This is a genomic window from Kitasatospora sp. NPDC048662, from assembly GCF_055587065.1.
In genome coordinates this window covers 537,096-581,440 of record NZ_JBVJHA010000004.1, presented here as the reverse complement: position 1 = coordinate 581,440, position 44,345 = coordinate 537,096, and the positions used below count along the sequence as shown (strand labels likewise).

The following is a 44,345-nucleotide window of genomic DNA, read 5'->3' as shown; positions in this document are numbered from 1 at the left end:
AGGCACGGATCCCCCGGTGATCATGAAGCGTAGAGAACTCCATGATCGGGTGAACCGTGCCTGCCCTGCTGCCAGCACCTACTGGCGGACGCCCTAAGCGGTGACGGAGACCAGGGAGAGCAGCCCGCAGACCGTCAGGTTGATCCACTTGTGGGTGGCGAGCACGGCGACGAACTCGCGGATGGTGGCGCTGGGCCAGAAGTAGGCGGCGGTCGGGGAGCCCGCGACCTGGCCGTTGAGGGATTCCTGGCGGGCCAGGAGGGCGGCGCGGAAGGCGTGGAAGTTGTTGGTGACCACGATGCAGCGGTAGGCGGGGTTGGCGGCGGTCATCAGCTCGCGGGAGAAGCGGAGGTTCTCCTCGGTGGTGCGGGAGCGGTCCTCCAGGAGGATCCGGTCGGCGGGGAAGCCGCGGTCGGTGAGGTAGGCGGCCATCGCGTGGGCTTCGGGGAGCTGTTCGTCGGGGCCCTGGCCGCCGGAGACGATCAGCAGCGGCGGGCGGCCGTTCGCGGCCTGGCGCTCGTACAGGGCGCGGCCGCGTTCGAGGCGGCTGGCCAGCAGCGGCGGGACGCGGGTGCCGCCGAGCAGTCCGGAGCCGAGGACGACGACGTAGTCCACGTCCTGACGCGGGATCAGCCGGCCGTACAGGTAGGCGTATCCGATGAAGCAGAGGAAGAGGAAGGACAGGTAGCAGGCGAGCAGGAAGACGGTGCGGGCGATCACCGCGAGGATCTGCGAGTCGGCCTGGCTGGCGGCGATCAGCAGGGCGACGACCACCAGGATGCCGAGGCCGCAGAGCAGCGACAGCAGATTGGCGAGCCGTCGGCCTTCCTTGCGGATCATCTTGAAACCGTTGGAGATCAGCAGGCCGGAGAGCACCAAGGTGGCGACGGTGGGAGAGAGGACGACCGCGATCAGGAAGACTTCGACGAAGACGGAGCCGGTCCTGCCGAGGGTGACGAGCAGGGCGAAGGCCAGGAAGGTGACGGCGAGTCCGAGGTACACGGCGTTTCTGAAACGGCGCCGGTCGCGCTGTACGCCGACGGCGGTCAGGAGCAGGAAGAAGATCGCGGGGGCGTACAGGAGCATGGGGGTCAGTTTATGGGGCGGCATGATCCGAACCGCCTCGAAACCTGGGAAACAAAGACAAGCGGGCCGACATTCACATGAAACGACGGCCGATCGCCGTGGCCGGGCAGTCAGAGACGGGCCGGCGCGCCGCTCTGCGGAAACCCTTCGGCGAGGTCCTCGGCGATCATGCGTTTGGCGATGGTGTCGGCGGCGGCCCGCAGTTCGGCGCTGCGGGGGCGGCCGATGTCCTGCTCCAGGCGGTGGCACAGCCACTGGGACCAGGCGCGGTTGATCGTCGCGGCTTCCCGCTCGCCGGCCTCGGTGTGCGCGTAGAAACCCCCGTGGGCCTCCAGGAACCCTTCGGCGACCATCCGGTCGAACACCGGCTGGAGGACCTCCGGGGGGATCCGGCGGCGGGCGGCGATCAGGTTGAGGGTGGCGTGGCCGACGCTGCGGGTGAACAGATCGACCTGCATGACGGCCCAGGCGCCGGCCATGTCGAGCCGGGTGCCGGAGGATTGAACGAGTTGCCGGGCGGTGTCCAGTCCGACGCCGCCGAGGAGTTTGGCGACGGAGAGTTCGAGCAGCTTGGCGGAGTCGCCGGAGGAGGGCTGCGCGAAGCCCTCGCCCATGTCGGTGCAGGTGGCGCGGGCCGAGTCGCGGAGTTCGACCTGCTTGAGGAAGAGCGCGACCACGAAGCCGAGCAGCGCCACCGGCACCGTCCACAGGAACACGGTGTGCAGCGAGTCCGCGTACGCCCCGATGACCGGTTCGGCCGCGGCCGGCGGCAGCCCCTGGACGCCGTGCGGGCTCTGCGCGCGGACGGCGAGCTGCTCGGGGCTCTCACCGGTGGCCCGGGCGGCCGCGGCGACGCCGTCGGCCAGGTTGGTCCGCAGCGCGTTGGTGTAGATGGTGCCGAACACGGCGGTGCCGAACGAGGAGCCGAGGGTGCGGAAGAAGGTGACGCCGGAGGTGGCGGTGCCGAGGTCGGCGTAGTCGACGGTGTTCTGCACGGCGATGGTGAGCACCTGCATGCACAGGCCGATGCCGGTGCCGAGCACGAACATGTAGAGGCTGGCCAGCCAGGCGCTGGTGCCGGCGTTCAGCAGCGAGAGCAGGTACAGGCCGAGCGCCATCACCAGCGAGCCGACGATCGGGAAGATCCGGTACTGGCCGGTCTTGGACACCGTGTTGCCGCTGAACACGGAGGCGATCAGCAGGCCGAGCACCAGCGGCAGGGTCCGCACGCCGGAGACGGTCGCCGAGTCGCCGTCCACGTACTGCAGGAAGGTCGGCAGGAAGGTCATCGCGCCGAGCATGGCGAAGCCGACGATGAAACTGAGCACCGAGCAGACCGTGAACACCTGGTTGCGGAACAGCCGCATCGGCAGGGTGGGTTCGGCGGCGCGGGTCTCCACCCAGCAGAACAGGCCGAGCGCGACCACACCGCCGACGAACAGGCCGATGATGACGGGCGAGCTCCACGCGTACTCGTTGCCGCCCCAACTGGTCGCCAGAATAAGGGCGCTGGCGCCGATCGCGACCAGCACGATGCCCAGGTAGTCGATCACCGGGCGGGCGGCGGAGCGCACCACCGGGATGGAACGGGCGGCAGCGATCACCACCAGGACGGCGATCGGCACGTTGACGTAGAACGCCCAGCGCCAGGACAGATGGTCGGTGAACAGCCCGCCCAGCAGCGGGCCGATCACGGTGGCGACACCGAACACCGCGCCGATCGCGCCCTGGTACTTGCCGCGTTCGCGCAGCGGAATGACATCGGCGATCAGCGCCATCGAAGTGACCATCAGGCCGCCCGCGCCGACGCCCTGCACGGCCCGCCAGGCGATCAGCAGCGTCATGTTGGTGGCGAGGCCGCACAGGAAGGAGCCGGTGATGAAGACGATCGCGGAGACCTGGAAGACCACCTTGCGGCCGAACAGGTCACCGAACTTGCCGACCAGCGCCGTGGTGACGGTCTCCGCGAGCAGATAGGACGTCACCACCCACGACATGTGCGCGGCGCCGCCGAGGTCCGCGACGATGGTGGGCAGCGCGGTGCCGACGATGGTCTGGTCGAGGGCGGCCAGCAGCATGCCGAGCACGATGGTGCCGAACACGACGTTCCGCTGCCGCCGGTCGAGGACGGGCGGGGCGGCCTGACTGGGCTCGCTGGTGGTGGTCACCACGGCATCGTCACACTTTGACCCGTTCTGTCCGTTCCGACACCCCGTTCGGCTGAAAAATGATCGATCGGCGTTTGTTCGACAGTGCGACAAGAGTGAAGTCCCACCGCGTTAGAGGGGCATGGACAGCACGACGACGACCGGCGCCGACGGCGGCCCCCCGGAGTTCCGGGACTTCGCTGCCGCCCGCAGCCGCCACCTGGTGCGCACCGCCTACCTGCTGACCGGCGGCGACGCCCACCTCGCCGAGGACCTCGCGCAGGAGGCACTCGGCAAGCTCTACGGCAGCTGGCGACGGGTCTCCCGGATGGCGAACCCGGCCGGGTACGCCCGCACCGTCCTGGTCAACACCTTCCTCAGCCACCGGCGCCGGCGCAGCAGCCGCGAACACGTCACCGACACCTTCGCCGAGTCCGCCACGCCCGCCATGCCCGCCGCCGACCCCGCGCTGCGCGTGACCCTGCTCCAGGCACTCGCCGAACTGCCGCAGCAGGACCGGGCGGTGCTCATCCTGCGCTACTGGGAGGACCTGGGTGTGGAGGAGACCGCCACCGCCCTGCGACTCACCCCGAGCGCCGTTCGCTCCCGCGCCGCCCGCGCACTCAGCCGCCTGCGCGGCCGCCTCGGCGAGCAGTTCGACGAGCTCGTCCGGCCCTGACGTTTCCTTCCGTCTCTCCCGGAGCCGTCTGCGCGCCCACCAAGGCGGGCAGTTCGGCAAGCTCCTCCCCTGACGTTCCCTCCGCACGTTCCCGCCGCACGTTCCCTCCGCACCGTTTCCGGAGAATGCCGATGACTTCCGAAGAGGACTTCGCCCGCGCCCTGCGGGCCTCCGCCGCGCACGCCCCCGAACCGCCCACCGAGCTGTTCGCGCTGGCCGCCGAACGCCGCGGCCGCACCCGGGTGCGGCGGCGCCGGGCGGCCGGGGCCTCGGCGCTCGCCCTGGTCGCCGCGGCCGGGTGCGCGCTGGCCCTGCTGCCCGACCGCTCCCCGGCACGCCCCGCACCGGCCGCCACGGCCGTCGGCCAAACGTTCATGTCCGACACCCTGAGCTCACTGATGCCCGCCGACGGCCGGGTCACCGACCTCTCGGGCACCTCCCCCGACGATCTGCAGCCCGGCCACACCCCGATGGCCTGGCTGGACTACGACGACGGCAACGGTCCGGCCCGGCTACTGCTGACCATCGACCGACTGCCCACCCCGCTCGGCGACGGTGCCGCCGCCCTGCAGTGCCCCGACACCCTCGCCCGGCCGACCGCCACCTGCGAGCTCGCCACCCGCCCGGACGGCTCGCGCCTGGTCACCACCGCGACCGCCCCACGCTGGGACGGCGACGACCGCAGCTGGACGGTGACGTTCGCCGACCCCGACGGCCGGATGGTCAGCGCCACCGAGATCGCCTCCGGCCGCCCGGGCCACCCGGCCCGCGAGCAGCCGCCACTCACCCGGGAACGACTGCTGGCCGTGGCCACCTCCGACGCCTGGCGGCCGGCCTTCACCGTCCTTCCCGCCTCCACCGTGCCGCCCGCCGCCCCCGTCGGCGGCCCCGCCGTGCTCACCGCCCTGCACACCGCGCTGCCCGCCGGGGCCACCTTCGACCCGGGCACGGGCACGCAGGAAACCCCGGGACGGGTGCACGGAACGGTCTCCCTCGGCGGCCACACCAGCCAACTGGTGGTCTCCGTCGAACACGGCTGGCAGCGCGGCTTCCCCGTCGAACCGGCCACCAGGTTCCGCAACCTCGGGTTCGACGGGAGCTTCAGCCAGACCCCGGACGGAACCCTGCGCTTCGTCAAGGAGGTCCCTGTTCCCGGCCCCGACGGCACCAAGGACACCCAGGGCACCGAGCGGATCGCGGGCGCGCTGCTCCCCGACGGCACCATGGTCACCGCCAAGATCTGGACGTACGGGCCCGACCACCAGGTCACCGCATTCCCCCCGGCGCTCAGCAGTGAGCAGCTGGTCGCGCTGGTCACCGTCCCGTCCTGGGCGCACGCCTGACGTCCTGCGGGGGCGGGGGGGGGGGGCGCCGCGGGGCGCCCCCCCCCGCGGCCCGTGGGGGGGTGGGTAGGGTTGTGCGGGGGGGGTGCGGGCGCGGGGCGCGGGGGCCCGCCCCCCCCCCCCCCCCCCCCGCCCTTGTTGTCTGCCGGTGGCGGGGTGGGCCCCCGCCCGGCCGGGGCCCCCTCCGTCCGGTCGGGGGGGGGCGCGCGGGGCGGGCCCCGCCCCGCCCCCGGACGCCATGATGGGGCGATGGACTGCCTGTTCTGCCGGGTCGCGGCCGGCGAGGTGCCGGTCGAGACCGTCCTCGCCGACGACGTCGTCCTCGCCTTCCTCGACCACCGGCCGCTGTTCCCCGGCCACCTGCTGGTGATCCCACGCCGCCACGTCCCCACCCTGACCGACCTCACCGACGCGGAGACCGGCCCCTACTACACGCGGGTCCGGCTGCTGACGGCCGCGGTCGAGCGGGGCACGGGCGCGGCCGGGAGCTTCGTCGCGGCCAACAACCGGATCAGCCAGTCCGTCCCCCACCTGCACACGCACATCGTGCCCCGCAACCCCAAGGACGGGCTGCGCGGCTTCTTCTGGCCCCGCACCCACTACCGCGACGCCGCTCACGCGAGCGAGACGGCGGCCCGCATCCGCTCCGCCCTCTGACCCCACGGCCCTGCCCACCCACCCACCCGAGCACCCCACCGCCGTCGGGCACCAAAGACAACGCTGCGCGAGCGAGGGCCGCAGGACCGGAGCCGCCACCCCACCACCGACCGGACAGGCCACGCCGCGCGGGCGGGGGCTGCAGGCCGGAAGCGCCGCCACCACCGACCGGGCAGCCCGCGTTGCGGGTGCCACCACGTCCCGTCCACGCTTCGCCGGACCGCCGCGCGGTACACGCGCGATCCCCCTCCCCCGCCGGAGGCACACCCCCACCACCCACCGAACCGGCCACGCCGCGCAGGCGAGACCTGCGCGCCGGAAGCGCCGCCCCACCGCCGACCGGGCAGACCACGCTGCGCGGGCGAGAAATGCGTGCCGGAAGCGCCGCCACCACCGACCGGGCAGACCACGCTGCGGGCGCCGCCACGTCCCATGCGCGCTTCGCCGGACCGCCGTGCGGAAGACGCTCGATCCCTCCGGACACCCCCTCCCCGCCAGAGGCGCACCCCACCGTCCACCGGACCGGCCACGCCGCACGGGCGGGGGTCGTTACGTCTCGTCCGCGCTTCGCCGGACCGCCGTGCAGAAGGCGCGCGATCCCCCAGACACCCCCTCCCCCGGCGGAGGCGCACCCCCTCCCCGCCGGACCGGCCACGCCGCGCGGGCGGGGGCTGTTACATCTCGTCCACGCTTCGCCGGACCGCCGTGCGGACGGCCGCGCGATCCTCCGAACTCCCCCGTCCCCCGGCGGAGGCGCGCCCCTACCGGGGGCCGGTTACGTCTCGTCTGTGGTGCCTCGGACTGTGGTGCGGAAGGCGATGGGGGTGGTGCCGGTGCGTTGGTGGAAGAACTTGGCGAAATTGGCGGCGTCGGCGAAGCCGAGGTGGTCGGCTATGCGGGCGGCGGGGGTGTCGCTGTGGGCGAGGAGGCGTTTGGCTTCGAGGACGACGCGGCGGTCGACGAATTCCTTGGCGCCGACGCCCGCGGCGGCGAGGGTGGCGCGGGAGAGGGTGCGCGGGGAGTAGCCGAGGGCTTTTGCGTAGTCCTCGACGCGGCGGGTGCGGGTGAAGTGGTGTTCGACGGCGTGCCGGAAGCGGCGGTAGGTCTCGCCGGGTTCGGCGGTGGTGGTGCCGCAGGGGGTCGCGGGGTTGGCGAGGCGCAGCAGGAGTGCGGCGAGCAGGTGGCGGAGCAGGGCGTGGTGGATGTCGGCGGGCAGGTCGGCGCCGGCGGCGTATTCCTGTTGGAGGTGGCGCAGCGCGTGCCGCAGGGCGTCGCGGGAGGTGCCGGTGGTGTGCAGGACGGCGGCGGCGAACGGGTCGTCGAGGTGGGCGGCGGCGACTGTCGCGGGGTCGGGGAAGCCGGGTTCGAAGAGGACGAGGGTGCCGTCGGCGTCGCCGAGTTCGCCCCACTGCTGGACCTGTCCGGGCCGGACCCAGAGCCAGCTGCCGGGGTGGACGGCGTGTTCGGTGAAGTCGACGGTGTGGTGGAGGGTGCCGCGGTCGAGGGTGAGCAGGTGGTGGAAGGCGGGCCGCTGGGGGCGGTGGAAGGCGCGGTCGGTGGCGGTGGCGCGGCGGGCGCGCAGTTCGGCGAGGGTCATCACTTCGACGCCGGTCGGTGCGCCGGGTGGCGCGGCGAAGGGGACCTCGGGGATCGTCGTCCCGGACGTCGGGTTGTCGCTGGCTCGCATGGTCACCACCCGCAGCCAGGCTACCTCCGGTGGATCTTCCGCCGGGAGGGCGGCGGTACGGTCGGTGGGGCAGCGGGACGGGAGGGGTACGGGGATGGAGCGGCGTTCGACCTTGCACGATGTGGCGAGGGAGGCGGGGGTGAGTGCGAAGACGGTGTCGCGGGTGGTGAACGGGGACGGGCCGGTGGCGGCGGCGACCCGGGAGCGGGTGCTGGCGGTGATCCGGCAGACGGGCTTTCGGCCGAACCTGTTGGCGCGCAGTATCCGGACGGGCGGCCCGGATTCGACGGTGGGGCTGGTGGTGCCGGATCTGGGCAATCCGTTCTTCGGGGCGCTGGCAGGCGGGGTGGAGGAGGCGGCGCGGGCGCGTGGGCTGACGGTGCTGCTGGGGTGTTCGGGCGGTGATCCGCTGCGCGAGGCGGAGGTGGTGGGCGTCTTTCTGGCGCGTCGGACGGCCGCGCTGCTGGTGGTGCCGGCGGCGGGCGGGGAGGCGTTGGCGCAGGCCCGGGCGGCGGGGGTGCCGTTGGTGTTCGTGGACCGGCCGGGGCCGGACACGGACTGTGTGCTGTCCTCGAACCGGGCGGGCGCCCGCGAGGGCGTGGCCCATCTGCTGGGCGCGGGGCATCGCCGGGTGGCGTTCCTGGGTGATCTGCCGCCGGAGCTGTACACCCGCCGGGAGCGCCTGGCGGGTTACCGGGACGCGCTGACGGAGGCGGGCGTCACTCCCGACGACGCACTTGTCGCGGAGGCCCGCACGGCGGCGGACGCGGAGCGTGCGGTGCTGCGGCTGCTGGCGCTGCCGGACGCGCCGACGGCGCTGTTCGCGTCCCATCTGAGCGCGGCGACGGGTGCGGTGCTGGCGCTGGGCCGGGCGGGCCGTCGCGAGGTCGCGTTGCTGGCGTTCGACGATCTGCCGCTCGCGGAGGTGCTGGATCCGCCGCTGTCGGCGGTCGCGCAGGCCCCGGCGGAGTTGGGTGCGGCGGCGGTGCGGCTGGCGCTGGCCCGGCTGGACGGGGACGCGACGCCGCCGCGCACCGAGACCGTTCCGACCCGGCTGGTGCTGCGCGGCACCCCCTTGACCGTCTGCCGGTAGCGGATGGAGGGTGGCCGCCACCATCGATCACCACCTCGAGGAGCGCGGATGGCCCCGCAGTTCGGCGACTACCAGAACGAGATCTACTTCGAGGCGCTGTTCGGTGTCGCGCCGAAGTACCCGATGACGTTCGCGGGCCTGGCGGAGCGGGCGCAGCAGGCGTTGGCGCCGGACCTGTGGTCGTACGTGGCGGGCGGCGCGGGTGACGAGCTCACCCAGCGGGCGAACGTCGCGGCGTTCGAGCGCTGGGGGCTGGTGCCGCGGATGCTGGTGGGCGCGAAGGAGCGGGACCTGCGGGTGGATCTGTTCGGTCTGGAGCTGGCGTCGCCGCTGTTCCTGGCCCCGGTCGGGGTGCTGGGGTTGTGCGCGCCGGACGGGCACGGGGATCTGGCGACGGCCCGGGCGGCGGCCCGTACGGGGGTGCCGATGGTGGCGTCGACGCTGTCGGTGGACCCGATGGAGCAGGTGGCGGCGGAGCTGGGCGGCACGCCGGGCTTCTTCCAGCTGTACACGCCCACCGACCGGGCGCTTGCGGAGTCGCTGGTGCACCGGGCGGAGGCGGCCGGGTTCAGGGGCATCGTGGTGACGCTGGACACCTGGGTGACGGGCTGGCGGCCGCGTGACCTGGGCAGTGGGAGTTTCCCGCAGCTGCGCGGGCACTGTCTGGCGAACTACACCTCGGACCCGGTGTTCCGGGCCCGTCTCCAGGACCCGGACGGGGATCCGCGCGGCGCGGTGATGGACTGGGTGCAGATCTTCGGCAACCCGTTGACCTGGGACGATCTGCCGTGGCTGCGTTCGCTGACCTCGCTGCCGCTGATCCTGAAGGGCCTGTGCCACCCGGAGGACGTCCGGCGGGCGAAGGACGCGGGCGTGGACGGGATCTACTGCTCCAACCACGGCGGCCGGCAGGCGAACGGCGGGCTGCCGGCGCTGGAGTCGTTGGCCGAGGTGGTGGCGGCGGCGGACGGCCTGCCGGTGCTGTTCGACTCGGGTGTGCGCAGCGGCGCGGACGTGGTGAAGGCGCTGGCGCTGGGTGCGACGGCGGTCGGGGTGGGCCGGCCGTACGTGTACGGGCTGGCGCTGGGCGGCGAGGCCGGGGTGGTGCATGTGCTGCGGTCGCTGCTGGCGGAGGCGGATCTGCTGATGGCGGTGGACGGCTGTCCGTCGCTGGAGTCGCTGCGGGTGCCGGGGGCGCTGCGTCGCTGCTGAGGGCCGGTGCGCGCACCGCCGGACTTATTGCGAGTCACTTGCAATAACGGAGTGCATGCAGCAGAGTGGGGCCGCGGGGTCGTCCTCCGATCGTCTTCCCAACCGGCGCCCGCCGGGACGCGGCGCCGGCCCCGCGCCGGCTTCCCCCGGCGCGTCAACAGAGCGGCAACCGCACCACCATGGTCTTGCCGCCGCCGTCCGGATCGGCCAGCGTCGCGGTACCGCCACCGGCGAGCTGCGCCAGCTCGTGCACCAGGTTCAGGCCCCAGCCGCCGCTGCCGTCCGGGTGCGGCGCCTGCGGGCGGTGCGGGCAGTGCGGGTGCCGGTCGTGCACCCGGACCGTCAACTCATCTGCCTCGAAGTCGAGTTGGAGTGTGGTGCGGGGCGATCGCACGGCCGCGTGCCGGACCGTGTTGGTGACCAGTTCGCTGACCACCAGCAGCACGGTGTCGGTCAGCGGATGGTCCGCGTCCAGGCCGCGGGCGGCCAGTTCGGCGCGCACACTGCGACGCGCCTCGGGCACGGACGCGGGCACGGTCGCCAGGCTCAGGCAGTACCGCACGGTCAGGGGTGGGTCCGCGACAGCCATGGTCGGTCCCTTCACAGCGGGGGCGACCGGGTCGGAGCGGGAGCGCCGTCGTGCGGCCGCGTCGGGGCTCGGCAGCCCTGCCCCGTCCGGAGGGACCGGACAGATTACCGTTAACCAGTACGGTAAGGCCGAAAGGCCCCGGATGCGGCGGCGGATGGTGGACAGTGGCCACAACTCGCCACCCCCGCCCGGCCCCTGAGGCCAGGTCGGACCGACGGCGTGTGTTAGGGCCTGCCCGGCCGATCTTGCCGGGCGCGCGACGCCGGATCATCCGCCCCCAGCCCTGGCGGGCCGGGAGGTGCCCCCACCCCCAGCCCTGGCGGGCCAGGAGGTGACCCCACGGGAGTGCCGGCAAACCATCCAAGTACACCCAGTACGAGGACGGTTCGCCGGCACTCCCGGCCGGGCGCGAAGTGGGGGATCTCGGGGTGTATCCAGCACCACCCTCAAGACGGAAGCCTGCATGATCGAGCGTCAGGGCGGAACCGGGCAGGATCGTGCCCATGAACACCACCTCGAACCGCAAGCGCCGTATCAGCGCTGTCGCAATCCTGGGTCTCGCCGTATCAGTGGCCGCGACCGGCACCGGACTCGCCGCCACGGCCCCGCCCTCCACCGTGCACGCGACCGCCGCCACAGCTGTTGCCGCGCCCCCGCGGTCCTTCCAGGGCGCGCTCCCCGCGCCGACCGGCCCCTACGCCGCCGGCGAGGAGGTCATCCACCTCACCGACACGAGCCGTCCCGACCCGTGGGTGCCGTCGTCCGGCCCCCGCCAACTGACCGTCACGATGGTCTACCCGGCCGTCCCCGGGACCGGGACTCCGGCCCCTTACATGACCCTCGGCGAGGCAGCCGGAATCGTCCAGCGGCAGAATTTGCCGGCGAGCTCCGGCGTCACCCCGCAGACCCTTTCCAGCGTCACCACTCACGCCTTCGACGGCGCGCGGCCGCAGCGCGGCAAGTATCCGCTGGTGGTCCTCTCACCCGCGTACGAGGACCCGCGCATCACGCTCACGGCGCTCGCGACCGACCTGGCCAGTCACGGCTACGTCGTCGCGCTCGTCGGCGACACCTACGAGGACAGCGGCGAGACGCTGGCGAACGGCCAGACGTCGCCGTGCGCGATCTGCGGTGACCCGACGCGGATCAACTCCATCCCCGCCAACCGCGCGCTGGACATGTCCTTCTTGATCGACCAGTTGACGCATGGCAATACCGCGTGGCGCCTGGCACACCTCATCGACAAGCACGAGATAGGCATGGCCGGACACTCCATCGGCGGAGCGGCGGCCGCCACCACGATGATCGCCGACCCGCGAGTACGGGCCGGAGTGAACATGGACGGCACCTTCCACCCGGAGCCGACGCCCGGCCAGATCAACCGGCCGTTCCTCATGCTGGGTACGACCACCAACACCGATTGGGAGCGCCCCTGGGCCGCCCTCGGCGGCTACAAGAAGTGGCTGACGGTCGCCGGCGCCGACCACCTCAGCTTCAGCGACCTGAACGTGCTTCTGGAGCAGGCCGGGTTCCCGACGCCGCCCCTCGACTCCGAACGTGGAATCGTGATCACGCGTGAGTACGTGACGGCGTTCTTCGACCAGACGCTGAAGAGGATCCACAGTCCGCTGCTGGACGGCCCCTCGCCGAACAATCCGGAAGTCCTCTTCCAGCACTAGCCAGGCAGCAGTTGCGTGACCGCTTGGGCGGGGGCCTGCGCCCGTGTTGCGTACTGGGCAGGTGGACGTTCGATCTCCAGGTGCTGAGCGGCGAGCCGGGAGAGGGCCAGCTGTCGGAATGTCATGAGTTCCTTGAGCTGCTTCTCCTGGGCTTGGCGGCCGACACGATCGATCGGACAGGCCCCGGCCGGCGTCAGATCGCGGGCGCGGTACCCGGGATCCGCTCGAACACCAGGTTGGTGCGGGTCTGCGCCACCGCCGGGTGGGTCGTCAGGTGCTCCACCACGAAGCAGCGCAGTGCCTCCGGGTCGGCCACTGCCACGTGCAGCAGGTAGTCCTCGCTGCCCGCCATGTGGAAGACCGCCAGAACTCCGGGCAGGTCCGGCGCGGCAGCGCGGAAGCTGCCGTTCTGCTCCCGGGTGTGTGCCCGCAGCCGCACCGAGATCATCGCCTGCAGCGGCAGCCCGACGGCCGGCAGGTCCACCTCCGCGTGGTAGCCGCGGATCACCCCGCGCTCGCGCAGCGCCCGCACCCGGGTCAGGCAGGTGGACGGGGCGATCCCGACCAGCTCGGCCAGCGCGTTGTTGGCCATCCGGGCGTTCGCCAGCAGCGCCCGGACGATCGCCCGGTCGGTCTCGTCCAGCGCCGCGCGGGCCCGTGGAATGTTCGGCACGGCACCAGCCTGGCGGCCCGCGTCGAACATTCGCAAGACCGCACCCGGCCCCTACCGAATGATCGATTACCGCTCTGGCCTTCGCCCGGCGGCAAGTTCACCATCAACGGCCATGAGCCGACTCGACACCAGAGCCGTGCACGCCGGCCGCGACGACCTCGCCGGCCTCGGCACGCACGTCCCCCCGCTCGACCTGTCCACCACCTACCCCGTGCCGGACCTCGCCGCCGGCGGCGACGCCTACCAGGCGCTGGCCACCGGCGGACGGCCGCCCGCCGAGGGTGGGCTGGTCTACCAGCGGCTGTGGAACCCCACCGTCGCCCGCTTCGAGCAGGCGCTGGCCGAACTGGAGGGCTGCGCCCAGGCGGTGGCCTTCTCCTCCGGCATGGCCGCGCTCACCGCCTGCCTGCTGGCCGCCGCCGCGGAGGGCCGCCGGCACGTGGTCGCGGTGCGCCCGCTGTACGGCGGCTCGGACCACCTGCTGGACTCCGGACTGCTCGGCACCGAAGTCACCTGGGCCACCCCCGGCACCGTCGCCGACGCCGTCCGCGCCGACACCGGGCTCGTCCTGGTGGAGACGCCCGGCAATCCCACCCTGGACCTGGTCGACCTGGCCGCGATCGCCCAACAGTGCGGCGACGCACCGCTGTTGGTCGACAACACCTTCGCCACTCCGGTGCTGCAGCGCCCCGCCGAGTTCGGCGCCGCGCTGGTGCTGCACTCCGCGACCAAGTCGATCGGCGGCCACGGCGACGTGCTGGCCGGCGCGGTCGCCTGCACCACCGAGTGGGCCGAACGGCTGCGCCGGGTCCGCGCCGTCACCGGCGCGATCCTGCACCCGCTGGCCGGCTACCTGCTGCACCGCGGCCTGCAGACCCTGCCGCTGCGGGTCCGCGCCGCCTCGGCGAGCGCCGCCCGGCTCGCCGACTGGCTGGCCGAGCAGCCCGAGGTGACGGCCGTGCACTACCCCGGGCGCTCCGGCTCCCCGCTGCTGGGACGTCAACTCCTCGGCGGCGGAAGCACCTTGGCGTTCGAGGCGGCGGGCGGCTTCGAACACGCGGCGGCGATCGCCGAGCGCTGCGAGCTGATCACCCACGCGGTCTCGCTCGGCGGCGTGGACACCCTGATCCAGCACCCGGCCTCGCTCACCCACCGCCCGGTCGCCGCCGCCCACAAGCCCGTCCCCGCCCTGCTGCGCCTGTCGGTCGGCCTGGAGGACCCGGCCGACCTGGAGGCGGACCTCGCCAAGGCGCTGCTCCGGTAGCAGGGGCGGCTCCCCCGCGGCCGCCCACCACGTGCCGATCGATCCGCACGAGGTGGCGGCCACCGGGGAGTTGACGCCCCGGCCGGGCCGGGACCGGATCAGCTCGCGGCGACCGTGCGCAGGTGGTTCAGCACCAGCGGGTCGATGCGGCCCGCGACCAGGCGGCCCTCGAGGTTCTCCACCCCGGCCCAGCGGTCGAGGTCGTCGTGGCCGAGCGCGGCGAGCAACGCGGCGACCTCGTCGGCGAGTTCACCGTCGAGCGCCAGCAGCGAGTCCGGGTCCGGGGTGCCGTGCAGGATCTCGTGCAGGGCGAGCAGGCGGCGCAGTTCGCCGACCGGGTCCGGGTGGTCCTCGACCCGCAGGTCGTGCGAGGTGTCGCCCCAGCCGCCGACGCCCTTGCCGGGCTCGACCGCGTACAGCGCGGCGCTCTGCCGGCCGCGGGAGTCGCCACCGGCCGCGTCACCCGCCGCGAGGGCGGCCAACAGCCGGTCGGCGAGCGGGAGTTCGGCGGAGGCCAGCCAAGCGGACTCCATGTCGCGGACCACCTCGGGCCCGGCGAGGATGTTGCCCTGGATCGCGTAGTCCTGGCCGGCCACGCCGCCCGCCCAGGGCAGGCACTCCTCGCCGGTCCAGCTGACGGCGCTCTCGGGGCCGACCACGCCGAGCTGGCGGTGCACCCGGCCGCCGTCGGCGGCGAGCAGCGCCGCGACGGTGTCGGCAGGCGAGGCGCCACTGCGCAGCATGGCCATGCCCTGCGGGCGGTAGGCGAGGTTGGCCCAGGCCTGGGTGGCGAGGGCGCCGGTGCCGGTCTCGGCGGCGGGAACGAGGGCGCCGACGGCGAGGAACTTGCTGGCCACGGCCACGCCATAGGCGTTTCCGTGCCGAGCGACGATGGAGAAGGTCACGACGGGCGACGATAGCTCTGCCGGAACCTTTCGTCCACGGTGAATCCCGGTTCGACACATTCCGTCAAGTCCCGCAAGTCCCACGGCGGGTGCCGGTCTCGTCCCCGGCACCCGCCGTCCGTCGTCCGCGCGACGGCTCAGAGATCGAACTTGGCGCGCTTGTCGGCGGGCACCAGGTCGACGTACTCGGGGTGCTTGGCGATCCAGCCGCGGATGAACGGGCAGTACGGCAGCACGCCCAGGCCGCGCTCGCGCGCCGTGTCGAGGACGGCGCGGGCCAGCTTGCCGCCCAGGCCCTGGCCCCCGAAGGCCGGGTCGATGACGGTGTGGACGAAGGCGATCTGCCCGCCGTCGCGGAGCTGGTACTCGGCGAATCCGGCCAGTCCGGCGTCGGTGCTGATCTCGAAGCGGGACTGCTCGGTGTTGTCGGTGACCTGGGGTTCCATCGGGCGCTGCTCCTCGTTCTCGGGGGTTCGCTGGGGTCTTGGGGCTTGCTGGGCCTTGGGGCTTGCCGGGGCTCGGGTCGCCGGGGGCTCGTCGCAAGATACGGGCGCGGTGGCCCGTCAGTGTGCTCGCAGCGCAGCGAGTTGTTGCTCGAAGGGCACAACCTGCTCGGCCTGCCGGGTCGCGGCGGGCCGCCCGGCCAGCAGGGCCGCGAGTTCGCGGGCGGCGCGGTCGATCCGGCCGGCGAGCGAGCCGTCGGCCCCGTTCGCGCCCCAGTCCTCGGAGGCGGCGAAGACCGCGGTGGGGACGACCACGGCACGCAGGTGGGCGAAGAGCGGACGCATCGCGTGTTCGAGGGCGAGGCTGTGCCGGGCGGTGCCACCGGTGGCGGCGATCAGCACGGGCGTGCCGGTCAGCGCGTCCTTGCCGAGGACGTCGACGAAGGACTTGAACAGGCCGCTGTAGGAGGCCGAGAAGATCGGCGTGACGGCGATCAGGCCGTCCGCCTCCTCGACCGCCCGGACGGCGTCGCGCAGCGCGGGCGGCGGGAAGCCGGTGATCAGGTTGTCGGCGATGTCCCGGGCGAGTTCCCGCAGTTCGACCACCCGGACGTCCACCTCCCGTCCGGCATCGCCCGGTTCACGGGCGGCGGCGCCCGGTTCGCCGGTGGTGGCGCCCAGTTCGCGGGCGGCGGCGCCGGCCAGGCGGTCGGCGAGCAGCCGGGTGGAGGAGGGGACGGAGAGTCCGGCCGTCACCACGACCAGTTTCAGCGCGCTCACTTGGCGACCTCTCCGCTCCGACGTGCCGCCACCAGCGCGGCGTGGATGGGCCCGTCGGGGACCTCGGCGGGGCGATTCTTGGCGAACTCCTTGCGCAGCACGGGGACGACCTCCTCGCCGAGCAGGTCGAGTTGCTCCAGGACGGTCTTCAGCGGCAGGCCGGCGTGGTCCATCAGGAACAGCTGGCGCTGGTAGTCGCCGAAGGTCTCGCGGAAGGTCAGGGTCTTCTCGATGACCTCCTGCGGGCTGCCGACGGTGAGCGGGGTCTGCTCGGTGAACTCCTCCAGCGAGGGCCCGTGCCCGTAGACCGGGGCGTTGTCGAAGTACGGGCGGAACTCCCGTACGGCGTCCTGGGAGTTCTTGCGCATGAACACCTGCCCGCCGAGGCCGACGATCGCCTGCTCGGGGGTGCCGTGGCCGTAGTGGGCGTAGCGGGTCCGGTAGAGGTCGACCAGGCGCTGGAAGTGGCCCTTGGGCCAGAAGATGTTGTTGGCGAAGAAGCCGTCGCCGTAGTAGGCGGCCTGTTCGGCGATCTCGGGGCTGCGGATGGAGCCGTGCCAGACGAACGGCGGGGTGTCGTCGAGCGGGCGCGGGGTGGCGGTGAAGGACTGCAGCGGGGTGCGGAAGCGGCCCTGCCAGTCGACGTTCTCCTCGCGCCAGAGCTGGTGCAGCAGCGCGTAGTTCTCGATGGCGAGCGGGATGCCCTGGCGGATGTCCTTGCCGAACCACGGGTAGACCGGGCCGGTGTTGCCGCGGCCGAGCATCAGATCGACCCGGCCGTCGGCGACGTGCTGGAGCATCGCGTAGTCCTCGGCGATCTTCACCGGGTCGTTGGTGGTGATCAGCGTGGTCGCGGTGGAGAGCACGATCCGCTCGGTCTTCGCCGCGATCCAGCCGAGCATGGTGGTCGGCGAGGACGGCACGAATGGCGGGTTGTGGTGCTCGCCGGTGGCGAAGACGTCGAGGCCGACCTCCTCCGCCTTGAGCGCGATCGCCAGGATCGCCTTGATCCGCTCCCCCTCGCTGGGGGTCCGACCGGTGGTCGGGTCGGTGGTCACGTCACCGACGCTGAAAATGCCGAACTGCACCGCGCTCAACTCCCTCTCGGTTGATTCAACATTCAACCACTCGCTGCAACGAGACGCCACCCCGCCCTATTCCCGCCAGGATTCCCCCTCGACTGACCGAAACGCCGACACTCTCGGCAGCTGATCGGACACGCAGAGTTGACTGATGGTCAGGCATTCCGCTTACCTGATGCACGCCCTCGGGCGCGGACCGTCACCGGCCGCGCCGCTGCGCCCTCCCTGCCGTCCACCTCCCACCGGAGTGTCCGTGCGCCTGCGCCAGTTCCTCGCCCCGCTCGTCGCCACCGTCGCCCTGCTCGCCACCGCCGCGCCGGTCGCGTCCGCCGCGACCCCCACCGAGCTGCGGATCACCGTCACCACCGAGTGCTCCGCCGATTTCCAGCACGGCGACTCCCGGCTCGGCCCCGCCCAGCTGCCCAACGCCGGAGCGGTCGGCCACCAGCTGATCGGCTACCTGCGCACCGGGCTGATGAGCGAGCAGCAGTTCCTGAACACGTACTACGACAGCGCGGCCGGCAGCTGGAAGTACCCGCCGTCCAACGGCTACCTGCTGACGCCCGACGGCACCCCCATCGAGTACAACACCACCCTCAGCCCCGGCCAGGCGATCGACCGCTACGGCAGCGAGTACGGCTCCTTCCTCGCCCCCGAGGGCCTGCCGTACGCCACCCGCTCGATCCCGCCGTCCAGCCTCGACGGCAACCCGGCGGCGGGCTGCAACTACCACGACTACCGGGTGCTGAAGGCGTTCACCGTGCACTCCGGCCCGATCGCCCCCTGGTTCGGGCAGCCCGGCCTCGGCCTCCAGTACCAGCTGGACGCCGCGCTGGTGCCCGGGGCGCCGGAGCGGATCAACGTCGGCTGGCTGGTGACCAACGGCTATCTGGAGCGGCTGGTCTGAGCCGCGCTCAACTCTTCGCTTCCGGAATCCCGTTCAGGGCCTGGTCGAGCCAGGCCAGCCAGAACGACTCCAGCTGGATGCCCGCCTGCAGCACCGTGTGCTGCAGGCGGTTCTCCGTCTCCGCCCGCTCCGGCGGGAAGTCGCGGGCCTCGATCTCCAGGTACTCCGCCAACTGGGCCCGGTGCAGCTCCCGGTGGCGCGCCAGCTCCGCCTCCAGGCCGTCCACGCCGAGCACCGCCGCGGCGCGCAGCCGCAGCAGCAGCGGGTCCCGGATCGGCTTCGGGTCCTGCGCCTGCCCGACCCACTCGCGCAGCCGCTCCCGCCCCGCCGGCAGCACCTCGTACTCCTTGCGCTGCCCGCGCCCCGCCCCCGGCCCCGAGGCCCGCACCAGTCCCTCGCGCTCCAGCCGCCCCAGCTCGCGGTAGATCTGCTGGTGCGTCGCCGACCAGAAGAACCCGATCGACCGGTCGAACCGCCGGGTCAACTCCAGCCCCGAGGACGGCTTCTCCAGCAGGGCGGTGAGGATCGCGTGCGGCAGTGACATGCGGCCGATCGTACGGGCCGCGCGTCGCCGCGCATGCCTCGGCGCCGCGGTGGGCAGCGATGGGGGCGTCGGGAAAGCGCGGTCGGGGGTCTTGTGCCGCTCCAACTCCTGGCGAAATACTCCCGGATAGCGCTTGTCAGGGGCAGATCAGAACTGGGGCCGGGAGTCGACCGGTCCGCGATCTCCGCCTGCCCGCGCCTCACGGCCCGTCAGTTGTCCGGGCCTCCCCCACCCCTCAGGAGGAGAACTGTGAGGACCACGCGCACCACCCCCACGCCCCCGTCCCGCACCCGCGGACGCCTGCTCGCCGTCACCGTCGCCCTCGCCGCGGCGACCGCCCTCGCGGCGCCGAGCGCGATCGCGGCCGCCCCCGCTGCCGACGCCGGCACGCTGGCCCAGGTCAGCAACGCGGTCGAGCAGACCGGGGTCAACGGCATCGCCTGGCACACCGACCAGGCCACCGGCCAGGTCGTCGTGACGGCCGACAGCAGCGTCAGCCCCGCCGCGCTCGCCAAGCTCGGCAAGGCCGCCGGGACGCAGCACCTCAGGATCGAGCGCACAGCAGGAACGTTCAACCCGCTGCTTTCGGCCGGCGCGGCCATCTACGGTGGCGGTTACCGGTGTTCGCTGGGCTTCAACGTGGTCAAGGGCGGCGTCTACTACTTCCTGACCGCCGGGCACTGCGGCAACCTCGCCGGCACCTGGTACAGCAACTCCGGCCAGAGCACCACGGTCGGAACCACCGTCAGCTCCAACTTCCCGGGCACCGACTACGCGCTGGTGAAGTACAGCAGCGCCTCGGCCAGCCACCCCGGCGGCTACTCGGCGGCCAGCGCGTACGTCGGCGAGTCCGTCAAGCGCACCGGCTCCACCACCGGCACCCACGGCGGCACCGTCACCGCCCTGAACACCACCGTCCGCTACTCCGACGGCAGCACGGTCCGCGGCCTGATCCAGACCAACGTCTGCGCCGAGGGCGGCGACTCCGGCGGCCCCCTCTACGACGGCACCAAGGCCCTCGGCCTCACCTCCGGCGGCAGCGGCAACTGCACCACCGGCGGCACCACGTTCTTCCAGCCCGTCACGGCGGCGGCCGCGGCGTACGGCGTCTCGCTGTACTGACGCACCGCACATGCCCGCAGCCCCCTCGGACCGGCAGGCCGGAGGGGGCTGCGGCCTGACGGCGTCCGCCGGCCCGGCCGCCGCTCAGCGCGACAACAGGGCGTGGACCTCGCGGGGCTTCACCTCGCGCTCGTCGAACACCACCGCCTCACCGCACTCGCGGCCCACGGCGGCGAACGCGTCCTGGAACGCCTGCTGGGACTCGAACGCGCCCGTGGTGACGACGGCGTCGCCCTCGGGGGTGACCCAGACCTCGACCCGCAGAAGCCCCGGCTGCTTGCCCAGCACTGCACGGACCTGGTGGCAGCGGCCGACGAACTCCTCGACGTACTCCGGCTTCGGGTAGTGGAACGCGATGAAACCGAACGACATGGCGATGCCCTTCTCGCATTGTGCGACTGCGTATAACGAGAGCTTAGGCGCGCTGTACGCCACCGCACAACGCTCGGGCCTGTGAAGTGGACCACGCGACGGGCTGAGTGCGCTCACCGCGCGAAAAGCGGGGCGGGGAGGGCTCGTTGGCGCCGGCCTCGGGCGGAGTGGGTGCCGGTTTCGGGGGCGCGGGCGTCGGTCTCGGGCGGAGTGGGTGCGCCAGGGTCACCTCGCACCCGCGGCTGCGCCGCCTCGCCGTGCCCAGTGACGGACGGCGAAGTCGAGGCCCGCAGCCCGCTCGCGGAGGCCGGGCGCGGCCGGACGCGGGGACGATGCGCCGGCGGGCACCGCCCTCCGCTCGGACGACGGTGCCCGGTGTCCCTCGGCGAACGGCGCTGCGGGCAGGTCGGGCAGGTCGGGCAGCGCCTGGATCCGTGCCTAACCGGCTGCCGGGCGGCGTCCCCAGGCCGAGATGAGCGGTGCGAGTGTCAGGTCGAGTTCGCCCGCGGCGATGGCGGCCAGGTGTGCGTCGATCTCGGCGTCGTCGGTCAGGCCGGCCGCGAGCAGTTCCCCACGCACGTGGCGGATGGTCGCGGCCTCCAGCCGGTCGCAGGCCGGGCCGCCGACCGGGAAGGTGCCCGAGGCGGCGACGTCCACCAGGCCGGCCTCGCGCAGCGCCCGTGGCAGTGTCCGGCCGTAGCGCAGGTCGGCGCCCCGGCGTGCCAGCAGTTCCCGGACGGCGTCGCGCAGTCGGTTGGCCCGCCGCTGTGCGGGGCCGCTCTCGTCCAGGCAGGCCAGTGGTTGCAGGGCGGTGTCGGCGTCCTCGATCAGCAGCCAGCCGCCGGGCTTCAGCGCTGCCGCCATCGTGGCCAACGCCCGGGCCCGGTCGGGTACATGGACCAGCACGAGCCGGGCGTGCACCAGGTCGAACGTCCCCGGCTCCGGGGGCGGATCAGCGACGACGTCGTGCTTGCGCACCTCGTACCCCTCGCCGGTCTTCAGCCACGACGGGTCGATGTCCGTGGCCAGCACGTGCCCGGTCGGGCCGACGGCCGCCGCGAGCGCCTCCGGGATGCCGGGGCCACCGGCCCCCACCTCCCAGCAGCGCGAACCGGCCCCGACCCCCAACCGGTCGAAGTGTCCGCGCGTCACACCGTCGAACAGCTCGGCCAGCCAGACGAATCGCTCACCCGCCTCGGCACGCGCGTTGTCCAGCAGGTACCCGCGGGCGGGAGCGGACTCCCCGTCGGGCGTGGTGGTCCTGGCAGTGGGATCCGGTCGGCCATCGCCGTGCGGCGGGCGGGGCGTGGAAGTCATGACTCCATGGTCAACCTTCTTGGGCCACAGGCGCCATGACCGCGGGCGAGGGGTGCCTCACAGCACGTCCCGCTGACGGCCGACCGTCGTTGTTGGGAAGGCCCGCCGGCGTGCGCGGAACGGGGATGTACCTGGTGAGCGCGGGCGCCGAGAGGCGGTCCGGCGGGTCGGTCCCGGCCGCCGTGAACGAGGGGTCGGCGCGGCGGGGCCGCTCGACCGGACGGGCTGGTGCCGGTGCCGTTCGACGAGGTGACCGCGCTGCCGGGGGAACCTGCCGGGCAGCTCCGGCACCATTCAACTGACTGACCGGCTCCCGGACTTCGGGGAATCCCCGCACAACCTCCTCGGCCGGACCGGCCGCTGGACGCGGGACCTGGCCGACGCGATGCGCCTGCGGGTGGCCCGGCACTGCCTGCGACCGGGCCACCCGCCCACCCAACTACTGACGTGACGTCAGAGCGCCGTCGCCAGGCGGGTGCCCTGGTCGATGGCGCGCTTGGCGTCGAGCTCGGCAGCGAGGTCGGCGCCACCGATCAAGTGGGGGTCGATACCGCGTTCGCGCAGGGCGTCGAGGAGGTCGCGACGGGGTTCCTGACCGACGCGATGCACCTGCGGGCGGCCCAGCACTGCCTGCGACCGGGCCACCCGCCCACCCAACTACTGACGTGACGTCAGAGCGCCGCCGCCAGGCGGGTGCCCTGGTCGATGGCGCGCTTGGCGTCGAGCTCGGCAGCGAGGTCGGCGCCACCGATCAGGTGGGGGTCGATACCGCGTTCGCGCAGGGCGTCGAGGAGGTCGCGACGGGGTTCCTGACCGGCGCGATGCACCTGCGGGTGGCCCGGCACTGCCTGCGACCGGACCACCCGCCCACCCAACTACTGACGCGGAGTCAGAGCGCCGCCGCCAGGCGGGTGCCTTGGTCGATGGCGCGCTTGGCGTCGAGCTCGGCAGCGAGGTCGGCGCCACCGATCAAGTGGGGGTCGATGCCGCGTTCGCGCAGGGCGTCGAGGAGGTCGCGACGGGGTTCCTGACCGGCGCAGAGGACGATGGTGTCGACGGGGAGGACCTGTTCGGTGCCGTCCACGACCAGGTGCAGGCCGGCGTCGTCGATGCGGCGGTACTCGACGCCGGGGACCATCACGACGCCGCGGTGGCGCAGTTCGGTGCGGTGGATCCAGCCGGTGGTCTTGCCGAGGCCGGCGCCGATCTTGCCGGTCTTGCGCTGGAGCAGGTGGACGCTGCGCGGGACGGCGGGGCGGGTGGGAGCGGTCAGGCCGCCGGGGGTGGTGTGCTCGGCGTCGACGCCCCACTTGGCGAGGAAGTCGTCGGTGCCCGGGTCGGTGAGGTATTCGGCCACGTCGAAGCCGATGCCGCCCGCGCCGATCACGGCGACGCGGTCGCCGACCTTGGCGCCGTCGCGCAGCACGTCGAGGTAGCCGAGCACGCTGGGGTGGTCGATGCCGTCGATCTCGGGAACGCGCGGGGTGACGCCGGTGGCGAGCACGACCTCGTCCCAGCCGGTCAGGGCGTCCGCGTCGGCGAGCGTGTTGAGGCGCAACTCGACGCCGGTGCGCGCCAGTTCGTGCCGGTAGTAGCGCAGGGTCTCGTCGAACTCCTGCTTGCTGGGGACGCGGCGGGCGACGTTCAGCTGTCCGCCGATCTCGCTCGCGGCGTCGAACAGGGTGACCCGGTGGCCGCGGTCGGCGGCCGAGACGGCGAACGCGAGGCCGGCCGGGCCGGCACCGACCACGGCGATGCGCTTGCGCAACCGGGTGGGGGCGAGGACGAGTTCGGTCTCGTGGCAGGCGCGCGGGTTGACCAGGCAGGAGGTGATCTTCGCGCTGAAGGTGTGGTCGAGGCAGGCCTGGTTGCAGCCGATGCAGGTGTTGATGGCCTCGGGGGTTCCGGCGGCGGCCTTGTTGACGAAGGCGGCGTCGGCGAGCATCGGGCGGGCCAGCGAGACCAGGTCGGCGTGGCCGGTGGCGAGCAACTCCTCGGCGAGTTCCGGGGTGTTGATCCGGTTGGTGGTGACCAGCGGGATGCCCACCTTGCCCATCAGCTTCTTGGTGACCCAGGCGAACGCGCCGCGCGGGACGGAGGTGGCGATGGTGGGGATGCGGGCCTCGTGCCAGCCGATGCCGGTGTTGATGATGGTGGCGCCGGCCGCCTCGATCTCCTCCGCGAGCCGGACGACCTCGTCGAAGGTGGAGCCGCCGGGCACCAGGTCGAGCATGGACAGCCGGTAGACCAGGATGAAGTCCGCGCCGACCCGCTCGCGCACCCGGCGGACGATCTCGATCGGGAAGCGCATCCGGTTCTCGTACGAGCCGCCCCAGCCGTCGGTGCGGTGATTGGTCTGCCGGGCGATGAACTCGTTGATCAGGTAGCCCTCGGAGCCCATGATCTCCACGCCGTCGTACCCGGCGGAGCGGGCGAGTTCGGCGCAGCGCGCGAAGTCCTCGATGGTCTGCTCGATCTGCTCCTCGGTCAGCTCGTGCGGGACGAACGGGCTGATCGGGGCCTGCAGGGCGGACGGGGCGACCAGGTCCTGGTGGTACGCGTAGCGGCCGAAGTGCAGGATCTGCAGGGCGATCTTGCCGCCCTCGGCATGCACGGCGTCGGTGATCACGCGGTGTTCGGCGGCCTCCTGCTCGGTGGTGAGCTTGGCGCCGCCGGACCACGGCCGCCCCGCCTCGTTGGGCGCGATGCCGCCGGTGACGATCAGGCCGACGCCGCCGCGGGCGCGCTCCGCGTAGAACGCGGCCATCCGCTCGAAGCCGTTCGCGGCCTCCTCCAGGCCGACGTGCATGGAACCCATCACCACTCGGTTCCGCAGCGTGGTGAAGCCCAGGTCGAGCGGGGCCAGCAGGTGGGGGTACGCAGCAGTCATCGACGCCTCCGGTCAGGATTTGTTACCCAACGGTAGGGGGCGGCGGACTTTCTCTGCAACTAGTTGCACAAAGCTCTGGGCGGCTCGGCTCTGGGCGTCTCGCCTCTGGACGTTCAGCTCTGGGCGGCTTGGCTCTGGACGTTCGCCGCTGGGCGGCTCGGCTCGGCGATAGAGTCGGGATATGAGCACGGACGAGGCGAGCGTACGGATCGACAGCTGGATCTGGGCGATCCGGCTGATCAAGACCCGCTCGGCGGCGGGCGCGGCCTGCCGGGCCGGGCACGTGAAGGTGAACGGGGCCACCGCGAAGCCCGCGCAGCACGTCAAGCCCGGCGACGACGTACGGGTGCGGGTCGAGGGCCGGGAGCGGATCGTTCAGGTGGTCCGGCCGATCGCCAAGCGGGTCGGCGCGCCCGTCGCCGAGACCTGCTACGTCGACCACAGCCCCCCGCCGCCGCCCCGCACCGAGCGTCCCGCCGAGATCGGTCTGCGCGACCGCGGCGCCGGACGGCCCACCAAGCGCGACCGGCGCGACCTGGACAAGTTGCGCGACGGCTATCGCCCCTACTTCTGATCGGCCGCTACCCCTCGGCCTGTTCCTTCGCGACGCGCACCTGCTCGGCGAACTCCTCGGCGGAGATCCGCTCCACCGAGGCCCCGTACTTCGCGGCCAGTTCGTCGGCAGGTGCACTGTCGTGCTCGACCATGTCCATCACCAGCAGCGCCCGCCCGTTGTCCACCCGCGACGACAGCACGATCAGGCCCGCACCGCCGTCGGTCATTTCGGTCTGCTCGGCCGCGTTGCCGATCGCCGCACCCGCCGCGAAACCCAGCAGCGCCCCGATCGGCCCGCCGAGCAACCCGACCAGCCCGCCCACCAGCCCCGAACCGACGGTCGGCACGCCCGCACCCCGGATGTGGCTCTCCGGGATGTCGACGATCCCCTCGTCACTGCGCTCCAGCACCGCGAGCTGCCGCAGCCCCGGCAGATGCATCGCATCCTCGTACGCCCGGCGGCACGCCCCCTGGTCGGTGAAGCCGAGCAGCAGCACGTTGTGGTGGTGGTCGCTCATCGCAGTCCCCTTCGCCGACCGGTCGTCCTCTGCCACGCCACGCTGACGCGACACCCGCCCATCCTGCCCCCCAACACCCGCGCCCCGCCCCCGCGCTGCGCCGGACAGCCCTGGCGGGCAGCGGGGGCCGGAGCGGCCAGCGAGAGATGCCCTGCGGGCGGCGCGAGCGAGCGACGGCGGGGGATGCCCTGCGGGCCGCCGGGGCCCGGAGGTGGCAGGGGGTGGCCCTGCGGGCCGCCGGGGCCCGGGGTGGCAGGGGTGGCCCTGCGGGCGGCGCGAGCGAGCGACGATAGTGGCCCGGCGGGCGGCGGGGGATGTCCAGCGGGTGACGAAAGCGAGCGGCGATGATGGCCCGGAGCCCGACGGGCGGCCAGACCCGACAGGCGGCCGAGCGTCCGGCAGGCGACGGTGGCCCGACAGGTGGCCGGGGCCCAGCGGGTGGTCAGGGGCCGGGCGGGTGGCGAAAGCGAGCGACGGCCGGGGGCCCGGCGGGTGTGGCCCGGGCGTGCGGCGATGGTGGCCTGGCGGTCAACCGGGGCCCAACGGGTGGCCCGGGCCGGCGGGGCGGGTGGCCCGGGCCGGCGACAAGGGATGCCCGGTGAGTGGCGAAAACGAGGGCGGTGGCTGGCGAGCGGCCGAGGGCCCGGCGGGCGACGGTGGCCCAACAGGGGGCCCAGACCTGGCGGGTGGTCAGGTGCCCGGCGGGTGGCGAAAGCGAGCCACGACGGTGGCCCCTGGCGGGCGGCGAGGGGCCAGCAGGTCGTCAGGGGCCCGGCGGTAGCGAAAGCGAGCAACGGCCGGGGCCCGGCGGGTCGCCAGGGCCCGGCGGGCGGCGAGGGTGCCCGGCTGGTTGCGAAAGCGAGCGGTAACAGTGGCCTGGCAGGCGGCGAAAGCGAGCGGCCGGAGGCCCGATGGGCGGCGGGGACCAGACGGGCGGCGAAAGCGAGCCACGACGGTGGCCCCTGGCGGGCGGCCAAGGGTCCAACGGGTGGCGGAGGCCCGGCAGGTGGCCAGGGCCCGGCGGGCCGCGAAAGCGGGCGGCGACGACGGCCCGACGGGCGGCGCGAGCGGGCGGCGACGGTGGTCTGGCGGGCGGCGCGAGCGGGCGGCGACGACGGCCCGACGGGCGGGGCGGCTGGCAAGGCGGAGGTGCGGTCCTGGGCGGGGGTGGCGGAGGGTGCTGTGGGTCGCGGCGATAATGGTGGGCATGGCCCGCCGACGCACCCCCTCCCCCTCTCCTGCCGCTCCGACCACCTGTCCGTGCGGGCTGCCCGCCGCGTATGCCGAGTGTTGCGGGCGGTTGCACCGCGGGGAGGCGGCCGCGAGCAGTGCTGAGCAGCTGATGCGGTCGCGGTTCAGTGCGTTCGCGGTGCGGGACGAGCCGTACCTGCTGCGGTCCTGGCATCCGGACACCCGGCCTGCCTCCGTCGACTTCGACCCGTCGTTGCGCTGGGAGCGCCTGGAGATTCTCGGCGCCACCGACGGCGGGCCGTTCCATCAGGACGGGACGGTCGAGTTCCGTGCCCATTACCGTGAGCGCGGCCGGGCCGGTTCCTTGCACGAGAACAGCCGTTTCGTCCGCCAGCAGGGCGAGTGGGTGTACCTGGACGGCGTCATCCAGCCCTGAGCAGGCGGTACTTGAGGCCGAGCAGCGCCCCGCCGGCGCCGCGCGGCAGCAGGTGGCTGGTGTCGGTGCGGTCCTGCGCGCCGAACCGGTACTTGTACGGCTCGTCGCCGCGCAGGAAGTCGAAGACCCGCACGCCTTCTGTCGCGCAGCTGCGCACCGCCGCGTCGATCAGCGCGGTGCCGAGGGACTCGGCGGCCCACCGTTGGTCCCAGCCGATCTGGTAGTAGGCGAACCGGTCGGCCCACCGGAAGCCGTACAGCACGCCGATCAACTCGCCTTCGTGGCGGGCGACTTGGAAGGCGGGCCCGCAGTCGGGCACGGCGGCCTCCAGCAGCGCCCGGTGCAGCGGCAGGCGGCTGGCGTCGAAGCTGCTGACCCCTCCGGCGGCGGCCTGGCGGCGCAGTTGGTGCAGGCGCAGCAGTTCGTCCAGCAGGGTGGGTGGGGCGGCGGCGGGTGACAGCCAGTCGAAGGTGACGCCGACGGCGGCCAGGCGGCGGTGGGCGCGCCGGTTGGCGGCCCGGAAGTCGCGCGAGCCGAGCCGGTCGAGCCCGGCGGTGAGGTCGAGGCGCGGGCAGGCGCTGCGGATGACGGGTCGGGTGCCGGGCGGCAGCAGGTCGCCGTGCGCCGGGTCCAGTGCGGGCAGCCACAGGGTGCGGCGGCGGGCACGGGCGGCGAGCCAGGCGGCGACCTCGGCGCGCCGGTGCGGCCGGACGGCGGGCCCGCAGTGGTCGGCGGCGCCGGGCCCGGCACCGAGAAGGGTGAGCACCGGCAGCCCGAGCGGCACCCGGTGATGCGGCCGCAGCCGGGCGAGCGCCAGCGGCACCACCGCCTCGACCCGGCCGTCCGCTCCACGCCACACGGCGATCTCGCCGCGCTGCCCGGCCCCGAGCGTCCGCCACCACGCGAGCACCCAGTCCGGCCCGGCGAACCATGAGCCGTCCGGGTCATCGACGATCAACTGGCGCCATTCGCGGACGAGTTCACCGTCCAGTCCGGGCGTACGCAAGATCTCCGGCGCGTCCTTCATCACGCAACCCCCTCTCTCTTCGATCGCCACCGCGTGGGGCGGTGCCGAAGCAATCCCGATCCCTGCGCGCGCCGACGGCTGAACGGGGTAGGGCCACCCGACCGCCACCCCGACAGTGCCACAACGGCCCGGCCGCGTAGCCGAATTGACCCGCAACCGCCCGGCAAACCGGTGCACGGTGCGCCGGCCCTCGCGCGAAGGAATCGCGGAGCACCCGAGCCGGGACGCAGACCGGGCAGAGCCCCCACGCCACCTGAGCCCGCGCACGCGCCGACCCACAATCGTCCGCCGAACGCGAGCGCAGTGCGCCGACGGTCGAACACAGGCCACGCCACCGCCGAACGAAGACGGCCCGCCGGGCCGGGCCATGGCGCAACGGTCGAGGCCTGTGGGCGAGTTGGCCCGCAGCCACCCGCCACAAACGGACTCGCGGCAGCCGGGAGCAGGCACGACCTTCGGCACGTCCGCCACGACCCCGCCCCCTCCCGACCCGCAGTTGCCCGTCCCGAACGGCGCCCACCCCACGCCCGCGCCTCAGCGCCCCCCACACGCCCGCCCAACCGGCGCCCACCCCACGCCCGCGCCTCAACGCCCGCCCCCAACCGGCGCCCGCCGCACACCCGCGCCTCGGCGCCCACCGCACGCCCGCCCCAACCCGCGCCCACCCCACGCCCGCGCCTCAGCGTCCGCCGCGTAGGCGGTGCATGGCGGGGTGGAGGCCCGAGAGGATGGTGTCGAAGCGGTCGGGGCCGGTGTGGGAGTTGACGCGCAGGCGGCTGATGCGCAGGTGTTCGGCGGGGGCCAGGGCGGCGTGGCGGTGGTCGAAGAGGAAGGCGGTGCGGTAGCCGAGGGTGCGCAGCACGGTCTCGGCGCGGGGGTCGTGGTTGCCGTTGGGGTAGGCGAAGGTGGTGGGCGGGTGGCCCAGGCAGGTGGTCAACCGGTCGTGGGCGCGGACGAGTTGGGCGTCGAGGTCGCTGTCCTCGCAGCGGTCGAGGCACGGGTGGGAGGCGGTGTGGTTGCCGACGGTGAGGCCGCCTTCGGTCAGGGTGCGCAGTTCGGCCGAGCTCAACTGCCGTTGCGGGGGCGCCTGTCGGCTCGCGGTGGCGCGCAACTCGGCGAGGACGTGCAGGCGTTCGACGTCGGGGACGGTCTTGAGGTGGTGGACGGCGGCGGCGGAGTCGAGGCCGTGCAGCGTGTGGGTGTGGCCGCCGCGGCGGATCAGGTGGGCGGCTTCGGTCCACCAGTAGGGGCGGTCGCTGTCGATCAGGTCGGTGATCACGTACGCGGCGGCGGGGATGCGGAGACGGGCGAGGACCGGGAGGGCGTGGGTGAGGACGGTGGGGTCGCCGTCGTCGAAGGTGACCAGCACGCTGCGGGGCGGGAGGGGGCGGCGGTGTTCGGCGGCGTGGGCGACCTGCTCGGGGGCGACGGGGTGGGCGGTGCGGGCGAGGCGTTCCATCTGGGCGCGGAACGCGGTGGGGTCGTCGATGCCGTGGTAGGCGAGGACGGCGAGGCGGTGGGCGGCGCGGGCGCGGAAGACGGGCTGGAGCGGGGAGTGGCGCAGGAGTGCGTCGATCCCCCGGCGCCGGGCGGCGCGGTCGCGCCGGGTGGCGCGGTCCGTGGTCGGCATGGCTTCCCCCTCGGCCGGTGCACGTACGGGCACCCCGGGCGGTCGGCCCGGGGTGCCCGTCTCGGTTCAGGTCATCAGCGTCCCATGCATCCGTAATGTCTGTCCCAAGTTCCTGAAAGCTTCCTGGGAGCCCGCCGGACAGCGGCACTGCCCGTCGGCCCGCCACCTGTCCGGATCGCACCACTTTGCGGCTCATATAACGGATTGACATAGTTCTGGGAGACTGCTGCCCGTCCGCCCATGGGAGTGCCCTCACGATGACCATGCCCGGCTTCGGCTCGCTCGGCTCCGACGACGCCTTCTCCGAACTGCTGAATCGCTTCTTCGGCCTGAACCCGGCCGCTGCCCCGCCCGCCGTCCAGCGGGTGCCGATCGGGCGGCTGCTCACCGAGTCCGCCCGGGACCTGATCGGCCGGGCGGAGCTGCGGGCCCAGGAGGACGGCAGCACCGACCTCGACACCCCGCACCTGCTGTGGGCGGCCACCCTGACGGACCCGGCCCGTTCGCTGCTCGCGCAGGCGGGCGCCGACCCGGACGCGCTCGCCGCCACCATCGAACGCACCCTGCCGGCCGGGGAGGCCGACCCGTCCGTGGAGCCCGGCCTGACGCCCGCCGCCAAGCGGGTGCTGATCGGGGCGCACGCCCGTTCGCAGGCCGCCGGGGTCTCGTACATCGGGCCGGAGCACATCCTGGCCGCCCTGCTGGACGACCCCGACTCGGGGGCCGGCCGCCTGCTGTCCGCGCACGGTGCCGATGCCTCCCGGATGCGGCGCGGGGCCGAGGCGGCCGCCTCCCGTGGTGAGCGTGGCGTCCCGGCCAAGGAGGACAGCAAGACCCCGACCCTGGACGAGTACGGCCGCGACCTGACCGAGGACGCCAAGCTCGGCAAGCTGGACCCGGTGGTCGGCCGGGCCGAGGAGATCGAGCAGACCATCGAGATCCTCTCCCGCCGTTCCAAGAACAACCCGGTACTGATCGGCGAGCCCGGCGTCGGCAAGACCGCCATCGTCGAGGGCCTCGCCCAGCGGGTGATCGCCGGTGACGTCCCGAGCACCCTGAAGGACCGCCGGGTGGTCGCGCTGGACCTGTCCGGTCTGGTGGCGGGCTCCAAGTACCGCGGCGAGTTCGAGGAACGGTTGAAGAACGTCATCGACGAGGTCCGCGAGGCCGCCGACTCGATCATCCTGTTCATCGACGAGCTGCACACCGTGGTCGGCGCGGGCGCCGGCGGCGAGGGCGCGATGGACGCCGGAAACATGCTCAAGCCGGCCCTGGCCCGCGGCGAGCTGCACGTCATCGGCGCGACCACCATCGACGAGTACCGCAAGCACATCGAGAAGGACGCGGCCCTGGAACGCCGCTTCCAGCCGGTGCTGATCCCGGAGCCGTCCGTGGAGGAGACCGTGCAGATCCTCGAAGGTCTGCGCGACGCGTACGAGGCCCACCACCAGGTCCGGTTCACCGACGACGCGCTGCGCGCCGCCGCCGACCTGTCCGACCGGTACGTCTCGGACCGCTACCTGCCCGACAAGGCGATCGACCTGATGGACCAGGCCGGCGCCCGGGTCCGGCTGCGCGGCCTGGGCCGCTCCACCGAGGTGATCGGACGGGAGGACGAACTCGCCAAGCTGCGCCGGGAGAAGGACGAGGCGGTCGCCGCCGAGGACTTCACCCGCGCCTCCGAACTCAAAACCCGGATCGCCGACCTGGAGTCGCAGAACGCCGAGATCGAGGAACGCCGCGAGGGCGTCGTCTCCGTCACCGTGGACGACATCGCCGATGTCCTCTCCCGGCAGACCGGCATCCCGGTCTCCCAGCTCACCGAGGACGAGAAGGCCCGGCTGCTCAAGCTGGAGGACGAACTCCACAACCGGGTGATCGGCCAGGACCGGGCGGTGGTCGCGGTCTCCGAGGCGGTCCGCCGCAGCCGGGCCGGCATGGCCGACCCGAACCGGCCGGTCGGCTCGTTCCTGTTCCTCGGCCCGACCGGCGTCGGCAAGACCGAACTCGCCAAGGCCCTGGCCGAGTTGATCTTCGGGGACGAGGACCGGCTGGTGCGTTTCGACATGAGCGAGTTCCAGGAGAAGCACACCGTCTCCCGCCTGGTCGGCGCCCCACCCGGGTACGTCGGCTACGAGGAGGCCGGGCAGCTCACCGAGGCCGTCCGCCGCCGCCCGTACAGCGTGCTGCTGTTCGACGAGGTGGAGAAGGCCCATCCCGACGTGTTCAACGCACTGCTGCAGGTCCTCGACGACGGGCGGCTGACGGACGCCCAGGGCCGCACCGTGGACTTCCGCAACACCGTGGTCATCATGACCTCCAACATCGGCTCGCAGCTGATCCTCGCCCACCGCGGCGAGACCGAGGAGATCCGCGACCGGCTGATGGCCGAACTCCGCGGGCGCTTCCTGCCCGAGTTCCTCAACCGGATCGACGACATCATCGTCTTCGACGCGCTCGGCGAGTACGACCTGCTGCGCATCGTCGATCTGATGCTCGCCAACTCCGAACGCCGGGTGCGGGCCCAGGGCCTCGAACTCGACGTCACCGAGGCGGCGAAGCGGTGGCTGGTCGATCGCGGCCACCAGCCCGAGTTCGGCGCCCGGCCGCTGCGCCGCACCATCCAGACCCAGCTGGACAACCGGCTCGCCACCATGCTGCTCTCCGGCGACCTCCAGCCCGGCGACACCATCGTCGCGGACGCCCAGGACGGCGAACTGGTCTGCTCGATCGGCCGCCCCGCCGAGGCCTGAACCGGACCCGCCCGAACCGGGCCGGCATGAACCGGACCGCCACCTCCGCCCCGGGAGCCTCTCCCGGGGCGGATCCGCGCGTCACGGGGAGGTGTTGCGGGCGGCCCAGTCCGCGAGGGCCGTGCGATTCGGCTGGCCGGCCTTCTCCAGCAGGCTGGCCACGTGTTTCTCCACCGTCCGCGGCGAGATGCTCAGCCGGGCGGCGATCTCCTGGTTGCCGAGCCGCTGCGCGACCAGCAGCACCACCTCGTACTCCCGCACCGTCACCCGCCGTCCGCGCAGCCCCTCCGGGACCTGCTCGGTGCCGGTGCGCCGCTGCGGGACGCCGGCCCCGGCCTCGCGCAGCAGGCGGCGGCAGGCGGCTCCGACGGCCGGCACCCCGGCGCGGTGGAAGTACTCCTCGGCGCTGCGCAGCCATCCCACCGGCTCGCCCCAGCCGTCGGCGAGCGCGGCCTCGGCGACCAGCCGCAGCCCCAGGTGACGGGCCATCGCGAACGGGCGGGCCGCCCGGGCGGCCTCCGCGACGGCCTCGGCGGCGGCGTCGGCCTGCCCGGCCCGGCCCAGGTGGACGGCGTACGCCAGCCGCTCGAACTGCCGGTTCCAGGCCAGCCCGGCGGCGTGGTCGGCGGCCGTCCTGGCGTGCTCCTCGGCGGACCCGGTGCCGGCCAGCGCGCGCAGCAGCGGGTGCAGGCCGTGCGCGCCGTTCAGGTAGAAGACGGACGGGTGCCGGGCCTCCCAGCGACGGGCCAGGTCGAACTCGGCGAGGGCCAGCACCCGGTCCTCCTCCAGCAGGGCGCACACCGCCCGGCAGTTGCCGTACGCCAGCGGCAGCTGCAGGGACTCCGCGCCGTCCCAGCGGTCGAACTCGGCCAGCACGTCGGTCATTTCGGCCCGGCGGCCCTGGTGGGCGGCCACCATCGCCCGGGTCAGCAGCAGGAACTGGTGGTGGTCGACGTTGCGCAGCCGGGCGCTGGCCTCCAGGCCCTGGTCGCTGAGCGTGCGGGCCCGGGCGTAGTCGCCGCGCAGCACGGCGTGCATGGCGAGCGTCGACTCGGCGGAGCGGACCAGGTCGAGCGCGCCCAGGTCGAGCGCGGCCCGGTGTGCCCGCTCCAGCTGGACGGACTCGCCGACCTGCATGAACTCGTTGACGCCGAGCCGCAGTTGGGCGTCCACCTGCCAGCCGGGGAGCCGGTGCCGGGCGGCCAGGTCGAGCAGGCGCCGCAGGCATCCGTCCGCCCGGTCGAAGCCGTGCCTGCGCTCCAGCAGGGCGAGCAACTGCCATGCCTGGCAGGCGATTTCGGCCAGGCCGGCGGCCTCGGCCCGTTCGGCGGCGCGGCGGGCCAGCCGCTCGGCGGCGGCGGTCCGCCACTCGCCCTCCGGCACCCCGTCCCGATCCGTGCCGGAGTCCGCTGCGGGGCAGCCGACTCCGGCCAGGGCGAGGTGGGCCTCCACCACCTCCAGGGCGCAGGTCCGTTCGGGGCCGGCCGTGGGGCCGAGCAGGGTACGGACCAGGGTGGCCTGCTCGGCGGCGTCCGCGAGGCGGCCGGCGGTGACGGCGGCCCGGGCCAGGCGCAGGTGCAGGGCGGCGGTTCGGTCGTCGCCGAGCGCGGCCGGGCCGCCCAGCGGGAGCGTCCGGGCGAGGTCACGGGCCTGGTCGAACCGGCCGCTGTCGGCGAGGGCGTGCACCAGCTGCTCGCGGATGGCGCTCGCGGCGGCCGTGGCTGCGCCGTCCCCGCCGACCAGTTCCAGGGCGCGTTCCAGCAGCGCGACGGCGGACTCGGTGGCCCCGCCCAGCCGGGCCTCCTCGGCAGCCTCCGCGAACAGCCGGGCGGCGGCCTCCGGTTCGCCCGCCGACTGGCGCAGGACGGCCACCAACTGCCGCCATTCGCCGGGCAGTCCGGGGTAGGCGCGTTCCACCTCGCCGGCCGCGCGCCGGGCGATCGCGGCCCGCTCGGCAGGCAGCAGGTCGGCCAGCAGCGCGTCCGCGACCATCGCGTGCCGGAACTCGTAGCGGTCGGCGACCGGCCCGCTGGGCGACAGCAGCCGGGCGTCGATCCCGGCCCGCAGGTGGATCAGCAGGCTGCGGTCGTCCAGGCCGGTGACCAGTTGCAGCACCGGCAGTGCGAAGCGCCGCCCCAGCACCGCGGCGACGTTGAGCATCTCCCGGCCCGCCGGGTCGATCCGGGCGGCCCGCTGCACGACGCTGCGCACCACCGTGGTGGGCACGCCGGTGGCGACGTCGCCGAACACCTCCCACCCCCGCACGGGGTCGCGGCGCAGTGCCCCGGCGGTGACCATCCCGCTCAGCAACTCCTCGATCACGAACGGGTTTCCGCCGGCGTCCCGGACCACCCGCTCGACCACGGCGGCGGGCAGTGCGCCGGGGGCGGCGGACAGGCAGGCGGCGGCGAGTTCGGCGGTCTGCGCATCGTCCAGCGGGAGCAGGTCGAGCCGCCGGGCCTGTCTGCGGGCAGCCGCGTCGAGCGCCAGGTCGAGTGCGGGGCACGGGTGTTGACGCAGCGTCACGACCAGCAGAACGGGCAGGCCGTCGAGGTTGTCGATCACGTAGTCGAGCACGGCGAGGGTCTCCGCGTCCGCCTCGTGCAGGTCCTCGACGATCAGGAGGCAGCCGCGCGGCGGCCGGTCCGGGTCCTCCCGGCCGACCGCGCCGAGCAGCCGCAGCAGCGCCTCGGCGATGTCGGTCAACGACGGTGGCGTGGCCGGGCGTTGCTCGACCCGCCAGTCCGGGACCAGCGCCGCCAGCGCGGACCGGTACGGCGTGAGCGACGGGTCCTGCGGCGGCCCGCTTACCCGGAACAGCGACAGCAGTGCCTCGGCGATCGGCCGGAACGGCACCGGCGCGCCGGCGCTGCTGCCCCGGCCGCGCAGCACGGCCATTCCGTCCGCGACCGCCCGGTACGCGCAGTCGGCCGTCAGCCGGGTCTTGCCGATTCCGGCTTCACCGCCGACGAACACCGCGCGTCCCCGCCCCCGGCGGGCGTCGATCAACCCGTCGAGCAGGACCCGCAGTTCCTCGGCACGACCCACGACATAAGGCGAGGAGGTGAGCATTGACGCAGGCTAGCGGCCCGCGCCGTCACCGGGCCATCGGCCCTTTTGCACTGTTGCTCAGTTCTCGGTGAACGAGATGGAGGTGAGGGTGCTCCAGTCCGCCATGCCGCCGGCGCCGCCGTCCATCGCCCCGTGCTCCGGCGCGAGCCAGCCGGACAGCGCCAACGCCCTTCTCACCCGGGGGAGTTCGACGCGGCCGAGGGAGGAGACGATCTCCCCGGCGGGGTGTGCCGCCCACTCGTCGGTACGCGCCTCGGGGTCCTTCCACAGGGCGACGAGGGTCGAGGTGGTCATGGTGGTCCTCCTGACAGGAAAGATGTGGCGGGCGTCCGGATGCGGCGGCCCGGGCGGAACGAAACAGGCTGGGTGGAGCGGGGACGCGGCGGCCCGTACGGAACGGGACGTGGGACGGGCTGGGTGGAGCGGGGGTGCGGCTACCTGCGGGGCGGTTCCAGCAGCAGGACGCAGGGGACGTCGGCGGGGTGGGCGAGGCGGAGCAGGGTGTGGCCGATGCCGGCCAGGCCGGCCAGCAGGGCCGGGGTGGGGATCGCCGCGGGGGTGGCGCAGCGGGGGCCGGAGTGGTCGAGGTCGCCGAGCAGGTCGGCGGCGCGGGTGGCGGCGCGGGTGGGCCGGCCGGTGAGCAGGAGCTCCAGGGCGGCGCTGTCGCCGTGCAGCAGGCTGTGGTCCGCGGCGGGTCCGGCCGGTGGCGGCGGGGACACGGTGTCGGGGGTGTGGGCGGCGGCCAGGCGCGCCGCGGGGCCGAGCCTCGCGGTGGGCCCGGGCGCGGGCAGCCGCACGGTGCGGCCGGTGGCCGCGTAGCGGTGCAGGGCCCAGCGCCGGTGGGCGGCTCCGTCCGGGGTGGGGTCGGGGGTGGCGGCGAGCCGCTCGGCGCAGTGGTCGGCGGCCGAGGCGGCCTCCGGGTCGCCGGTGAGCCGGTGGACGGCGAGCATCGCGGCCAGGCAGCCGGCGTCGCCGGAGAGCAACTGCCGGTCCGGGTGCGGGTCTTCGGGCGGTGCGGTGCGGGCGGCCCGGGCGGTGAGCCGGACGGCCGTCGCGGTGGCCTCGCGGAGCTCGCAGGCGCCGCCGAGCAGCGTGTCGAGACGGGCGAGTCCGTACGCGATGCCGCCGAGGCCGGTGAAGCCGCCCGCGCCGACGGCGTCCAGCTGGGCGGGGTCGGCGGTGAGTGCGGCCAGCAGCGCGGGCAGCGGTCGCACGGCGCGGCGCGCGGTCTCGGCGTAGCGTGCGGTGCCGGTGAGGACGGCCAGTTGGGCGAGGAACAGCGCGGTGCCGAGGTAGCCGCCGTCGAGTGCCGCGCCCTGCGGCATCAGTGCCCATTGGCGGTCGGTGATCGGTTCCAGGGTGAGCCAGTTGACGCGGTGCCGGTCGCCGTGGGCGCGGGCCAGGATGCGGTCGGCGAGGTCGCAGGCGGCGGCGACCAGGCGGTCGGGGTCGGGGGCGACGGGCGGGCAGGAGCGTTCGTCGGGGGTGGCGGTGAGCGCGCCGGGCCCGCCGGACCGGGTGGCCAGGGCCGCCCGGACGATCCACTCCTGGTCGTACAGGTCGGTGCGGTCGAGTGTGGCGAACCGCCGCCTGGTCCGGTCGAGTCCGCTGTCGGCGGGGGTCGGGCCGCAGGGTCGGCCGTCGGCGTGCAGGCGTCCGTCGCCGGCGGTGGTGGTGAACAACGGGACGTCTCCGCACCAGAGTTCGTCGCGTTCGGCGGCGGCCAGCGGGCGGCGCCGGGGGTCGTCGGCTGATTCCCGCCAGAGCAGGCCGAGCAGCCGCTCGCGGTCGAGGCCGTCGCGCAGCGCGTCGGGGTGGGTGGCTTCCTCCAGCAGGGTCGCGTACCGCCGGGTGGGGCGGACCACGACGCGCACGGTGTCGGCCGCGAAGCTCTCCAACAGCCCGCCGGGGGCGGTGAGTCGGGGTGCGGCGTCGGCGAGCGCCCGGTAGCCGGCCCGGAATCCGCAGACCAGCGCCTCGGTGTACTCCTGCGGGTCGACGTCCGCCCCGCCGAGCCGGGGCCGGTTGGCGGCGCGGCGCAGGTGGCCCGGTGCGCGTACCAGCCGCATCCGGTCGGTGCCGGCCTCGGCCCAGCCCGGCACGGGCATGGGCAGTGGCGCACCGTCGTCGCCGCCGATCCCCGACACGTCGAGCGCGCCGTGTTCGCCGAACAGCGGGAACGGCAGCAGCGAGATCCGGTGCACCGACTCGCCGAGCACCCGCAGCGCCGGGTCGCCGCCGAGCGGTTCGACCGGCCCCTGCTCGGGGTGGAACAGCGTCTCCAGGTCCACCAGGACGGGCTGGTCACCGGCCGCGATCAGGTTCTCGTAGTGGATGTCGGTGCCGCCGAGCACGTGCAGCAGCGCCAGTTGCACGCCCAGCCGCCGGTAGAAGCGTTCCACGCCGCACCGGTCCGTGCACGGGCCCGGCTCGACGAACTCCAGCCAGCCGTAGGCGTGCCGGTCCAGTACGGCGAGGGTGCGCAGCGCGGCGTCCGGCACCGATTCGCCGAGCAGCCGCAGCAGCCGGTTCCAGTGCCGGTGGACGCCGAGCGGGCGCGGCTTGTACACCGCGCACGGCCCGGCGGCGAACCGCAGGACGGCCACCGTCCGGCCGTGCGCGTGCCGGTCGCCCGCCCCGGTGCGGACCTGGACCAGCCGGCCCGGGTCGGCGCCGTCGAACAGTTCCGCGACCAGGGCCGCCCGGTCGGTGGTGAACCGGTCGGCGAGTTCGGCCCACGCGGCCACCGTGTCCTCGCAGCAGCACGCCAACAGCCGTGCCAGCACCGGGTATTCGGCGACCAGTGCGGCCAGCCGGTCGGATGACGCGACCTGCCGGACGAAGTCGGCGAACCGCTCCGTGCCGTTCGTCCCGTGCAGCGCGCCGCCGACCCGCGCGACGTTCAGCTCCAGGACCAGGGTCCGGCTGGCGGTCCGCACCAGCCGGGACGTCAGGCTCTGCTCGAAGTCGGCTTCGAGACAGGACAGTTCGGCGTGCTCCGCGAAGGCCTGCCAGTGCGGGTCGGCCCGCAGCGCGGCCAGTGCGGCGGCGGCGAACGGGGCCACCACGGCCGCGAACCCGTCCGCCCAGGGCTGTGCCCCCTCGCCGGAGGCGCCCGGGCCGGCGGAGGCGCCCGGGCCGGCGGAGGCGCCCGGGCCGGCGGGCGCGGCGGGCGCGGCGGCCACCGCGCGCCGGACGAAGCCCGCCCAGTCGGGCTGCTCCCCGGCCCGCGCCGCCAGGCTGTCCGCCGACTCGGCCAGCAGCGCCCGCAGTTGAGCCCGGTCCGCGCCCAGATCGGCCAGCCATTCGTCCAGTCGGCCGTCGAACTCCCGGTGCCAGGCGGCGAGTCGGCGATCCACGGACGGCGCGGCCTCGGAAGGCACGGAGCCGGGCGCGGCGCCGGCCGGGCCGGTCAGGCGTTCCGTCAGGGTCAACGCCGGTGCCCACCAGGCGCCTTCGCCGTGCCGGCCCCAGGTGGCTGTGGAATCGGTCATAGTGGCAAGCATGGCCACCGGGCGCCCCCGCAACATGGGGGCCGGCCCCCATATTCCGGCGGCGGGACGGGCCCCCGTCCGGGGGGTGGGGGCGGGCCCCCGGGGGCGGGTTGCGGAATACGGGGGTCCGTCCGGATGGGCCCGCAGGGGTGGGCGCCGTCAGGCTCGGCACATGGATGCGACCACGAGAGAGACGACGGTGCAGGTTCTCGGCCCGATGGCCGCCGCGGTCGGCGGGGTGCGGGTGCGACTCGGCGGGCCCCGGCCGCGCGCGGTGCTGGCGGCGCTGGCCGCGGCGGGCGGCGCGGTCGTCCCCGAACAGGACCTGATCGACGCCGTCTGGGAGGACCGTCTGCCGGCCAGCCCGCGGCACGCCCTGCACACCTGCGTGGCCGATCTGCGCCGCGCCCTGGAGCCCCACCGCCCGGCCGGACAGGAGTCCTCCGTGCTGCGCCACGAGCCCGGCGGCTACCGCCTGCGGCTCGCCCAGGACGCGCTCGACGCCCGGCAGTTCGCCGCGCTCGTCGAGCGCGCCGGAACCTCCGCCCGCAGCCACCCGGTGAAGGCGCTCGCCGCGGCGGACCTGGCGCTGTCGCTGTGGCGCGGCCCGGCCTACGCCGACCTCGCCCACCTGGTGTTCCTCGACCCGGAGCGCTGGCGGCTGACCGAACTGCGCTGCGCCGCACGGGAGATCCGGGCCTCCGTGCTGCTCACCCTGAACGCCCACCACCTCGCCGTCACCGAGTGCGCCCTGCTCACCAGCGAGGCCCCGCTGCGCGAGTCCGGCTGGGCCCTGCGCGCCCGCACCCTCTACCGCAGCGGCCGCCAGGCGGAGGCGGCGGCCGTCCTGCACACCGCCCGCCGCACCCTGCGCGACGAGCTGGGCGTCCATCCGGGCCCCGAACTCGCCCACCTCACCCAGCGCATCCTGATCCACGACCCGACGCTCACCGCCGAACTGCACGGGTCGGCGAAGCAGCCGGCCTGACCGGCCCTGTGCGGGCCCCGGCCGCCGACCGGCGGTCGGGGCGGTCGTCATGACACCGGTGTGGGCGTCGCGCCCCGGCTCGCCGGGGCGAGCACCTTCCCGTCCACGGTGACGTCCAGGTTCCGCCGTCCCGCCAGGACCGCCGCCAGCACCAGGCCGAACAGGGCGGCCACCACGCCCAGCGCCGCGCCGGTGCCCCCGAATTGGAGCAGCGCGCCGGCGGCCAGTGGGGCGAGCGGCTGGAGGGCGCCGCCGATGAACGACGTGGTGCCGCTGACCCGGCCGTAGACGTCGTAGTCGACGACCAGCAGGGTGGTGGTGCCGAGCGCGGCGCCGACCACGGGGGCGAGCAGCAGGACCGGGGCGAGGGCCGCCGCGGGGCCGAGCCGGCCGGCGCTCAGGCCGACGGCGAGTGTGGCGAGCAGCCGCAGCGCGGCCGTGCCGGCCATCAGCCGCCACAGGCCGAAGCGGCGGTGCGCGCCCGCGGCGAAGAGCGAGCCGATCAGTCCGCAGGCGGCGGCGGCGCTGAACGCGAGACCGGTGCCGCCGCCGGCCGCGCCGGGGCGCAGCAGCAGGATGTACATGAGCATCGAGACCGCGAGGTTGCCGGGCACCGAGTAGGCGAGGGACGCCCGCAGGAACGGGGTGCGGCGGATGACGGCGAGTCCTTCCCGCAGTCGGGGCCAGCCGCGGGCCGACGGGCTGTCGCCGGCGCCGGACGGCAGGCCGCGGACGCAGGCCAGCGAGACCAGGTAGCTCACGGCGTCCCCGAGGAAGGGCGCGGCCCGGGTCAGGCCGAACAGGGCGCCGCCGGCGGCGGGGCCGACGATCGAGGCGCTGTAGCCGCGGACCTGGTTGGCGGCGACCGCCTCGGGCAGCTGGTCGGCGGGGACGATGGTGCGCAGCATCTTCCCGGCGGCGGGCCCGAACGCGGTGAGCGCGGTGCCGGAGGCGACGGTGGTGACGGCGAGCAGCCACAGCGGCGGGCCGCCCGCGAAGGTGGTGACGGCGACGGCGGTGACGGCGGTGAGCCGGACGGTGTCGCAGGCGAGCATCAGCCGGCGCGGGGGGATCCGGTCGGCGAGCTGGCCGCAGGGGGCGGCGGTCAGCCAGGTGGTGAGGAAGCCCAGGGTGGCGAGGATGCTGGCCTTCCCGGGTGATCCGGTGACCGCGACGGCCAGCATCGGGATTGCCAGCACGCTCATGGAGCTGCCGAGTTCGGAGGTGAACTGGCCGATCCACAGCCGTCGGAACATCGGGTTCGCCCCGACCAGCCGGAACCGGCTCAGCCACCGCCGGTTCCGGGCCGGTCGTACGTCGGGTGCAACGTCCGCGGTCACGGCAGCAGTCCGTCCACGGTGAAGTGGAAGTCGGTGCGGGTGCCGGGGCGGGCGAGGCGCAGCCGGTCGAGGAAGAGCGCGATGCCGATCGAGCCGGTGGCCAGGTCGCAGCTCTCCCGCAGGGCCTGTTCGCCGGGGAAGCCGATCCCGCCGGGGATCTCGCCGTCCTGTTCGATCCGGCTGAGCAGGATGCCGTCGGCGACCCGCCGGGCTTCGTCCAACCACCGCTGTTCGCCGAGCAGTTCGCCCGCGTCGAGCAGGACGTTGCCGAGTCCGGCGAGCCCGTGCGCGAGGTGCGGGAAGACGACGTAGCGGCGGGCCGAGTCGCGCAGCAGGTCCTCGGCGACGGCGGCGAGTTGCTCGTCGGGCCGGGCGGCGAGGTAGCGGACGACGGTGACCGAGACGCCGGCGGTGCCTTCGTCCCAGTAGTTGCGCAGGATGGTGCGGCCTTCGGCGGGGCCGGTGTGGGACGGGAAGCCGAGGGTGCCGCCGGGAAGGGAGCTGGCGTGCGCGAGGTCGTGGCCGAGCGCGGCGCGGCCGAGGGTGTACCAGCGTTCCTCACCGGTCGCGAGGTGCAGGTAGAGCAGGAACAGGGCGATGCCGCTGCCGCCGTGGCCGTGGCCGAGCCGGGTGCAGAGCCGGCCGTCGCCGGGGATGGCCTGCGGCCAGTGCGGGCCGTCGGGGCCGTGGACGGCGGTGGCGGCGAGGTGTTCGCCGTCGGCGACGGCGTCGGCGAGCAGTTCGGGGTCGTGCTGGCGGTGCCACAGGTGCAGGGCGGCGAGGCCGTGGCCGGCGGTGCCGTGCAGGATGCCGGGCAGGGCGTGCCGCAGCGGGTGGCGGCGGGCGGAGGCCATCAGCGCGCGGGCGACGGCAGGGTGGCCGAGCGCGTCGAACGCCCAGGCCAGGCCGGACTGGCCGAGGTACAGGCCGGGCGGGTACGCGGCGGGGTCGACGTCCTTGGCGAGCGCCCAGCCGAGCAGCCGGTCGGGCACGCTGCCGCGCAGCCGGTGCAGGCCGTACAGGATGCCGGTGGCGCCGTACGCGAGGGAGAGCGGGTTGGTCTGGTGGACCAGCGGGTTGCTGGGGAACAGCCGGTCGGCGCGCTGCGCGTCGGCGGCGGCCTCGATCTCGGCGGCGATGCCCTCGACGGTGGCGGCGAGGTCGGCGTCCCGCAGCCCCGGCACGGCCTCGGGGTCGCGGTAGCGGCTGGCGGCGGGTTCGGTGAGCGGGACGGGGGACGTCCACAGCGCCGGGTCGTCGAACGGCAGCGCGTCGATCCGCTTCAGCAGCTCCTCCGGGTCGAAGTCGCCGTCCACGGCCTCCGGGTCGGTCAAGTCCCGGATCAGCGAGGTGAGTTCGGCGGGCAGTGCGAGGTCTGCGGTGAGCGCGTCCAGGAACCGGTCCTGGGCGGGGCGGTGGAAGCCGGTGGTGTTGTTGACCACCATGATGGAGGAGAAGATCAGCGCGCCGAGGCAGTGCCAGTCGTTGGCCCGGTCGTAGCGGTTGGTGGCGCGCAGCCGGGGGCTGGCCAGGCCGATGGTGTGCACGCCGAGGTGCGGGTCGATGCCCTCGCGGACGGCGGCCTCCAGGTCGAGCAGCACGGCCCGGCCGTCCTTGGTGAGGTGCACGTTGGTGTAGGAGAGGTCGCCGAGCAGGATGCCGCGGCGGTGGGCGGCGGCGACGGCCTCGGCGATCTGCCGCCACAGGGCGCGTTGCGTGCGGTAGTAGGCGCGCAGGCTTTCGCCGTCCAGCTTGCCGGTGATCACGGGGTTGGTGGCGATGCAGTTGCGGCTGTAGTGCGGGCCGTCGATGTACTCCTCGACCAGGAAGGCGTGTCCGGCTTCGTGGAAGAAGTCCAGCGGCTGCACGAAGTACCCGGTGTCGGCGAGCTCCGACAGCACCTGGTACTCCTTCTCCAGCACCTCGACGGCCGCCCGCCCGGGCCGCCCGACCAGCACGCCCGGCCGGGCCTCCTTGAGCACCACCTGCGCGCCGGTCTCCCGGTCGGTGGCCAGGTAGACGCCGCCCCGGTTGCCGAACATCAGCGCGGAGGTGGGCAGGTAGCGGCCGTTCAGCGCGCTGTCCTCCTCGGCCTCCTCGGGCGGGAACGGGTCGGTGACCCACGGCGGCGACTCGAAGTACGGGTTGCGGATGTCGGGGATCAGGGTGCCGTCGGGGGTGGCGATCATCAGGTCGTTGATGCCGTCGGCCCGCAGCCGCTTGATCGCGGCGAAGCCGCCGTAGCGGTAGTAGACGGCCGTCGAGCCGGGCCAGCGCCGGTCGGAGAGGATGTACGGGCCGCCGCGGCCTTCCAGGGCGGCGGCCAACTCCTTGCCCACCGCGTGGAATTCGGCGTCGTCGGCCGGGTAGACGGTGATGAACTTGCCGCTGGCAGTCCGGGAGAAGGTCTTGCCGCTGGTCAGCTCGACCGACCACGGGTCGATCAGGAACTTGAACGCCACCCCGTGCGCGAACAGCACCGGCAGGGCGAGCCGCAGCACCTCCTCGCTCTCCCCCGCCGCCGCGGTGACGTGCAGTTTCCATCCCTGCGCGGGGGTGTTGCGGCCGGGCGGGTCGGCGATGAACCACAGGCCGCGCCGGCGGGTGGCCCAGCCGTCGGGGACGAGTTCACGGAAGGCCGCGAGGTGCGCAGGGTCGGGGCGGTGGCGGTCGGCGGTCTCGTACCAGCGCCGGTCGAACTGCAGGTAGTACTGGAGCGATTGCCAGGAGAGCACGGGCGTTTCCCTTCCGGACGGGCGGTGCGGAGAACGGGGCGGGCCCCGACGGCATTGCTCCGCCGGGGCCCAGGAGACCTGTTCGGGTCAGCAGCTGTGCGAGTCGCAGGACGAGACGCTGATGGACTCCTGGTC

The 44,345-nt window shown here is 74.0% G+C and carries 35 protein-coding genes and 1 pseudogene; 13 read left to right on the top strand and 23 right to left on the bottom strand.

The window, feature by feature from the left end:
• Window positions 1–93 precede the first annotated feature (93 nt).
• A complete protein-coding gene (locus ACZ6R9_RS15825) occupies window positions 94–1,086 on the bottom strand; it encodes a YdcF family protein (protein ID WP_380488461.1) in 993 nt (330 codons plus the stop codon).
• Between the two features lie 110 nt (window positions 1,087–1,196).
• Entirely contained in the window at window positions 1,197–3,254 is a 2,058-nt protein-coding gene (locus ACZ6R9_RS15820; protein ID WP_465538557.1) for an MDR family MFS transporter, read from the bottom strand.
• Between the two features lie 121 nt (window positions 3,255–3,375).
• Between ACZ6R9_RS15820 and ACZ6R9_RS15815 the strand changes: the two genes are divergently transcribed.
• The 3 genes from ACZ6R9_RS15815 (at window position 3,376) to ACZ6R9_RS15805 (ending at window position 5,912) form a co-directional block, all read left to right on the top strand.
• The gene (locus ACZ6R9_RS15815) at window positions 3,376–3,912 is read left to right on the top strand and encodes a SigE family RNA polymerase sigma factor (protein ID WP_380488458.1); all 537 of its coding nucleotides are present in this window, start codon (window positions 3,376–3,378) and stop codon (window positions 3,910–3,912) included.
• Window positions 3,913–4,043: 131 nt separating this feature from the next.
• The gene (locus ACZ6R9_RS15810) at window positions 4,044–5,255 is read left to right on the top strand and encodes a hypothetical protein (protein WP_465538556.1); all 1,212 of its coding nucleotides are present in this window, start codon (window positions 4,044–4,046) and stop codon (window positions 5,253–5,255) included.
• A gap of 249 nt (window positions 5,256–5,504) precedes the next feature.
• Window positions 5,505–5,912 (top strand): HIT family protein, encoded by a 408-nt coding sequence (locus ACZ6R9_RS15805; protein WP_465538555.1) that lies wholly within the window; start codon window positions 5,505–5,507, stop codon window positions 5,910–5,912.
• A 775-nt stretch (window positions 5,913–6,687) separates the two neighbouring features.
• On the opposite strand, the gene ACZ6R9_RS15800 is transcribed toward ACZ6R9_RS15805, so the two are convergent.
• Window positions 6,688–7,599, bottom strand: coding sequence for a helix-turn-helix domain-containing protein (locus tag ACZ6R9_RS15800; RefSeq protein WP_380477837.1), 912 nt, complete (start codon window positions 7,597–7,599; stop codon window positions 6,688–6,690).
• Between the two features lie 94 nt (window positions 7,600–7,693).
• Between ACZ6R9_RS15800 and ACZ6R9_RS15795 the strand changes: the two genes are divergently transcribed.
• Entirely contained in the window at window positions 7,694–8,692 is a 999-nt protein-coding gene (locus ACZ6R9_RS15795) for a LacI family DNA-binding transcriptional regulator (protein WP_465538554.1), read from the top strand.
• 48 nt (window positions 8,693–8,740) lie between these two features.
• Window positions 8,741–9,904 (top strand): alpha-hydroxy-acid oxidizing protein, encoded by a 1,164-nt coding sequence (locus ACZ6R9_RS15790; protein WP_380477840.1) that lies wholly within the window; start codon window positions 8,741–8,743, stop codon window positions 9,902–9,904.
• A 154-nt stretch (window positions 9,905–10,058) separates the two neighbouring features.
• Here ACZ6R9_RS15790 and ACZ6R9_RS15785 read toward each other — a convergent pair whose 3' ends face one another.
• Window positions 10,059–10,493, bottom strand: coding sequence for an ATP-binding protein (locus tag ACZ6R9_RS15785; RefSeq protein WP_380477842.1), 435 nt, complete (start codon window positions 10,491–10,493; stop codon window positions 10,059–10,061).
• 503 nt (window positions 10,494–10,996) lie between these two features.
• On the opposite strand from ACZ6R9_RS15785, the gene ACZ6R9_RS15780 reads away from it, so the two are divergent.
• Entirely contained in the window at window positions 10,997–12,172 is a 1,176-nt protein-coding gene (locus ACZ6R9_RS15780) for an alpha/beta hydrolase family protein (RefSeq protein WP_465538553.1), read from the top strand.
• A 193-nt stretch (window positions 12,173–12,365) separates the two neighbouring features.
• On the opposite strand, the gene ACZ6R9_RS15775 is transcribed toward ACZ6R9_RS15780, so the two are convergent.
• Window positions 12,366–12,845 (bottom strand): Lrp/AsnC family transcriptional regulator, encoded by a 480-nt coding sequence (locus ACZ6R9_RS15775; RefSeq protein WP_380477846.1) that lies wholly within the window; start codon window positions 12,843–12,845, stop codon window positions 12,366–12,368.
• Window positions 12,846–12,957: 112 nt separating this feature from the next.
• On the opposite strand from ACZ6R9_RS15775, the gene ACZ6R9_RS15770 reads away from it, so the two are divergent.
• The gene (locus ACZ6R9_RS15770) at window positions 12,958–14,109 is read left to right on the top strand and encodes a trans-sulfuration enzyme family protein (RefSeq protein ID WP_380477848.1); all 1,152 of its coding nucleotides are present in this window, start codon (window positions 12,958–12,960) and stop codon (window positions 14,107–14,109) included.
• Between the two features lie 98 nt (window positions 14,110–14,207).
• Here the strand turns inward: ACZ6R9_RS15770 and ACZ6R9_RS15765 are convergent, their stop codons facing one another.
• The 4 genes and pseudogenes from ACZ6R9_RS15765 to ACZ6R9_RS15750 form a co-directional block, all read right to left on the bottom strand.
• Complete coding sequence (locus ACZ6R9_RS15765) at window positions 14,208–15,014, bottom strand: DUF1028 domain-containing protein (protein WP_380477849.1); 807 nt, start codon at window positions 15,012–15,014, stop codon at window positions 14,208–14,210.
• 137 nt (window positions 15,015–15,151) lie between these two features.
• Window positions 15,152–15,466 (bottom strand): annotated as a pseudogene (locus tag ACZ6R9_RS15760) (GNAT family N-acetyltransferase); the annotation flags it as partial.
• A 111-nt stretch (window positions 15,467–15,577) separates the two neighbouring features.
• On the bottom strand, window positions 15,578–16,228 hold the full coding sequence (locus ACZ6R9_RS15755; protein ID WP_465538567.1) for an FMN reductase: 651 nt from the start codon (window positions 16,226–16,228) through the stop codon (window positions 15,578–15,580).
• Between the two features lie 5 nt (window positions 16,229–16,233).
• On the bottom strand, window positions 16,234–17,325 hold the full coding sequence (locus ACZ6R9_RS15750; protein ID WP_465538552.1) for an LLM class flavin-dependent oxidoreductase: 1,092 nt from the start codon (window positions 17,323–17,325) through the stop codon (window positions 16,234–16,236).
• Between the two features lie 247 nt (window positions 17,326–17,572).
• On the opposite strand from ACZ6R9_RS15750, the gene ACZ6R9_RS15745 reads away from it, so the two are divergent.
• On the top strand, window positions 17,573–18,226 hold the full coding sequence (locus ACZ6R9_RS15745) for a TNT domain-containing protein (RefSeq protein WP_380477857.1): 654 nt from the start codon (window positions 17,573–17,575) through the stop codon (window positions 18,224–18,226).
• 7 nt (window positions 18,227–18,233) lie between these two features.
• Here ACZ6R9_RS15745 and ACZ6R9_RS15740 read toward each other — a convergent pair whose 3' ends face one another.
• Entirely contained in the window at window positions 18,234–18,770 is a 537-nt protein-coding gene (locus tag ACZ6R9_RS15740; RefSeq protein ID WP_465538551.1) for a PadR family transcriptional regulator, read from the bottom strand.
• 249 nt (window positions 18,771–19,019) lie between these two features.
• Between ACZ6R9_RS15740 and ACZ6R9_RS15735 the strand changes: the two genes are divergently transcribed.
• Complete coding sequence (locus tag ACZ6R9_RS15735; RefSeq protein WP_465538550.1) at window positions 19,020–19,892, top strand: S1 family peptidase; 873 nt, start codon at window positions 19,020–19,022, stop codon at window positions 19,890–19,892.
• Window positions 19,893–19,976: 84 nt separating this feature from the next.
• Here the strand turns inward: ACZ6R9_RS15735 and ACZ6R9_RS15730 are convergent, their stop codons facing one another.
• From ACZ6R9_RS15730 to ACZ6R9_RS15710, 5 genes are all read right to left on the bottom strand, one after another.
• Window positions 19,977–20,264, bottom strand: a complete 288-nt coding sequence (locus tag ACZ6R9_RS15730; protein WP_380477863.1) for an antibiotic biosynthesis monooxygenase — start codon at window positions 20,262–20,264, stop codon at window positions 19,977–19,979.
• A 438-nt stretch (window positions 20,265–20,702) separates the two neighbouring features.
• Window positions 20,703–21,581, bottom strand: coding sequence for a methyltransferase domain-containing protein (locus ACZ6R9_RS15725; protein ID WP_465538549.1), 879 nt, complete (start codon window positions 21,579–21,581; stop codon window positions 20,703–20,705).
• 453 nt (window positions 21,582–22,034) lie between these two features.
• The gene (locus ACZ6R9_RS15720; protein ID WP_465538569.1) at window positions 22,035–22,226 is read right to left on the bottom strand and encodes a hypothetical protein; all 192 of its coding nucleotides are present in this window, start codon (window positions 22,224–22,226) and stop codon (window positions 22,035–22,037) included.
• A 26-nt stretch (window positions 22,227–22,252) separates the two neighbouring features.
• Entirely contained in the window at window positions 22,253–22,444 is a 192-nt protein-coding gene (locus ACZ6R9_RS15715; protein ID WP_465538548.1) for a hypothetical protein, read from the bottom strand.
• Between the two features lie 26 nt (window positions 22,445–22,470).
• Window positions 22,471–24,471: an oxidoreductase gene (locus ACZ6R9_RS15710; RefSeq protein WP_465538547.1), complete on the bottom strand. Its 2,001-nt coding sequence runs from the start codon at window positions 24,469–24,471 to the stop codon at window positions 22,471–22,473.
• A 181-nt stretch (window positions 24,472–24,652) separates the two neighbouring features.
• Between ACZ6R9_RS15710 and ACZ6R9_RS15705 the strand changes: the two genes are divergently transcribed.
• Window positions 24,653–25,045 carry an RNA-binding S4 domain-containing protein gene (locus ACZ6R9_RS15705; RefSeq protein ID WP_380477869.1) on the top strand — a complete coding sequence of 131 codons (393 nt, stop codon included), beginning with the start codon at window positions 24,653–24,655 and terminating at the stop codon, window positions 25,043–25,045.
• A 7-nt stretch (window positions 25,046–25,052) separates the two neighbouring features.
• On the opposite strand, the gene ACZ6R9_RS15700 is transcribed toward ACZ6R9_RS15705, so the two are convergent.
• The gene (locus ACZ6R9_RS15700; protein WP_380477871.1) at window positions 25,053–25,544 is read right to left on the bottom strand and encodes a hypothetical protein; all 492 of its coding nucleotides are present in this window, start codon (window positions 25,542–25,544) and stop codon (window positions 25,053–25,055) included.
• A 1,207-nt stretch (window positions 25,545–26,751) separates the two neighbouring features.
• Here ACZ6R9_RS15700 and ACZ6R9_RS15695 point away from each other — a divergent pair.
• Complete coding sequence (locus tag ACZ6R9_RS15695) at window positions 26,752–27,171, top strand: YchJ family protein (RefSeq protein WP_465538546.1); 420 nt, start codon at window positions 26,752–26,754, stop codon at window positions 27,169–27,171.
• Here ACZ6R9_RS15695 and ACZ6R9_RS15690 read toward each other — a convergent pair.
• Together ACZ6R9_RS15690 and ACZ6R9_RS15685 are read right to left on the bottom strand one after the other, a co-directional pair.
• Complete coding sequence (locus tag ACZ6R9_RS15690) at window positions 27,158–28,198, bottom strand: GNAT family N-acetyltransferase (RefSeq protein WP_465538545.1); 1,041 nt, start codon at window positions 28,196–28,198, stop codon at window positions 27,158–27,160. The genes ACZ6R9_RS15695 and ACZ6R9_RS15690 overlap by 14 nt on opposite strands.
• Before the next feature lie 679 nt (window positions 28,199–28,877).
• Window positions 28,878–29,828 carry a polysaccharide deacetylase family protein gene (locus ACZ6R9_RS15685; RefSeq protein ID WP_465538544.1) on the bottom strand — a complete coding sequence of 317 codons (951 nt, stop codon included), beginning with the start codon at window positions 29,826–29,828 and terminating at the stop codon, window positions 28,878–28,880.
• 257 nt (window positions 29,829–30,085) lie between these two features.
• Here ACZ6R9_RS15685 and ACZ6R9_RS15680 point away from each other — a divergent pair, with 257 nt between their 5' ends.
• Window positions 30,086–32,581, top strand: a complete 2,496-nt coding sequence (locus ACZ6R9_RS15680) for an ATP-dependent Clp protease ATP-binding subunit (RefSeq protein WP_380477878.1) — start codon at window positions 30,086–30,088, stop codon at window positions 32,579–32,581.
• A gap of 81 nt (window positions 32,582–32,662) precedes the next feature.
• Here the strand turns inward: ACZ6R9_RS15680 and ACZ6R9_RS15675 are convergent, their stop codons facing one another.
• From ACZ6R9_RS15675 to lanM, 3 genes are all read right to left on the bottom strand, one after another.
• The gene (locus tag ACZ6R9_RS15675; protein ID WP_465538543.1) at window positions 32,663–35,653 is read right to left on the bottom strand and encodes a helix-turn-helix transcriptional regulator; all 2,991 of its coding nucleotides are present in this window, start codon (window positions 35,651–35,653) and stop codon (window positions 32,663–32,665) included.
• 57 nt (window positions 35,654–35,710) lie between these two features.
• Complete coding sequence (locus ACZ6R9_RS15670) at window positions 35,711–35,947, bottom strand: hypothetical protein (protein WP_465538542.1); 237 nt, start codon at window positions 35,945–35,947, stop codon at window positions 35,711–35,713.
• Window positions 35,948–36,087: 140 nt separating this feature from the next.
• Window positions 36,088–39,147 carry a type 2 lanthipeptide synthetase LanM gene (gene lanM / locus ACZ6R9_RS15665; protein WP_465538541.1) on the bottom strand — a complete coding sequence of 1,020 codons (3,060 nt, stop codon included), beginning with the start codon at window positions 39,145–39,147 and terminating at the stop codon, window positions 36,088–36,090.
• 172 nt (window positions 39,148–39,319) lie between these two features.
• On the opposite strand from lanM, the gene ACZ6R9_RS15660 reads away from it, so the two are divergent.
• Window positions 39,320–40,135, top strand: a complete 816-nt coding sequence (locus tag ACZ6R9_RS15660; protein WP_465538540.1) for an AfsR/SARP family transcriptional regulator — start codon at window positions 39,320–39,322, stop codon at window positions 40,133–40,135.
• 47 nt (window positions 40,136–40,182) lie between these two features.
• Here the strand turns inward: ACZ6R9_RS15660 and ACZ6R9_RS15655 are convergent, their stop codons facing one another.
• Together ACZ6R9_RS15655 and lanKC are read right to left on the bottom strand one after the other, a co-directional pair.
• Window positions 40,183–41,475, bottom strand: a complete 1,293-nt coding sequence (locus tag ACZ6R9_RS15655) for an MFS transporter (RefSeq protein ID WP_380477884.1) — start codon at window positions 41,473–41,475, stop codon at window positions 40,183–40,185.
• Window positions 41,472–44,210 carry a class III lanthionine synthetase LanKC gene (gene lanKC, locus ACZ6R9_RS15650; protein WP_465538539.1) on the bottom strand — a complete coding sequence of 913 codons (2,739 nt, stop codon included), beginning with the start codon at window positions 44,208–44,210 and terminating at the stop codon, window positions 41,472–41,474. Before lanKC ends, ACZ6R9_RS15655 begins: the two co-directional genes overlap by 4 nt.
• Window positions 44,211–44,345 lie beyond the last annotated feature (135 nt).

Coding starts and splice junctions, on each gene's coding strand:
- ACZ6R9_RS15810 (WP_465538556.1), top strand. CDS start 4,044: ATGACTTCCGAAGAGGACTTCGCCCGCGCCCTGCGGGCCTCCGCCGCG.
- ACZ6R9_RS15800 (WP_380477837.1), bottom strand. CDS start 7,599: ATGCGAGCCAGCGACAACCCGACGTCCGGGACGACGATCCCCGAGGTC.
- ACZ6R9_RS15730 (WP_380477863.1), bottom strand. CDS start 20,264: ATGTCGTTCGGTTTCATCGCGTTCCACTACCCGAAGCCGGAGTACGTC.
- ACZ6R9_RS15670 (WP_465538542.1), bottom strand. CDS start 35,947: ATGACCACCTCGACCCTCGTCGCCCTGTGGAAGGACCCCGAGGCGCGT.
- ACZ6R9_RS15680 (WP_380477878.1), top strand. CDS start 30,086: ATGACCATGCCCGGCTTCGGCTCGCTCGGCTCCGACGACGCCTTCTCC.
- ACZ6R9_RS15710 (WP_465538547.1), bottom strand. CDS start 24,471: ATGACTGCTGCGTACCCCCACCTGCTGGCCCCGCTCGACCTGGGCTTC.
- ACZ6R9_RS15790 (WP_380477840.1), top strand. CDS start 8,741: ATGGCCCCGCAGTTCGGCGACTACCAGAACGAGATCTACTTCGAGGCG.
- ACZ6R9_RS15660 (WP_465538540.1), top strand. CDS start 39,320: ATGGATGCGACCACGAGAGAGACGACGGTGCAGGTTCTCGGCCCGATG.
- ACZ6R9_RS15705 (WP_380477869.1), top strand. CDS start 24,653: ATGAGCACGGACGAGGCGAGCGTACGGATCGACAGCTGGATCTGGGCG.
- ACZ6R9_RS15725 (WP_465538549.1), bottom strand. CDS start 21,581: ATGACTTCCACGCCCCGCCCGCCGCACGGCGATGGCCGACCGGATCCC.
- lanM (WP_465538541.1), bottom strand. CDS start 39,147: ATGACCGATTCCACAGCCACCTGGGGCCGGCACGGCGAAGGCGCCTGG.
- ACZ6R9_RS15700 (WP_380477871.1), bottom strand. CDS start 25,544: ATGAGCGACCACCACCACAACGTGCTGCTGCTCGGCTTCACCGACCAG.
- ACZ6R9_RS15685 (WP_465538544.1), bottom strand. CDS start 29,828: ATGCCGACCACGGACCGCGCCACCCGGCGCGACCGCGCCGCCCGGCGC.
- ACZ6R9_RS15740 (WP_465538551.1), bottom strand. CDS start 18,770: ATGTCACTGCCGCACGCGATCCTCACCGCCCTGCTGGAGAAGCCGTCC.
- ACZ6R9_RS15785 (WP_380477842.1), bottom strand. CDS start 10,493: ATGGCTGTCGCGGACCCACCCCTGACCGTGCGGTACTGCCTGAGCCTG.
- ACZ6R9_RS15825 (WP_380488461.1), bottom strand. CDS start 1,086: ATGCTCCTGTACGCCCCCGCGATCTTCTTCCTGCTCCTGACCGCCGTC.
- ACZ6R9_RS15780 (WP_465538553.1), top strand. CDS start 10,997: ATGAACACCACCTCGAACCGCAAGCGCCGTATCAGCGCTGTCGCAATC.
- ACZ6R9_RS15675 (WP_465538543.1), bottom strand. CDS start 35,653: ATGCTCACCTCCTCGCCTTATGTCGTGGGTCGTGCCGAGGAACTGCGG.
- ACZ6R9_RS15770 (WP_380477848.1), top strand. CDS start 12,958: ATGAGCCGACTCGACACCAGAGCCGTGCACGCCGGCCGCGACGACCTC.
- ACZ6R9_RS15805 (WP_465538555.1), top strand. CDS start 5,505: ATGGACTGCCTGTTCTGCCGGGTCGCGGCCGGCGAGGTGCCGGTCGAG.
- ACZ6R9_RS15695 (WP_465538546.1), top strand. CDS start 26,752: ATGGCCCGCCGACGCACCCCCTCCCCCTCTCCTGCCGCTCCGACCACC.
- ACZ6R9_RS15795 (WP_465538554.1), top strand. CDS start 7,694: ATGGAGCGGCGTTCGACCTTGCACGATGTGGCGAGGGAGGCGGGGGTG.
- ACZ6R9_RS15815 (WP_380488458.1), top strand. CDS start 3,376: ATGGACAGCACGACGACGACCGGCGCCGACGGCGGCCCCCCGGAGTTC.
- ACZ6R9_RS15690 (WP_465538545.1), bottom strand. CDS start 28,198: ATGAAGGACGCGCCGGAGATCTTGCGTACGCCCGGACTGGACGGTGAA.